Source organism: Enterobacter cloacae complex sp. 418I7 (assembly GCF_050030705.1).
Taxonomy (GTDB): Bacteria; Pseudomonadota; Gammaproteobacteria; order Enterobacterales; family Enterobacteriaceae; genus Enterobacter; species Enterobacter intestinihominis.
Genome location: NZ_JBLGUU010000001.1, coordinates 399740 through 456565, shown reverse-complemented (window position 1 = coordinate 456565; position 56826 = coordinate 399740). Strand labels below are relative to the sequence as shown.

Below are 56826 nucleotides of genomic sequence, written 5' to 3'. Positions count from 1 at the left end.
TGCAAATTTTTTATCTCTCCCGAAACCCAATAAAAACAAACGCGTAACATTCAGTTACATTAAACAGATAAACGTTCTCTCCGCTCTGCCGTTGAACAGCCATCACTTTTCAATAATGAGCAATTTATGATCACCTTTTTCCGCCGGGCAGGACTGGGCACGAAGCTATCGCTGCTAACAGGTGTAAGTGTCGCTACGCTTTTTTTGCTGTTCACTTTCCTGTTGAGCCACAACGCCAGCCAGCAGCTTGAAGATCTTGCGGTTGAAGACCTGCATAACCAGTCCACCGGCATGGTGGATATGGTAGAGATGTTCAACACCAGCCTGAGCGAAGAGGTTGAAAGCTATACCCGTCTGTTCACCACCTTTTTGCCACAGCCATTAAACAGCGACAGCAGCCAGAGCCGGACCATAAATGGGCTTACCGTTCCTTTGCTGAAAGGCGGCGAAACGGAGCTGCATGAAAACAATACGCTTTCTGATGACTTCCTGAGCCGAACGGGAGCCATCTCGACGCTGTTTGTCCGCAGCGGTAACGATTTTGTCCGCGTGGCGACGTCGCTGCGCAAAGAGAATGGCGACCGCGCCATCGGAACCGTTCTTGATACCACCAGCCCGGCATTTGCCGCCGTCACTAAAGGGGAGGTCTATCGTGGCCTCGCGCTGCTGTTCGGCAAGCGCTATATCACGCAGTACCAGCCTGTTAAGAATGCGGAAGGCCAGGTTATCGGGATTATCTTTGTCGGCGTGGACATCACCCATTCGTGGAACGTCATGCGCGAGAAAATCCTTAACCGTCGTCTGGGCGAGAGCGGTCACTTCTTTGTACTGGATCGCAGTAGCGGCAAAACGCGCGGACAGTATCTGTTCCATGCCAGCGAAGAGGGCAAACTGCCTAACTGGGACACGGCGACACAGCAGCAGCTTCTGAGTGATAAAGCCGGCACGCTGGAACGCGTGAGCGCGGATGGCCGTACGCTCAAAGTTGCCTACACGCCGCTGCCGGGCTGGAACTGGACCATCGTGGGTGAAGTGGATAAAGCCGTACTGCTTTCAAGCGTCACCACACTGCGCGATCGCTTCCTGATGGCGGGCGTGGTGCTATCCGTACTCTTCGCGGGCCTGTTCGTTATCCTCATTCGCCGGATGCTAACCCGCCCACTGCGCGAGGTGATCGCGCTTGCCCGGCAGTATGCCGCAGGCGATCTGCGCGCCAGCCTGCCGGTTACCCGCCAGGATGAAGTCGGCCAGCTGATTGACGCCATCAACGGGATCGGGGAAGGCCTGCAAAAAATTGTGTTGCAGGTCCGCGAGGCCGCAAGCGAGATCCATCTGGGGACTAACGCGCTGGCTTCAGACACCGGCGAGATCTCTGAACAGATCAACAAGCAGGCCAGCAGCGTTGAGGAGACCTCCGCCAGCATGGAGCAATTAGCCGCCACCGTGCAGCAAAATGCCGCCAACATGGAGCAAACGCAGCAGCTGGTGGGTGAAACCTCGCGCGCGGTGCATCAGGGTGGAGAGACGGTGACCCACGCAGTCTCCACCATGGATGATATTCGCGATGCATCGAAACGCATTGAAGACATCACCCGCGTGATTGAGTCCATCGCTTTCCAGACCAATATCCTGGCGCTCAATGCGGCGGTTGAGGCGGCGCGGGCGGGCGAGCACGGGAAAGGTTTCGCAGTGGTGGCGCAAGAGGTACGCGCCCTGGCCGCACGCAGCGCCAACGCGGTAAAAGAGATTGAACAGCTGATTGGCGACACGCTGAACAAGGTGAGCGAAGGCCATGCGTTGTCTGAGCAGACGCGTCTGGCAATGGATGCCATCATTGTTCATATCGATAACATCAGCCAGCTTGTCACCGAGATCAACCACGCCTCCCGCGAGCAGTCGGCGGGAATTGGACAGGTGAATCTGGCGATGACGCACATCGGTGAGGCATCGCACATCAATGCCGATCGCATCTCACGCAGCGAGCAGACAGCACAGACGCTGCGCGAGAAGGGTTCACATCTCACCCGGCTGGTGAGCCTGTTCCAGCTGAAGGCTTAACCGACCCGGCCCGTGGCGCGCAGCAGCAGGTCGTTTTGCACCTGCTCGCTCATCAGCGTGCCGCCCCGGGTATCCAGCATCATGCGGCACCACGCCTGCGCCACGGGCGGCGATGCGTGCCGCAGCATTTGACTTCCGGCCCCGAGTAAAAAGAGCTGCTGCGCGATCTCCCTGCCCTGCGCTTCCTGCGGTTTCCGCAGCTTCTGCTGTAGCTGACGCCAGCTGCGATCGAAGTGCCTGTCCTGGCCTTTTACCTGCGCGAAATCATCGGCGAGCAGGTCGAGAATGCCCGACTGCTTCGCCAGCACGCGCAGTACATCCAGGCACATAATATTGCCAGAGCCTTCCCAGATGCTGTTGACGGGCATTTCACGGTACAACCGCGGAAGCTCACTCTCTTCGCAATAGCCTGCACCGCCCAGCACCTCCATTGCCTCTGCCACAAACGGTATGCCCGCTTTGCAGACGCTGTATTTTGCCGCCGGAGTGAAAAGCCGCGCCCATGCGGCTTCCTGTGGGTCGTTGCGGTTGTCCCACGCCCGGGCGAGTCGGAACAGCAGTGCCGTGTGTCCCTCCAGCACCAGCGCCATACGGCTTAGCACGTCGCGCATTAACGGCTGGTCGATCAGATTTTTGCCGAAGGTCTGCCGCTGATGGGCATGATAAAGCGCCACCGAGAGCGCACGGCGCATCAGTCCGTGACTGCCCAGCGCGCAGTCAAAGCGCGTCAGCCCGCCCATCTTCAGAATTTGCCGGACGCCTTCCCCCTCTTCGCCCAGCAGCCAGCCGGAAGCATCAAGAAATTCAGCCTCACTGCTGGCATTTGAGCGGTTGCCGAGCTTGTCCTTCAGACGCTCAAGGCGCACGGCATTACGTTGCCCGTCGGGTAAGAAACGCGGGACAAAAAAGCAGGACAACCCGCCCTTCGCCTGCGCCAGCACCAGATGCGCATCGCTCTGCGGCACGGAGAAAAACCATTTGTGCCCCACCAGCCGGTAACTGCCATCGCTGCATTTCTCTGCTTTGGTAGTATTACTGAGTACGTCCGAACCGCCCTGCTTTTCCGTCATCCCCATGCCGATCAGCAGGCCGCGCTTTTGCGCCCCCGGCGCAAGATGGGGGTCGTAGCGATCGCTCATCAGCGGCGTTAACCACTCATGAAACGGTTTGGGCAGCGACTGTTGCAACAGCGGCGTGGCCGCAAAGGTCATGGTCACCGGGCAAAGCGTTCCCGCCTCCACCTGAGCATGAAGTACGAAACGCGCGGCCCTGGCGACGAACGATCCTTTCCGCGCCTCCTCCTCCCACGCCAGGTTGTGCACCCGGTTGGCGCAAAGCCCCTGCATCAGAAGATGCCATGCCGGATGAAAGCGGACGTCATCCAGCCTCGCTCCCGTGGCGTCATAACGCAGCAGCTCCGGCGGATTAACGTTCGCCAGTCTGCCCAGCTCCAGCGACTCTGCCGTACCCAACTGCTGGCCGATGCTGGCAAGAAGATCCACATCCCACTCAGCCCCTTCGCGCGCTACCGCATCGCGCAGGGCGCAATCAGAGAGAAAAAGGTTGCTGTTCGATAGCGGTGCAGGTTGATTAAAAACGGTATGTGTCTGCCAGTGCATGCTGTCTCCCTCCTTTCATTGGCAATAAAGGTAAGTATGGACAGAGGGCATGCACGCTGCATGGGAGGGGGGTCACATGATGACGATCGTGTTGATATCATTCGTGAAATAGCTCACAGAACATAAGAATAAACTATTTCATTACTTCACTAATGCTGAATAATTTATTCTTACCCCGTTTTTGTGAGGATCGTTATGCAACAGGATGCGCACAAGCGTGCATTAATTGCAGGCTCCATCGGTAATTTCATCGAGTGGTATGAATTTGCGGTTTACGGTTTTCTGGCAACGGTGATTGCCAGAAACTTCTTCCAGCTTGAGGGGGAAGCGGAGCTCACCAGCCTGATCCTCACCTGGGCCTCATTCGCCATCGCTTTCTTCTTCCGCCCGCTGGGTGCGGTGGTCTTTGGCCGCATTGGCGACAGGATTGGCCGTAAACCGACGCTGATTATTGTGCTGGTATTGATGACGCTCGCCACCGCTGCCATCGGTATTGTGCCGGTCTACGCCAGTATCGGGATTGCCGCGCCGCTGATCGTTACACTCCTGCGTATTCTGCAAGGACTGTTCGCGGGCGGTGAGTATGGCGGCGCGGTCTCGTTGATGACGGAGTTCGCCCCGCGCGGCAAGCGCGGTCTTTACGGGGCATGGCAGTCCTTCACCGTGGCGCTCGGGCTGTTAGCAGGCGCAGGCATTGTCGCGTTGCTCTCTGCCCTTCTCTCCCCTGAAGCCTTGCACGACTGGGGCTGGCGCATTCCGTTCTTCCTGGCGTTGCCGATGGGTGCGGTCGCGCTATGGCTGCGGGTAAGCATGGAAGAGACACCGAGCTTTGTGCAGCAACGGGAAAAACCGGTTGTTACTCAGGCCAGCACCGCCGCCACGTTCAAAACCATTCTGATGGGCATTGGTCGCGTGATGGTCTGGTCTGCGGCGGGTTATACCTATCTGGTGATTATGCCGACCTATCTGCAATCTGCGCTGCACACCGGTTTTAACCAGGCGCTGCTGATTGCGGTGATTTCTAACATTGGGTTTGCGCTCACGATCATTCCGTCGGGCATGCTGAGCGACAGGATCGGGCGGCGGACGGTGATGATTATCGCCACCGTGCTCCTGCTGATCCTCGCCCTGCCGCTGCTGAAAATTTTGCAGGCGGAGTCCAGCACGCTGGCTGTCAAAGCGATTGTGGTGTTGATTGCGGGAGGACTGGTTGGGATGCTGGCAGGGCCGGGGCCGGCTATGCTGTCTGAGATGTTCCCGACGCGCGTGCGTTATACCGGGCTGGGGCTGGCCTATTCTCTGTCGAATGCGATCTTCTCGGGCTGTGCGGGGCTGATCATTACCGGGCTGATTAAAGAGACGGGCAATCTGGATATTCCGGCCTACTACGTGATGGCAACGGCGGTGGTGAGTATTTTCGCGCTGATGACGTTGAGGAAGGATGACCATTTACGGTCTCTGGAGGAGTGAACCTCAGAGCTGGGGTTTTCACCCCAGCTCAAATTAACCCGCTATATAGTGCGGGATAAAACGCGAAGTATCTTTCGTGATCAACGATCCGTCTTCACGAATACCGATTCCCGCAGGTTCATCATCGATCACCCAACTTCCTATCAAGGTATAGCTGTTGCCAAAACGCGGTAACGCCTGGAAACCCTGATAAATCATAGGTTCGTTTGCATAATCCCCTGCTTCACTCTCAATGATATTGCGCTGCGCGTCGAAAATAGTCACATTTCCCCCTTCCCGCGAAAACAAGGGCTTACGAACTATCGGAACGCCTTTTGGAATCGACGTTAACTCATTCTCAAACCACGCAGGAAGAAGGTTGGGATGGCCCGTAAAAAAGCGCCACAAGAGGGGCAAAATACCCTTATTACTAATGATGCTTTTCCAGAGCGGCTCTAACCACTGCTCTCTTCTCGCGCAGAGAAGTGGACCATTTTCATCACGCATCATCCACTCCAGAGGGTAGAGCTTAAACGCACGGCGGATCACGTTATCGTCAATGTCCGTTAAAAATCCGCCGGTGCCCAGGCCAATATCATCCATATAGATAAAGCGGGTGTTCACCCCGGCCTGGACGGCACAATCTTCCAGATAAAGAAGCGTGCCGCGATCCTCCTCACTCTCTTTGCAGCAGCAGAAGTAAAGTGGAATATCGGTGGCTAATTCTTCAAAGCGAGCAACAAGCTTATCCTGAATGGAATTAAACTGATCGGCGTCTCGCGGAATGATCCCGGAGCGACGAGCGTCTTCCATCCATTGCCACTGAAAGTAGGCTGACTCATACAAGGACGTCGGCGTGTCGGCATTGTATTCCAGCAGTTTGACGCGACCTTCTTCAGTCCAGACAAAGTCCATACGGCCATACAGTGAAGGCTCCTGGCTGTCCCAGCTTTCCGCAATGGCATCCCAGTAAAGCGGCGGGATGGCCAGCTGCCTCATCAGTTCTTCACTTTTTACCGCACGATCCACCACATCCAGACACATTTGATGGAGTTCAGCCGTGGGTTTTTCTATTCGTTCTTCAATTTGCTGTAACGTAAAACGATAGGCTCGGCTTTCATCCCAGTAAATTTCATCGTCGATGATATGAAAATGAAAACCATGGTCGTGGGCAATTTTGTCCAGCCCCGGACGAACAGGGACGTCATGACGTAACATAATTATCCCCCCCAGCTTCCACGCGCACTGGATGAGCGCCCATATCCACCACGAGAAATGGTTGATACGCGTTTTGTTGTATAGCCCATTTGACTACTGGCCTGCTTACCGGAGTGCCAGACATAGGATGAAGAACTCCGCCACACAGGACGGGAAGAGTAAAATGAACCTCCGCTTGTATACCTGTACCCTTCATCAGCGTCTTCTCTGACTTTTTTATTAAGTAAGAATCCTGACAGAACCGGTATCCAGCTATTTTCGATATTGTCGTAATAGCAGTTCTCGAATTGACGTATACAGTCTTCCCTGGACATTTTTTTCGGCATATCTGCTTCAAATTTAGCTTTCGCATTGTTCCATGCATCGCTGCAAACCTGAGCGCTATTGCCATCGTCAACGCACGCTTGCGGCGATGCGTAAAACACGCCATCACCGTCATTATCATCAGCCGAACTATCGCACCCCTTCAGGGCGATAAATGCTGCACCGCCCATAATTGCCAGCGTCAAATACTTCCCGCTTTTGCGCTTTGAGGGTGAAGAGCGGAACGCTGCATTTTGGCTTCCTGATGCAGATCGAATCGGATTAGACTTCCGTGTTTTTTTCTTTTTAGCCATGTTCATTTATTACCATGTCATGCAGGCAGCATTTAAGATCCCGCCAGCCAGTGCTGCCATCCCCATAAATAAACCTGCGGCGTAGTGGCGGTTAACGATTTTTTCACTGATGTTTGGCATATAAATGCGTACGCAGCCATACACCAGTAACTGTACGACTAACGCAACGCATCCCCATATCAGGTAATCCGGCATGCTAACCGAGTTTACGGCAGCGCTGGACAGAGGAATCACATACCCCAATAGCGTGCCACTGAATGCTGCCGCCGCCGCCAGGTTATTTTCTTTAATCAGTTTCCATTCATCATGTGACGTTATTCTTGAGTAGATGAATAAGAATATGACGGTCATCGCCAGACCGGTTAAGAAGTAAGAAAGAAAAGCAAATAATGAACCCAGCATGGTTTACACCCCCAGAAAGTTAACCAACAATGTTTAGCGAAGTGAGTGGAATATCCACACCTACGGCATACGAAAAGATCCACTCTGGCTCGCTATTATCACAAAATGTCTCTTCGCCAGTAAGCAAAAGGTACTCATACAGATCGGCAGTCGCCTCCCTCTGATAGGCCATCATGAAATTATGCACATCCCATTTTTCGTTCTGGTTATTTTCAACGTGTTCCAGCAGGTAAACCGGTTCAACGTTCCCCTCCTCATTCTCGTTAAATATTCTTGTCCAGTCTCGTTCATTCCATTGCAGACTGGGTCTGCCAATTAAAGCTGCACCGATCTCTTTTTGCCATTGTTTCTCCGACGTAATACCAAAGCTATCCTGATAAATAAAAAGCTTAATATCATCAATATTTTCCCTTTCCATACCACCAGTAGTATTTATCTGCAAAAACTCATCGCCAGACGTGTAATAACGATAAATACGACAACCCGCGCCAGCTTCAATCACGCTGCTAGCTGCAATGGTATATTCCTCTGCTGGTAGTTGAGTCAAAAAACGGGCGGACAGGCGAAATGTCAGCGTATCAAGTGTAAACGCCGCACGTTGATGTAATCCCAATGGGCCACGCTTCACTGGCTGAGGTGTTTTATTAAATAAATTAAAAAATAAGTTCCGCATGACTTTTCCCTATGTTCTGCCAGCACACCTCATTCGACGAAATGCGACTATTGCCGATTAAATGCAACCACATTCCTCCTCTAACCTCTGTGGAGATCACAGGGTTAAGCTCCATACCACGACCATTTTTACAGTGGCTAATCCCCAGCACCGTCGCATCATGTTGCAGTTTCATGTAATGCATTAACGCACCATAAGGAATACAGGAAACCGATGTGGGTACCATTAGCGCGTAACCTGTATCACCCAGCATCGGGTTCATGATTGATGCTACGGATTGTGAAGAGCCAGGATCCTGGATCGAACGGGAAAGCTGTTCGGCTGAAAGATTGCGAACAATCTCAATTGTCGGGCAATGGGTCTCCAGTAAGCTTGCGTAGCGTTCATCCTCAAGATAAGCAACGATATGGCAATGCGCTGGCGCATCATTTACCAGCGAGAGTGTGGCCGTAAAGGTTTGTTCATCGGTGCTGGCAAAAATGACTACACATGAACAATTTACTAACCCCATCCGTTTTTGCTCTTTCGGATCGCTGTAGTTACTTACTTTGAGAAAATCGACATATAAATTATCGGATAAAGGATGCGCTATATCCTGCTGCTCACACAACACTACGCGACTAAAAACCCGCTGCTCATCATAAAGCAGCAATGAGATCATTTTCTCTGTCTGATGACCACGCCAGCCAATCACCAAAACATGATTACGTAGAGAATGAAAATCGCCCATTCCTGCTATTCCTTTAGCTAATAATTCCTGCACCAATGCAATGATTTTGCCCATCAGCGCGCCGAAAAGGCCAACGCCAATAGGGATTTGCCAGAGAGCTGTGAACAACTTCCCTGCTTCGCTCTGAGGACTCAAATCGCCAAAGCCAATCGTCGCCCCAACCACTGAGCTGTAATAAACAAAATCACTTATCCGACCAATGAGGGTCGTCTCTCCCAGCCAACGAAAGACAATAAAGCAAAGCAAATAATGCCCGGCAAACAAGCACAGCAGCGCTGTCCAGGTAAGCCGGAATAAATGTTGCCTGCAAACATTCACGACCCAGGAGAGAAACATTACGGAGCCTGCGTAAGTTTTAACCGTTCAAGAACCGCCTGTGCGGAGCTTGTTCCTGTGGTACCCACGCCTGCCTGCGCGAGTTTCTCTTCAAGCTCACGTCCATCCGCCACTTTTTCCAGTTGCGCTGCCGCCTCCAGTCTCGCCTGACGTTCAGCCTGACGCGTCTGAAGTCTTTTTAAAGACTCTGCGGCCGTCGTTACGTTCGATGTTGCTCCGACCGTTGACGTCGTCACGGCCTGTTGCGCCCGCTGCATGGCTTCCGTGGCTTTCACAACCTCCAGCTGCTGTTCAAACTGATTAATACGTTGTGAAGTAATAGCTACGGCTTTTTCAATATTATTTCTTGAGGTTTCAAGAGAGTCCAACACCTGCGCTTCACGAGTAATGGTATTCTCAAGTCGGGCGATTTCCTCTGCAACCTCGTTTAGCAGCGCAGCATCAATATTCTTGCTCATTCCCTCTATCGCTCGTGACTCAAGATATTGCTTCCGCTCCCGCAACTCGGAAAGCTTGTCATTACTGAGCTTTACCCGGGCAAGCAGATCAACCCGGGATTTGCCTGCTTTATCAAGCTCAGCTTTTGCATCCCGGATGTGCTGCTCCAGCATCCGAACGCCCTGCGCTTCTTCTATCGCTTCATCGGCCTGATTGAGTAGTGATTTACCCAGTGTAAAAAGATTCTTCAAGATGCCCATACCTTTCCCTTACCTGTTAATTTATAAATTCTTGTGTAAGCTCAGCCAAATCCAGCGCATTCTCCGCAAGGGTTGTGATTTCCAGAATAATATCCTCAAGAGAAGAACTTATGGATAAGGCACCAAAAGCGACATAATATTCATCATGTTGAATTTGCGAAATTCCAACAGACGATAAGGGAAGCATTTTTTGATTACGTAATAAGAAGAGATTGAAGTCAGCCTGGCGCTTAATGTCATTAACAGGACAAATATAGGTTTCAATGATAATTTGCTGGGATGTAATAAAAATACTTAATGGCAAATCGCCATATTCATTCATTTTTATAATAAGTACATCATTGTTATTTTTTAAATCAATATAAATATCGCGCCGGCGCGACAATTCATCGGCAAGCGATGAGAGAGACCATCTCATAATTTCATCCATGTATTAGTTTTAAAGATATTTATAAAAGCTGAAATCACTTCGGCCGTTATATTACCAGCCAGGACATAAAAAAAGCCACCCGAAGTGGGTGGCTTTTTTTTATAGTTTACTCGTTAGCTACGCTGACGCACCGCTTCAAACAGGCAGATACCCGTCGCAACAGAAACGTTCAGGGACGATACGCTGCCCGCCATCGGGATGCTGATCAGCTCATCGCAGTGCTCGCGCGTCAGACGACGCATACCTTCGCCTTCCGCTCCCATCACCAGCGCCATACGGCCAGTCATTTTGCTCTGGTACAGGGTGTGATCCGCTTCACCGGCTGTTCCTACGATCCAGATATTTTCTTCCTGCAACAGACGCATGGTGCGCGCCAGGTTAGTCACGCGGATCAACGGGACGTTTTCCGCCGCGCCGCAGGCGACTTTTTTAGCGGTAGCGTTAAGCTGCGCGGAGCGATCTTTTGGCACAATCACCGCATGCACGCCTGCTGCATCGGCGCTACGCAGGCACGCGCCCAGGTTGTGCGGGTCGGTTACGCCATCGAGGATCAGGAAGAACGGGTTATCCAGCTCAGCGATCAGATCCGGCAGATCGTTCTCCTGATACTGACGGCCCGGCTTCACGCGCGCGATAATGCCCTGGTGTACAGCACCTTCGCTTTTCTCATCCAGATACTGGCGGTTCGCCAGCTGGATCACGACGCCCTGCGCTTCCAGCGCGTGGATCAGCGGCATCAGACGTTTGTCTTCACGCCCTTTCAGAATAAAAACTTCCTGAAAACGCTCCGGCGCGCGCTCCAGCAGGGCCTGCACCGCGTGGATGCCGTAAATCATTTCACTCATTGATGGTTCTCGTAATAAATATTTTCCCTCTCCCCGTTGGGGAGAGGGTCAGGGTGAGGGGAAATTACTCCGCCTGCTGTTTCTTCGCCGCGCGCTTCGCTTTGGTTGCGGCCGCTATTTTTTGGGTCTTGGTCGACGGTTTTTTCGCTTTACGAGCGTCTTTTTTCGCCGCCTTGGGCTTCTGCTGCTTCTCGCCACGGAAGGCGCTGTCTGGCTCAAAGTTTACTCTTTTACCTGCCTGACGTCGCTTGCCGCCCGCTTTACCGTTGCCGCCTTTTTTCGCTTTCTCACGCTCGGTTTTCCCGACGTTACGCGGAGCCCGTTCGCTGGAGATGAGGCTGAAGTCGATTTTACGGTCGTCCATATTCACGGCTTCAACCTTCACTTCCACCCGATCGCCCAGACGGTAGGTCTGACCGCCGGATTCACCGATCAGACGTTGTCCGACCTGGTCGAAGCGGTAGTAATCGTTATCAAGGCTGGAAACGTGCACCAGACCGTCGATAAACAGCTCATCCAGACGTACGAAGAAGCCAAAGCCGGTGACGCTGGCAATCACGCCTTTAAAGACGTTACCCACCTGATCCAGCATAAAGTCACACTTCAGCCAGTCCGCCACGTCGCGCGTCGCTTCATCCGCACGACGCTCGGTCATGGAACAATGCTGGCCCAGTTGCAGCATCTCGTCCATGGAGTAGTGATACCCTCCGGTTTCGGTCGTGTTGCCTTTATGACCCTGCTCGTGCGCCAGCAGATACTTGATCGCACGGTGCAGGGACAGATCCGGATAACGGCGAATCGGCGAGGTAAAGTGCGCATACGACTGTAACGCCAGACCAAAGTGGCCCCGGTTTTCCGGATCGTAAATCGCCTGCTTCATGGAACGCAGCAGCATGGTTTGCAGCATTTCCGCGTCAGGACGATCGCTGATGGATTCCAGCAGCTCGGCATAATCGCGTGGCTCAGGCTTATTGCCGCCAGGCAGTTCCAGGCCGAGTTCGGCCAGCACGGAACGGAACGAGGTTACGGCTTCCGTGGTTGGCTTATCGTGAATACGGAACAGAGCAGGCTCTTTGGCTTTCTCAACGAAACGTGCCGCCGAGATGTTCGCCAGGATCATACACTCTTCAATCAGCTTGTGCGCATCGTTACGCTGAGTCTGCTCGATTCGCTCGATACGACGCTCAGCGTTAAAGATGAATTTCGCCTCTTCACTCTCAAACGAGATCCCACCGCGCTCTTCGCGCGCCTGATCCAGCGTTTTGTAGAGGTTGTGCAGCTCTTCGATGTGTTTGACCAGCGGCGCGTACTGTTCGCGAAGATCCTGATCGCCCTGCAACATATGCCAGACCTTGGTATAGGTCAGGCGCGCATGAGAACTCATCACCGCTTCGTAGAACTTATAGCCCGTCAGACGTCCCTTGCTGGAGATGGTCATTTCGCAGACCATACACAGGCGGTCCACCTGCGGGTTGAGGGAACACAGGCCGTTCGAGAGCACTTCTGGCAGCATCGGTACAACCTGCGACGGGAAGTAGACCGACGTACCGCGGCTGCGCGCTTCGTTATCCAGCGGCGTGTGTGGACGTACGTAATAACTCACATCCGCGATAGCCACCCACAGACGCCAGCCACCACCGCGTTTTTTCTCACAGTACACGGCATCATCGAAGTCGCGGGCGTCTTCACCATCAATGGTGACCAGCGGCAGATCGCGCAGATCCACGCGGCCTGCTTTGGACTCTTCCGGCACTTCTTCACGCAGGTTTTCGATCTGGTCTTCAACCGCTTTCGGCCAGACGTAAGGAATTTCATGGGTGCGCAGCGCCATATCAACGGCCATGCCGGTGCCCATGTTATCGCCCAGCACTTCGACGATTTTACCTACCGCTTTGGTACGGCGGGTCGGGCGCTGGGTAAGTTCAACCACTACCACAAAGCCCATGCGTGCGCCCATCACCTCTTCAGGCGGGATGAGAATGTCGAAGCTCAGACGGCTGTCGTCCGGCACCACAAAGCCTACGCCCGCATCGGTAAAGTAACGGCCTACAATCTGGCTGGTTTTCGGCACCAGCACGCGGACCACGCGCGCTTCGCGGCGGCCTTTACGATCTGCACCCAGCGGCTGCGCCAGGATCTGGTCGCCGTGAATACACATCTTCATCTGTTCGGATGAGAGGTACAGGTCGTCTTTACGGCCTTCCACGCGCAGGAAGCCGAAGCCATCGCGATGACCAATAACGGTGCCTTTCAGCAGATCGAGGCGTTCTGGCAGCGCGTAGCACTGGCGACGAGTAAAGACCAGCTGGCCGTCGCGCTCCATGGCGCGCAGGCGGCGGCGAAGGGCTTCAATTTGCTCTTCACCCTCAATGTTTAATTCAACGGCAAGTTCTTCACGATTGGCGGGTTTTTCGCGTTTTGTTAAGTGTTCAATGATGAACTCGCGGCTGGGGATAGGATTCGCGTATTTTTCGGCTTCGCGTTCCTGGAAAGGATCTTGTGACATGTCGGTTCCTCCGTTGTCAGCTCCGGTGGAAATTTTCTTCATTCCACCAGCAATAATTTATAAAGCGGTTGATTCTCTTCAACCAAATCGGCCAGCGTGTAGTTATCCAGTTCCTTGAGAAAACTTTGCACGGCCTTTGAAAGCGCCTGTTTCAGGCGGCAAGCGGGCGTAATGTGGCAAAACGCACTGCTACAGTTCACCAGAGATAGCGGCTCCAGTTCACGTACCACATCGCCGATACGGATACTCTGTGCCGGTTTACCGAGACGGATCCCTCCATTCTTCCCGCGGACGGCAGCAACGTATCCGGCACGACTAAGTTGATTGATTATTTTGACCATATGATTACGGGACACACCGTACACCTCTGTGACTTCAGAGATGCTGGTCATCTTCCCATCGGGTAACGACGCCATGTAAATCAGCGCGCGTAAGCCGTAATCGGTGAAACTTGTTAACTGCACATCAACCTCAGGAAAAAGGGAAAACGCGGTCAAACCGCAGAGATATTCATTAATGATGATAAACCAGCCAGATAGTTAGCGGCTAATTTATTTGACAGACGGGGCGAAAAAGCGGAGATCCAGGAGCGGTCGCCGGATGGCGCTGCGCTTATCCGGCCTGCGGGTTTCCCCGCAGGCCAGCAGTCACGAAGATTATGCGTCGAACGGGTCGCGCAGGATCATCGTTTCAGTACGATCCGGGCCGGTAGAAATAATATCGATCGGCACTTCGGTCAGTTCTTCAATACGCTTAATGTAGTCCAGCGCAGCTTTTGGCAGGCCACTACGTTCTTTCACACCGAAGGTGGTCTCAGACCAGCCCGGCATGGTTTCGTAGATTGGCTCAATGCCTTCCCAGTCGTCAGCGGCCAGCGGAGTGGTAGTCACTTCGCGACCATCTGGCAGACGGTAGCCCACGCAGATTTTCACTTCTTTCAGGCCGTCCAGTACGTCCAGCTTGGTCAGGCAGAAGCCAGACAGGGAGTTGATCTGCACAGCACGACGCACGGCAACGGCGTCCAGCCAGCCGGTACGACGACGACGACCGGTGGTTGCGCCAAACTCGTTACCCTGCTTGCAGAGGAACTCGCCGGTTTCATCAAACAGCTCGGTCGGGAATGGACCTGCACCCACGCGAGTGGAGTACGCTTTGATGATGCCCAGAACGTAATCCACATAACGTGGGCCCAGGCCGGAGCCGGTTGCCACGCCACCCGCGGTGGTGTTAGAGGACGTTACATACGGATAGGTACCGTGGTCGATGTCCAGCAGGGTACCCTGCGCACCTTCAAACATGACGAAATCGCCACGCTTGCGCGCCTGGTCCAGCAGATCGGACACATCAACAACCATGCCGGTCAGAATGTCAGCAATCGCCATGACGTCATCCAGCACTTTCTGGTAGTCAACGGCTTCAGCTTTATAGAAATTCACCAGCTGGAAGTTGTGATATTCCATCACTTCTTTCAGTTTTTCAGCGAAGGTCGCTTTGTCGAAGAGGTCGCCCACGCGCAGACCGCGACGAGCCACTTTATCTTCGTATGCCGGGCCGATGCCACGACCGGTAGTGCCGATCGCTTTCGCGCCACGCGCTTTTTCACGCGCCACGTCCAGCGCCACATGATAGTCCAGGATCAGCGGGCAGGCTTCGGAGAGCAGCAGACGCTCACGAACAGGGATACCACGGTCTTCCAGACCTTTCATCTCTTTCATCAGCGCAGCTGGAGACAGCACAACGCCGTTACCGATGATGCTGGTGACGTTTTCGCGAAGAATGCCTGATGGAATAAGATGGAGGACGGTTTTTTCACCGTTGATTACGAGAGTATGGCCTGCGTTGTGACCGCCCTGGTAGCGTACAACATATTTAGCCCGTTCAGTCAGAAGATCGACAATCTTCCCTTTACCTTCGTCACCCCATTGGGTGCCCAGTACGACGACGTTGTTACCCATTTTTTTCAAAATCACCGTTTGCTTAAAAATGGATTCTACCATCGCTTTTTCAGATATACAGCACTTTTTGACCCTAAAATATGCCGATTGCGGTTAGTTTTTGATCAGCCAATCGTTTTCCTCAACATGTAGTAGATAACGATACCGGCAACCACAAGTCCACCACCAAAACGACGCAAAATATTGTCCGGAAGTTGGCTCATGGTCGCGATCATCCGTCGCCATGCGCGTGGATAGAGCATCGGGCCGAGGCCTTCCAGCACCAAAACCAAAGCCAGTGCGAGCCAGATCGTTGAATTCATTTTTCATCCTTATAAAAGAAAACCACCGCTCCGTGAAGAGCGGTGGTTTGAATACTCAAACGAGCCTGAGTTTATCGCGTTGCGTTAGTCGGCGTCTTCATATAACGGAAGAAATCGCTGTCCGGGCTGAGTACCATCACATCCTGGTTGCTCTGGAAGCTATTCTCGTAAGCACGCAGGCTACGGATAAAGGCGTAGAAGTCGGGATCCTGGCTGAAGGCATCGGCAAACAGCTTCGCGGCTTCGGCATCGCCTTCACCACGCAGGATACGGCCCTGACGCTCAGATTCCGCCAGCGTCTTGGTCACTTCGTAGTCCGCTGCGGCACGCAGTTTCTCGGCCTCTTCCTGACCCTGTGAACGGTGACGACGGGCTACCGCTTCACGCTCGGCGCGCATACGGTTGTAGATCGCCTCGGACACCTCCGCTGGCAGGTTGATCTGCTTGATACGCACGTCAACCACTTCGATACCCAGTGCAGCCATACTGTTCGGGTTGATCACCGGTACTTTACCGTTGGTTTCAGCCTGAACGCGTTCAGCCGCTTTGGCAATCGCGTCATCCGCTGCCGGTGTTTCCACTTCGTCTTCGGTACCCGCTGTACCTGAGTTCAACGCATCACGCACTTCCAGGGTCAGACGACCTCGGGAGTCGGTCACGATGTCTTTTACATCCAGACGACCAATTTCAGAACGCAGACGGTCAGAGAACTTACGTTTCAGCAGCACTTCTGCCTGAGAAACATCACCACCGCCGGTTGCCAGGAAGTAGCGGCTGAAGTCGCTGATACGCCATTTGATGTAGGAATCAACGATCAGGTCTTTCTTCTCTTTAGTCACGAAACGGTCGGCCTGGTTATCCATGGTCTGGATACGTGCGTCGAGCGTTTTGACTGACTGAATGAAAGGCACCTTGAAGTGCAGACCCGGCTCGTAGATCACCGGACGCTTGTCGCCGTCACGCACGACGCTGCTAAACTGGAACTTGATCCCACGTTCGCCCTCTTTCACCACAAAGATGGAGGTGTAGAGCACGACCAGTGCGATGATGATGATCGCAATAACTGACTTACGCATCCTTATTCCCCCTGACGCTGGTAGTCGTTACGCTGCGCGTTAGCACGGCGTTGGTCCATAATGTCACCATCGTTCGAAGAAGGCGTTGTGTTCGCGCTGGAGCTGCCAGACGAGGCTGGCGGCAGACGCAGCAGGTTGTTGGCTCCGCTGTTGTCTTTTGCTGCCGGTGCAGAACCGCCTTTAAGCATCTGATCCAGCGGCAGGACCATCAGGTTTCCGCCTTTGTTGTCGTTAACCAGCACTTTACGCGTATGGCTCAGCACTTTTTCCATGGTCTCGATATAGAGACGCTCACGGGTAATTTCCGGCGCGGCTTTATATTCCGGCAGGATCTTCGCGAAGCGAGCCACTTCACCCTGTGCTTCCAGGATGGTCTGGGTCTTATACGCGCGCGCTTCTTCCAGAATACGCTGCGCCTGACCATTTGCACGCGGCTGAACTTCGTTGGTGTACGCTTCCGCTTCACGGATGTACTGCTGTTCGTTTTCACGCGCGGCAATCGCATCGTCAAACGCCGCTTTCACCTCTTCCGGCGGACGTGCAGCCTGGAAGTTGACGTCCAGCAGGGTGATACCCATGTTGTACGGACGGATGGTCTCTTCCAGCTCGCGCTGGGTATCGCTACGAATAACGGTACGACCTTCGGTCAGGATACGGTCCATGGTGTATTTACCGATCACGCCACGCAGGGCGCTGTCGGTCGCCTGACGCAGGCTGTCATCCGCGCTGGTCACGCTAAACAGATAACGCTCAGGATCGGTCACGCGGTACTGGACGTTCATCTCAACGCGCACCACGTTTTCGTCAGAGGTCAACATCACGCCAGACGCCGCCAGTTCACGGACGGACTCCACGTTCACTGCGGTCACGTTATCAATGAAGGTCGGTTTCCAGTTCAGGCCCGGCTCAACCAGATGGCTGAACTTACCGAAACGGGTTACCACGCCGCGCTCTGCTTCTTTAATGGTGTAGAACCCGCTGGCTGCCCAGATGATGACTACCGCCGCGGCCACAATGCTTACTACGCGGCCACCCATAGGCGGGCGCGGACTCTGAGTGGAGTTGCCACCCGAGCCAGAACCTTTTCCTCCGCCAAGGCCACCAAGCTTTTTGCTCAGTTTGCGGAAGATATCATCCAGATCCGGCGGCCCCTGCTCGCGACCACCTTTGTTGCCATTTCCCCCAGAGTTGCCGCCTTGATTATTGCTGCTTCCCCACGGGTCGCGGTCTTGTCCGTTATTACCGGGCTGATTCCACGCCATGTATATGCTCCATATTTGTTATGCAAGGGCGAATTTTTCAGGCTTCCCCTTTCTGATCAGACGATATAGTCCGCCAGCGCAGGTTCTTGTTTACAGAGGCGACGCCAGTCAACGATCGGCATACGCACCTGCATCCCCACGCTGCCGTCATCCTCCATCCACTCTTTTTCTATCGCCTGAAGCTGATAAAACCGGCTACGCAGCCTGCCTTCCTGTGGCGGCAGTCGCAGCGTGTGCTGAGCTACCTCACCGGAAAGACGTTCTGTCAAAGCCTGGAAAAGCAGTGGCACACCAATCCCGGCCTGAGCAGATAGCCAGACCCGAATTGGTTTGTTCTCTTCATCTCGGTCGATACGCGGTTCGAAATCGTCCAGCATATCGATCTTGTTCATCACCAACAGGGTGGGAATTTCGTGGGCGTCAATCTCTTCGAGCACCACATTCACCGCGTCGATGTTCTCCTGCACGCGTACGTCAGCCGCATCAATCACGTGCAGCAGCAGGGTCGCCTGACGCGTCTCCTGCAACGTCGCTTTAAACGCCGCCACCAGATCGTGCGGCAGATGGCGGATAAACCCTACGGTATCCGCCAGTACCGTTTCACCGACGTCTGCGACGTCAATACGGCGCAGCGTAGGGTCCAGGGTCGCAAACAGCTGGTCTGCGGCATACACCTGGGCCTCGGTTATCTGGTTAAACAGGGTGGATTTACCGGCGTTGGTATAGCCCACCAGCGACACCGTTGGGATGTCGGCTTTGGTTCGCGCCCGACGCCCCTGTTCGCGCTGTTTCTCAACACGCTCCAGACGAGAAAGGATCTGGGTTATACGGCCACGCAGCAAACGACGGTCGGTTTCGAGCTGGGTTTCACCCGGGCCACGTAAACCAATCCCGCCTTTTTGTCTTTCAAGGTGTGTCCAGCCACGCACCAGACGCGTCGCCAGATGGCGCAACTGCGCCAGCTCAACCTGCAACTTACCCTCGTGGGTACGCGCACGCTGAGCAAAAATATCTAAGATCAACCCCGTGCGATCGATAACACGACATTCGCAGAGAGCTTCCAGGTTACGTTCCTGAGCCGGAGACAGCGCATGATCAAACAGCACGACTGATGCGCCGGTTGCTTTTACGGCATCCGCAATTTCAACTGCTTTACCTTCACCAACAAAGTACTTCGGGTGCGGCGCTTTACGGCTACCGGTAATCACCTGCATTGCTTCGACACCGGCGGAAGAGACCAGAGATTCAAACTCCTGGAGGTCTTCCATATCTTTGTCTTGCGAAAAATAGATGTGTACCAGCACCGCCTGCTCACCGGCGTCATAACGGTCAAACAAGCGTAAACCTCTCTAAAAAGATCAGCGGGGAACGCAGGATCCCTGGCTCCCCGTGTGGAAAACAGCCCAAAACCTTATTCGGTTTCTTCGCTGTCCTGCGCAGGAGCAGATGAACCCTGCGCGTTGCTGCCATGATGGTAGTTACTGCCAGTGCCGCCGCCAGCGTTATTGCTGTGATGAGATACCGGACGGGACGGAACAACAGTAGAAATCGCGTGCTTATAGACCATCTGGCTGACCGTGTTTTTCAACAGGATCACGAACTGATCGAAAGACTCAATCTGACCTTGCAGCTTAATACCATTCACCAAATAAATAGAAACTGGAACACGCTCCCGACGCAATGCGTTCAGGAACGGATCTTGTAAAGATTGCCCCTTAGCCATTCTATCTTTTCCTTATATGCTTGTTTTGTACTTAGAACCTTGCGATTCTGAAAAATTGCGCACGATACGGCTTAATTGTACACATTCAGTCAGCGATATCACCAATAACCTCAATCACTTCGTTTAACGCCTGTTGTGGTTTTTCACTGTCTAACCAGTGAACCCCCTCCCAACCGCGCAACCAGGTGATCTGGCGCTTCGCTAACTGTCTCGTGGCGCAAACACCTCGATAAACCATTTCATCGTATGAAATCTCGCCTTCAAGATACGACCACATCTGGCGGTATCCCACACAACGAATGGAAGGCATGTCCGTATGCAAATCTCCACGGGCAAAAAGCGCCCGCACTTCTGCTTCAAAATCTGAAGCCAACATCTGATGAAAACGCTGCTCAATTCGTTGATGGAGCAGTTCACGGCTCGCCGGGGCGATGGCGAACTGATGCACCTGATACGGCAGAGCGTCTCCTGACGTTTGCGTCAGTTCCGTTAAAGTTTTACCCGAAATGAAAAAAACTTCCAGTGCCCGGGAAAGCCTTTGCGGATCGTTTGGGTGGATCCGCGCTGCGGCAACCGGGTCAATCTCTTCCAGTTGCCTGTGCAAAACGTCCCACCCCTGCTCTGCCGCCTGCCGCTCAATCTTCGCTCTCACTTCCGGATCGGCCGATGGCAGAGGCGATAACCCCTCCAGCAGCGCCTTAAAGTAGAGCATCGTGCCGCCAACTAACAGCGGTATGCGTCCCGCGGCGGTAATCTCGGCCATCTCAGATAAGGCGTCGCGGCGAAAATCTGCTGCGGAGTAAGCCTGTGCCGGGTCGAGAATATCCAGTAAACGGTGCGGTGCCGCACGCAGTTCGTCTGCGTTGGGCTTCGCCGTGCCGATGTCCATTCCTCGGTAAATGAGGGCTGAATCAACGCTAATCAACTCTACTGGCAAAACTTTACGTAACTCAATGGCTAACGCCGTTTTACCGGAGGCCGTTGGCCCCATTAAAAAAATCGCCTTTGGCAGGCTCGCCTTACTTACATCAGTCATGTTTCAGGGCGGTCATCGCCGTTTTTAAATCAACAGGTTGTAACAAACCACCTGGCGGCGCTTTCACCAGCTGTGGACAGAGGCGTTCCACCTCTGCCAGAACGGTAATCGCCTGCGCCATACTCCACGGCGAATGTTCGCTGGCCAGATGGCGGGCGATCCACTGCGCGGTATCGGCGGCATCAAACGTCGTTTGCTGCGCCAGGTAGCCTATCAGTTCAGGAATCAAGTTTTGTAAATTTTGTTGGCGTAAGGGTAAAGGCACTGCGCGAATTGTCACATGCTGCGCGTCCAGTACGATTTCAATCCCCATTTCGGCAAGAAGCGCCTGGGCACGCTGCAAAACCCCTGTTTCCTCATGGTTTATTTTCAACCGAACCGGGATCAGTAACGGCTGAGCGCAGGCGGCGTTTTCCCCTGGCGTCAGTTGCGCCTGTTTAAGCCAGCGTTCCGCTACCGGCAACGCCAGCAGCATCAATTTCCCCTCACGTTCAAGCAGTGCCATGTCCGGGGCGACAATCGTCAATACCCGGCCAAAACTCTGGCTATGTCCGTCAAGGGAAGACGGCGATACCTCAATATGTTCTTTCCGTTCCACGGCTGGGGTGTCCAGCAATTTACGGTATAACGCACCTTGCTGCTTTTGATACCCCGGCTGGGCATTTGGGTAGTTGGCGCCCGTCGGGCGCGGTGCGCTTCCCGCTGACGAAAAACGCGGAGCCACTGGTTCGCGCGCGACTGCGGGTTCAGCGAAATGGTTACGTCCGGCCGCCACGCGATTTTCTGGCAGCGATCGCGGTGCAGGAACGTCGTTTTCCAGCGGCAGCGTTGGCTCAGCCTGCTTCTGCAAAACGCTAACGACGCCCTGATAGATAAAATCATGCACCAGACGCGACTGGTGGAAACGCACCTCGTGCTTGGCGGGGTGCACGTTAACGTCAACCTGATGCGGGTCGATCTCCAGATAAAGCACAAAGGCGGGCTGTTGATCGGCGCCGAGCTTATCTTCACAGGCCTGGCGAATGGCGTGGTTAATCAGGCGGTCGCGCATCATGCGACCGTTGACGTAGCAGTACTGAATCTCAGCAAACGCGGCGCTACTGGCGTTCGGATCGGCAACCCAGCCGCGCAGGGCCAAATCGCCATGCTGCCACTCAATGGCCAGCGCTTTTTCCAGGAACGGCGTGCCGCAGATGGCGCCCAGCCGACGCTCCTTTTGCCCGCCTTCCGCCACTGCCCGGTACTGACGCATCACCTTACCGTTATGACTGAGGTTAAGAGTGACATCAAAGCGTGCCAGCGCGATGCGGCGGATGATCTCGTCGATATGTCCGAATTCGGTCTTCTCGGTTCGCATAAACTTGCGCCGGGCGGGCGTGTTATAGAAAAGATCCAGCACTTCAAGCGTGGTGCCTACCGGGTGCGCCGCTGGTTTAACCGTGACGTCCATATCGCGCCCTTCCGCGTAGGCCTGCCAGGCTTCATGCTGGTCGGCCGTGCGGGAGGTCAACGTTAAGCGGGAAACGGAGCTGATACTGGCCAGCGCTTCGCCGCGAAAACCCAGGCTGATAATCGCTTCCAGATCGTCAAGTGACGCAATTTTACTGGTGGCATGACGCGCCAGCGCCAGCGCCAGCTCGTCCTTTTTGATGCCACAGCCGTTATCACGAATGCGGATAAGCTTTGCGCCCCCGCGTTCAATATCGATATCAATGCGGGTCGCCCCTGCATCGAGGCTGTTTTCCACCAGCTCTTTCACCACCGATGCAGGGCGTTCCACCACCTCACCGGCGGCGATTTGGTTCGCGAGCTGCGGCGGTAGAACCTGAATCGGCATGAACTCTCCTTAATTAGTCGCGGTCATCTCACCCGGCAGCGCGGCGCTTGCCGTCTGGGCTGCCCCGCCCTGCGGCGCAGACTGAAGCGGATGCGCGTCAAAGTATTTACGCAGACCGTTATAAATCGCTTCAGCAATTTGCTGCTGATAGCTGTCGCTTCCCAGTAAACGCTCTTCACCGTGATTACTGATAAAACCCGTCTCTACCAGAATCGACGGAATATCCGGCGAACGCAGGACACCGAGGCTCGCATGTTCCGGACGACGCTTATGCAGCGATCCGACGCTTTGCAGCTGGTTGAGTACGTTAGTGGCGACATCATACCCGACGCGCTGAGAATGACCGAACTGTAAATCCAGTACCGCCTGGCTGAGATACGGATCGGCCTGGCTGTTTGCCAGCACATCGCCTGCCCCGCCTAACAGTTCAGACTGCTTCTCGTGCTCTTCAAGCCAGTTCGCCATTTCACTGTTGGCACGACGGTTCGACAGCACCCATACCGACGCGCCGGTGGCGTTACGGTTCGGCGCAGCATCCGCGTGAATCGACACCAGGAAGTTGGCGTTTTGCTTACGCGCCACATCCGAGCGTCCCATCACTGAAATAAAATAATCTCCGTCGCGGGTCATGACCCCTTTAAACATCGGATCGTCATTCAGAAGCGCACGCAGCTTACGGGCAATGGCGATAGTGACGTTTTTCTCCCGCGTGCCGCCCGGGCCAATCGCGCCAGGATCTTGCCCGCCGTGTCCGGCGTCGATGGCGATAATCACTTTGTCGCCACTGACCGGCGTTCGCCGCGCGCTGACCGCCGGACGCGTCACCGTGTTGCTGCTGGTCACGGCGGTAAGTCGGTCATTTTGTGATTTAAACGGATTACGGGCTGGCTCAGACGGCCTTGGGGTATAAACCGGCGCTTCTACGCGTTTTGCTACCACAGGTGCAGGCGGTGGCGGCGGCGGAACATCAGCATTAATGGTAAAAACCACCGTATAACTGGCGCCGTTTTGCTGCTTAACCGCCTTCGTTTTGCCCTTTTCGGTGAGATCGACCACCAGACGCAGAGACTGTGCATCCTTCGGCGTCCCCGAACGGATGCTTTTCACCAGATTGTTGCCGCTGAACTGGAGCGGCAGCCCCTGGATCACCCCGGACTGTTTAATATCGAGCGCCACGCTGCGGCTGTCGATTTGTGAGAAAGCATATTCAGGATCGCCCATAAAGCTGAAGGTAATGCGGGCCTGGCTATCGCCATTCGACACCTGAATATCCGAGAGGCTGGCCGCACCGGCCTGCGCGCACAGCAGAACCGTGGCTGCCAAAATCCAACCTTTAACGCGATTAATCATCCCGTTATCCCTACGCTCAACCGGCTAAACGCGCCAGTAAGGAACAGCCTGATGAGGAAACCGCACTGATGCGCGCCTCACGCCCTTGTGCCTGATAATCCAAGTGAATTTCGACATCCGGGTCAGGCAGCACACCCGCACCTTGTTGCGGCCACTCCACCAGGCAAATGGCGTCGTTGGCAAAGTAATCGCGGATCCCCATAAATTCCAGCTCCTCAGGATCCGCAAGACGATATAAATCAAAGTGGTACACCATGATATTTTCAAGCGTGTACGGTTCTACTAGCGTATAAGTCGGGCTTTTTACGTTCCCGTTATGGCCTAACGCCTGCAAAAAACCACGGCTGAAGGTTGTTTTACCCGCGCCTAAATCACCATACAGATAAATGACGGTCGCCCCCTGACAGGCCTGCGCCACGCGCTTGCCGAGATCTAAAGTGGCTTGTTCATCAGGTAAAGGAATCGCTCGATTAGTCATTTTCTACGTCAATCACATCCGGGTTAACAACACGCCGCAGCGTGCAAAAAAGATCGGTGGCCAGCATACCGCGCGTTCCGTAACGAGCAGCCAGCCTGTCAGCCGCCGCACCGTGGGCCACGCAGCCAGCACAGGCTGCATCATAAAGGGGAAGTTTCTGTCCGAGCAATGCGCCAATGATGCCAGAGAGCACATCACCCATGCCGCCGCTCGCCATGCCTGCATTACCGGCATCAACGATGCCCATCGCATCATCGCTGGCAATAACGGTCCCCGCCCCTTTCAAAACGGCAACACCTCCGTAACGTTTTACCAGACGTTGGGCTGAAAGTAAGCGATCGCTTTCAATTTCTGCCACGCTACAGTTAAGCAGCCGTGCGGCTTCGCCGGGGTGCGGCGTCAGAATGCGATTGTGACGCGTATCCGGGTTTATTGCCAGAAGGTTAAGCGCGTCGGCATCCCAGAGCATCGGCTTACGAAAATTCTCGGCCTTTTGCAGGGCCCGTTTACCCCACTCCTGCTGACCCAGGCCCGGACCAATGACTACCACGTCCGCCCACTCAAGACCCTCTTCAATCGCCTGTGGGGCAAGCTCGTGGACCATCAGCTCCGGCCGCGCGGTAATAATCGGCGGAATGTTTTCGCTGCGGGTCAGCACGCGTACTAATCCGGCACCGCTGCGCAACGCGGCCTCTCCTGTCATGCGAATCGCACCTGCCGTGCCATGATCGCCACCGATAATCAGCAGCCGGCCATGATCACCCTTATGGGATGTGGGGCGGCGCGGAGGCAGCCACTGAGCAAGCAGGGAGGCATCAAAGCGGGTGATGTGGGTATCCTGTCCAGCCAGCCAGTTTTCCAGCCCCAGTGCGTTGTGATGTAACGTCCCCACGACATCCCGCGCTTTACCGGTAAGCAAACCCGGCTTCAGGGCGATAAAGGTCACGGTGTGCGCAGCCTCAATCGACACGCCCGGCGTCGCGCCGGTTTGCGCCATCAGGCCGGAGGGAATATCCAGCGCCACCACCGGGGCGGGGTGCGCATTAGCGTGGGTAATCAGCGCGGCGACGTCATCGCGAGGCGCGCGCATCAGCCCCGTCCCCAGCAGACCATCAACAATCACGTCGACATCCTCGGGCCAGATAATATCAGGCGCATGAATAATGCCCCCCGCATTCAGCCAGGCCTCTCTCGCCATGCCAGCCTCTTCCGGTAGCGGCTTGTCGCTCTCCAGCGCCAGCAGGGTAACGCGCAGCCCCGCCGCCACCGCAAGACGAGCCACCACATAGCCATCGCCACCGTTATTGCCGTGCCCGCACAGAATCAGGTAGTGCGAGGCATCCGGATAAGCCGTGCGCGCTATGTTAAACGCCGCCTCGCCCGCGCGCTGCATCAGTTCATAAAGGGTAACGCCCAGGCTATCTGCGGCCTCTTTTTCGGCCCGACGGAGGTCATCCGCATGCCAGATGGAATGTGGTATACTTGCGGGGTTTTTCTTCACAGTATGGTCCGTCATGTCACAGCCCCTCGATCTCAATGAATTAGCGCAAAAAATAAAACAGTGGGGTGCTGAACTGGGCTTCCAGAAGGTCGGTATTACCGATACCGACCTCTCTGCCAGCGAGCCTAAGCTACAGGCATGGCTGGATAAACAATACCACGGCGAGATGGAGTGGATGGCGCGCCACGGTATGATGCGTGCCCGCCCCCACGAGCTGTTGCCGGGTACGCTGCGCGTCATTAGCGTACGCATGAACTATCTGCCCGCTAACGCGGCCTTTGCGCGCACGCTAAAAAATCCTTCGCTGGGTTACGTCAGCCGATACGCTCTGGGACGTGATTACCATAAACTTCTGCGCAACCGTCTAAAAAAGCTCGGGGAAACCATTCAGCAGCACTGTGTTTCGCTGAATTTTAGACCCTTTGTCGATTCTGCGCCTATTCTTGAGCGCCCGATCGCCGAAAAAGCCGGGCTTGGCTGGACAGGTAAGCACTCACTTATCTTAAGCCGCGACGCGGGCTCATTCTTTTTCCTGGGTGAATTGTTGATTGATTTACCCCTGCCGGTAGACGGTCCGGTGGAAGAAGGGTGTGGCCGCTGCGTGGCCTGTATGACCATCTGCCCAACGGGCGCTATCGTTGAACCCTATACCGTTGATGCGCGCCGCTGTATCTCTTATCTCACCATCGAGCTGGAAGGTGCTATTCCAGAGGAATTTCGTCCGCTTATTGGCAACCGCATCTACGGCTGTGATGACTGCCAACTGATTTGTCCGTGGAACCGTTATTCACAGTTGACGGACGAAGAAGACTTCAGTCCCCGCAAGGCGTTACATGCCCCGCAGTTGATCGAACTGTTCGCCTGGAGCGAAGCCTGGTTCCTGAAGGTGACGGAAGGTTCCGCCATACGTCGTATTGGCCACCTGCGCTGGCTGCGTAATGTGGCCGTTGCGCTGGGTAATGCCCCATGGGATGAAGCCAATCTTCAGGCGCTCGAAAGCCGCAGAGGTGAGCACCCACTTCTTGATGAGCACATAGAATGGGCGATTGCGCAGCAAATTGAGAAGCGAAATGCCGGCGTGGTTGAAGTGCAGTTACCGAAGAAACAGCGCCTGGTCAGGGTGATTGAAAAAGGGCTGCCACGGGATGTGTGATATATTCACAGGCTGTGAATAAAAATAAGAATTCAGGCGCCATAAGGTTTAGCAAACAGGTCAAGTGATCTCAATAACATTTTGAAATCAAATTTTCTTCATAGATTACAGTTAATTACGAAGATATTATTCACCCTGCTAACATTTTGTACAACTGGGATTTATCACAGTTTCTGTGGATAACTCTGTTTACAAGAGTGTTTCAGATACAATAGAAAACGTCCCCAACGAAGCATTTCGCTGTGGATAATTTAGGAAAGAAGAAGAATTTGGAGCGGGAAACGAGACTCGAACTCGCGACCCCGACCTTGGCAAGGTCGTGCTCTACCAACTGAGCTATTCCCGCTTGGGTATTCTGGTGCTGTGCGTATCTTGCGATACTTTCAAATTTTGGAGCGGGAAACGAGACTCGAACTCGCGACCCCGACCTTGGCAAGGTCGTGCTCTACCAACTGAGCTATTCCCGCTTGGGTGTTCTGGTGCTGGCGTATCTTGCGATACTTTTCAAATTTTGGAGCGGGAAACGAGACTCGAACTCGCGACCCCGACCTTGGCAAGGTCGTGCTCTACCAACTGAGCTATTCCCGCAAATCTGTACTGCTTTTGTTGCTGTCGTAACGTGTAATTCTCTGTCGTTACGGGAGGCGCATTATACGAGAAATCCGTTTAGCTGCAACCCCCCTCAAAGCGATTTTTTTGAAATTCAGTTCAAGTGCTTATTTAATCGGCAAGCTGAACAATTTAGCGACAAAAACCCGGCCACGCAAGGCGCCGGATCGCAAAATTAAAGCTTAATAAAGTTTTCGCGATAGTACGCCAGCTCCGCAACAGACTCACGGATGTCGTCCATTGCCTGGTGCGTCCCCTGCTTTGTGAAGCCGTCGAGAATTTCCGGTTTCCAGCGGCGGGCCAGCTCTTTTAAGGTGCTCACATCCAGATAGCGGTAGTGGAAGTAGGACTCCAGCTCCGGCATGTACTTAAACAGGAAACGACGATCCTGCCCAATGCTGTTGCCACAGATAGGCGATTTTCCTGCCGGCACCCACTGCTTCAGAAACTCAAGCGTCGCCAGCTCCGCTTCGCGGTCGCCCAGAGTGCTGGCCTTCACGCGTTCCACCAGCCCGCTGCCAGTATGGGTACGCACGTTCCACTCATCCATCAGCGCAAGCTGGTCATCGGACTGGTGCACGGCAATCGTTGGGCCTTCCGCCAGAATATTGAGGTTGGCATCGGTGACCAGTGTGGCGATCTCAATAATGCGATCGCGCTCGGGATCCAGGCCGGTCATCTCCAGATCGATCCAAATCAGGTTGTTTTCGTCCGCGCTCATGTTATTTTCCACCCTTCTCGCTTAACCGGCAGTAGCAGGTTAACTAGTATTAATTAGAGTGTATCATAGAGGTTTTGCCCGCTATGGGCGACCAGGAGCCAGCGCGATTGAGTAAAAATAAACTCTCCAAAGGGCAGCAGCGCCGCGTGAATGCAAATCACCAGCGCCGTCTTAAAACCACTACGGAGAAGCCCGATTACGACGACAACCTGTTTGGCGAAGCGACGGAAGGCGTGGTGATTAGCCGCTTCGGTATGCATGCCGATGTCGAGTCTGCCGACGGGGACATCCACCGTTGCAATATCCGTCGCACCATCCGTTCCCTGGTGACCGGTGACCGCGTGGTCTGGCGTCCAGGCAAAGCGGCTGCGGAAGGGGTAACGGTTAAAGGTATCGTTGAAGCCGTACATGAACGCACGTCGGTTCTGACCCGTCCTGATTTCTACGACGGCGTAAAGCCCATTGCCGCCAATATCAACCAGATCGTGATCGTTTCAGCGATTTTACCCGAACTTTCGCTCAACATTATTGACCGTTACCTGGTGGCCTGCGAAACGCTACAGGTTGAGCCGCTCATCGTGCTGAATAAAATCGATCTGCTGGATGACGAGGCCATGGCCTTTGTGAATGAGCAGATGGATATCTATCGCAATATTGGTTATCGCGTTTTGATGGTTTCCAGCCGCACCAAAGATGGCCTGAAGCCGTTAGAAGATGCGCTGACCGACCGCATCAGTATCTTTGCAGGGCAGTCTGGCGTGGGTAAATCGAGCCTGCTTAACAACCTGCTCGGCCTTCAGCAAGAAATCCTGACCAACGATGTGTCGGACGTCTCCGGGCTGGGCCAGCACACCACCACCGCCTCACGTCTCTATCACTTCCCGCACGGCGGCGATGTGATTGACTCCCCGGGTGTGCGTGAATTTGGTCTCTGGCATCTCGAGCCGGAACAAATCTTTAACGGATTTGTCGAATTCCATGACTATATAGGCGCTTGCAAATACCGCGACTGTAAACATGACAACGATCCGGGCTGCGCCATCCGCGAAGCGGTGGAGAACGGTGAAATAGCGGAAACCCGTTTCGAAAATTACCATCGTATTCTCGAAAGCATGGACCAGGTAAAAACGCGTAAAAACTTTTCTGATTCTGATAACTGACAACTAAGCTAAGCGTCGCTAAAATCGTCCCCTTTTTTCAGGTTCCGGCAGCGTACTGCCGGATCAGGAACGACAAAACAATGGCCTGGAGGCTACCTTGTTAAACTCATTTAAACTTTCGCTTCAATACATTCTGCCTAAACTGTGGCTCACTCGCCTGGCGGGCTGGGGCGCGAGCAAACGAGCGGGCTGGCTGACCAAACTGGTCATCGACCTGTTCGTGAAATACTACAAGGTCGACATGAAAGAAGCGCAGAAGCCGGATACGGCAAGCTACCGCACCTTCAACGAATTTTTTGTGCGTCCGCTGCGCGACGAAGTGCGCCCGCTGAATACCGACCCGAACGTGCTGGTGATGCCTGCTGACGGCGTGATCAGCCAGCTGGGTAAAATTGAAGATGACAAAATTTTGCAGGCGAAAGGCCATAACTACAGCCTGGAAGCGTTGCTGGCCGGTAACTACATAATGGCGGATCTGTTCCGCAACGGGACTTTCGCGACCACCTATCTCTCCCCGCGCGACTACCACCGCGTTCATATGCCGTGTAACGGCATCCTGCGCGAGATGATCTACGTGCCGGGGGATCTGTTCTCTGTAAACCACCTGACGGCGCAAAACGTCCCTAACCTGTTTGCCCGTAACGAGCGCGTCATCTGCCTGTTTGATACTGAATTTGGCCCAATGGCGCAGATTCTGGTAGGTGCTACCATTGTGGGCAGCATCGAAACCGTCTGGGCGGGCACCATTACGCCGCCACGCGAAGGCGTGATCAAGCGCTGGACCTGGCCTGCCGGGGAAGAAGAAGGTTCTGTGGCCCTGCTGAAAGGTCAGGAGATGGGACGCTTCAAGCTGGGCTCAACGGTAATCAACCTGTTCGCACCGGGCAAAGTTAACCTTGTCGACGAGCTGGAAAGCCTGTCCGTGACCAAACTCGGCCAGCCTCTGGCAGTATCGACGGAGGTCTTTGCAACGCCAGACGTTGCGCCAGCCCCGTTGCCGGAAGAAGAGATCAAAGCCGAGCACGATGCCAGCCCGCTGGTTGACGACAAAAAAGACGAAGGTTAACAACAGAAGGATCGCTGACGTGCGCCCGATTATCGTATTACTGATGGCCTGGTGCCTCAGCATGGGGGCGTACGCAGCGACGGCCCCCGACGCCAAACAGATAACCCAGGAGCTGGAGCAGGCAAAAGCGGCGAAACCCGCTCAGCCGGAGGCCGTTGAGTCGCTCCAGTCTGCACTGAACGCACTTGAGGAACGAAAGGGTTCTCTTGAGCGCGCCCAGCAATATCAGCAGGTTATCGACAACTTCCCCAAACTCTCTCAGACCCTGCGCTCGCAGTTAAACAGCCTGCGTGATGAACCACGCCAGGTACCCGCAGGGATGACGTCCGAGGCGCTGAATCAGGAGATCCTGCAAGTCAGCAGCCAGCTGCTGGAAAAAAGCCGTCTGGCACAGCAGGAGCAGGAACGGGCGCGTGAAATTGCCGACTCTCTCAGTCAGCTTCCACAGCAGCAAACCGATGCCCGCCGTCAGTTAAATGAGGTGGAACGCCGCATTGGGACGCAGACCGGCAACACCCCGCAGAATCAGGCCCAAAATCTTGGGCTACAGGCGGAATCCGCCAGACTTAAAGCACTGGTTGATGAACTGGAGCTGGCACAGCTTTCTGCTAACAACCGCCAGGAGCTGTCACGGATGCGTTCGGAACTGGCGCAGAAGCAGAGCGAACAGCTGGATGCGTATCTCCAGGCGCTGAGAAATCAACTCAACAGCCAGCGTCAGCGTGAAGCTGAACGTGCGCTGGAAAGCACCGAGTTGTTGGCCGAAAACAGCGCTAACCTGCCCGACAGCATCGTCGCCCAGTTTAAGGTTAACCGCGAGCTTTCTGCCGCGCTGAATCAGCAGGCGCAGCGCATGGATTTGGTGGCCTCGCAGCAGCGTCAGGCCACTAATCAAACCCTCCAGGTTCGTCAGGCTCTCAACACGCTGCGTGAACAGTCCCAGTGGCTTGGCTCATCTAACCTGTTGGGCGAAGCGTTACGCGCACAGGTGGCTCGTCTGCCAGAGATGCCAAAACCGCAGCAGCTTGATACGGAGATGGCGCAGCTGCGCGTTCAGCGTCTTCATTATGAAGACCTTCTTAATAAGCAGCCGCAAATCCGCCAGATCCGTCAGGCTGACGGACAGCCGCTCACCGGCGAGCAAAGCCGTATTCTGGAAGCGCAGCTGCGCACCCAACGCGAACTGCTCAATTCCCTGTTGCAGGGGGGCGATACGCTGATCCTCGAACTCACCAAGCTGAAAGTCTCAAACAGCCAGCTGGAGGACGCGCTGAAAGAGGTCAACGAAGCCACGCACCGTTACCTGTTCTGGACCTCCGACGTGCGGCCGATGACCTTCGCCTGGCCGATCGAGATCGTGCAGGATCTGCGCCGCCTCATTTCGCTGGACACCTTCAGCCAGCTGGGTCTCGCCAGCGTGATGATGCTCACCAGTAAGGAGACCATCTTCCCGCTGCTGGGGGCACTGATTCTGGTGGGTTTCAGTATTTATTCCCGTCGCCACTTCACCCGTTTCCTTGAGCGCTCCAGCGCCCGTGTGGGGAAAGTGACACAGGATCACTTCTGGCTGACGCTGCGTACAGTGTTCTGGTCAATTCTGGTCGCGTCTCCGCTGCCGGTGCTGTGGATGACGCTCGGATACGGCCTGCGTGAAGCCTGGCCCTATCCGCTTGCCGTCGCAATTGGCGATGGCGTGACCGCCACCGTTCCGCTGCTGTGGGTGGTGATGATTTGCGCCACGTTTGCGCGGCCAAATGGTCTGTTCATCGCTCACTTTGGCTGGCCGCGTAATCGCGTGGCGCGGGCGATGCGCTATTACCTGATGAGCATCGGGCTGATTGTGCCGCTGATTATGGCGCTGATCATGTTCGATAACCTCAATGACCGGGAGTTCTCCGGCTCGCTGGGACGGCTGTGCTTTATGCTGATCTGCGGGGCATTAGCGGTAGTGACGCTCAGCCTGAAGCGCGCCGGGATCCCGCTTTATCTCGACAAGTCCGGCAGTGGCGATAACATGTTTAACCGTCTGCTGTGGAACCTGCTGCTTAGCGCGCCGCTGGCGGCGATGCTGGCGGCGGCTGTCGGTTATCTCGCCACATCGCAAGCGCTGCTCGCACGACTGGAAACGTCAGTAGCTATCTGGTTCCTGCTGCTGGTGGTCTACCATGTTATTCGCCGCGGCATGCTGATCCAGCGTCGTCGTCTGGCGTTTGACCGTGCCAAACATCGTCGCGCAGAAATACTGGCCCAGCGCGCGCGGGGTGAGGAAGAGCCGAACCACGTCAACAGCACCGAAGGGACTTCAGACGCCGATGACGTCGAACTGGATCTCGATGCGATCAGTACCCAGTCCCTGCGGCTGGTACGCTCAATTCTGATGCTGGTTGCCCTGCTGTCGGTGATCTTCCTGTGGTCGGAAATCCACTCTGCGTTTGGCTTCCTGGAGAACATCTCTTTGTGGGATGTGACGTCGACGGTGCAGGGGGTCGAAAGCCTGGAGCCCATCACCTTAGGGGCCGTGCTGATTGCGATTCTGGTACTCATTATCACCACACAGCTGATCCGTAACTTCCCTGCCCTGCTGGAGCTGGCGCTGTTGCAGCATCTGGATTTAACCCCCGGCACAGGCTATGCGATCACCACCATTACCAAGTATTTAATCATGCTGTTTGGTGGGCTGGTTGGCTTCTCGATGATTGGTATCGAATGGTCAAAACTGCAATGGCTGGTTGCCGCCCTGACCGTAGGCCTGGGCTTTGGTTTACAGGAGATCTTTGCCAACTTCGTCTCGGGTCTGATCATTCTGTTTGAAAAGCCGATTCGAATTGGCGATACGGTGACCATCCGCGATCTGACCGGCAGCGTCACCAGGATCAACACCCGCGCCACCACCATCAGCGACTGGGACCGTAAAGAGATCATCGTTCCGAACAAAGCGTTTATCACCGAGCAGTTTATTAACTGGTCGCTGTCTGACTCCGTCACGCGTGTGGTGCTGACCGTACCCGCTCCGTCGGATGCCAACAGCGAAGAGGTGACGCAGATCCTGTATACGGCTGCTGAACGCTGTTCGCTGGTGATCGACAACCCGCCGCCGGAAGTCTTCCTGGTTGATTTGCAGCAGGGGATCCAGATTTTCGAGCTGCGTATCTACGCCGCCGAGATGGGACACCGTATGCCGCTGCGCCATGAGATCCACCAGCTGATCCTGGCTGGCTTCCGCGAGCACGGAATTGATATGCCGTTCCCACCTTTCCAGATGCGTCTGGAAACGCTGGACGGACGTAAGACGGGAAGAACGTTGACGTCTGCGGCGCGTTCGCGCCCGGCGGGAAGTTTATAATCCATTTCCCCCTCCCTTCCGGGAGGGGTTTTTTCATCCGCTATGCCACTTCTGCCACGCAGGTCATCATGCGGCGGCGGTAGTTCTCATAAATCCCCATTGCCAGCAGCGAGAAGAAGATCGGTCCGCCAACCATCCACAGCGTGCTGCTCCAGTCATTTGCCTCAACCACGGGCTGAATGACGGTAAAGATGTTGGCGAACGCGACGACCAGCACCACAACAGTGGTCGCCAGCAGCGTCGCCATGCGGGTTTTGAAGATCACAAACGGTCGCTCCAGATCCCGCTTCGCCTTAAAGAACGGGAACGCCAGCGCCAGGAATAGGTACGGAAGCGTCATCGATACGTTTGCCATCAGGGTCAGCTTGTTATAGAACGCCGACGCGGTATCGCCGCCGAAGGACACCAGCAGAATGAACACGCACACCAGCATGCACTGCATCCACATTGCGTTGGCAGGCATACCGGCAGCGTTCAGCTGCGTCATACGTGCGGGCCACAGCGCCTTTGGCGTCCCCTGAATAATCGCTTTCAGCGGCGAGTAAATCAGCGTGAAGAACGCGCCAGTATAGGCGAGGAACATCGACAAACCGGTAATCCGCGCAAACCAGATCCCCAGGGTGGCCGACGTTTCCGGCGCGAGATCCATGGCGTTGCCCAGCGTCACCCCCAGGCTTTTCATCAACACGTAGGTAATGTTGCCGAGGTTGGTGGTGTTATTGCTCAGTACCTGCTGCCAGTTGGTGCTGACGCCCCAGAGGAAAATCGCCAGCGAGTAGCCAATGGAAATGACGATGGCGGCAAAGATAATGCCTTTGGCGAAGTTCTTTTCCGGGTTTTCGGTTTTATCGACCAGCCCGCCCACGGCTTCAATTCCACCGTAAGCAAAGATGGCAAACACCACGAAGGAGAGCATGGCCAGCCCGGACTGGTAACCCGGATTAGGCGATGAAACGAAGTTGACTTCCTGTGCGAAATGCCCGCCGTTCAGGCACAGAATAGCGATGCTGACCAGCAGCAGCACCAGGTTCAGGCACATCACGGAAATTCCGCCAACGGCAGTGATACGGGCAATTTTGTTGATGCCTTTCGAGGCCACCAGCGTGACAACCACCATCCAGCACACCGCCAGAATACCGACCACCTGTGTGGAACTCAGCCCCGCCAGAGACCAGACCTGCGTTTTATCCGCACCGAAGAGAAACGTTGAGAACGGCACCCAGACCTTGGCCGCCGTGCTGACCATCCAGACGACATAGGATGAAAACCACATGAACGTACCGATAAACGCATAACGCGGACCGACGCTGTTGTTCATCCACGAATAGATGCCGCCTTCTTCTTTCCTGTACGCCGACCCCATCTCCGCCATCATTAGCGCAAACGGAATAAAGAAGAACAGCGCGGAAACGATATAAAACGGCGTCGCGCTGTAGCCCATCAGATAAAACGCGGACGGGCTATTGGCAAAGCCAAAAACTGACGTAAAAATCATCAGGATGAGCCCGGTAAGGGTCATTTTTTTGAGTGAGTGAGACATATAACCATCCGAAACGGAATTAAACTGCGCGGATGGTAGCAGATGACCAGACAAATATTGTGGCTATCCGAGTCAAATTAAGAAAAAGACCCGTGCATAGAGAAGATAGTAGTTTTTAATGTGGCAGAGTTAAATGACCAAGTAGGCCGGGTAAGCGACAGCGCCACCCGGCAATCCTTTATGCGCGATCGACCGTAAAGGCAATCACATCGCCCAGTTGTTCTGCGCCCAGCGCCAGCATGACCAGGCGATCCACACCCAGCGCCACGCCGGAGCAGTCCGGCAGACCGGCTTTAAGCGCTTCCAGCAGGTTGGTGTCAATCGGCTGCTGCGGCAGACCGCGCGCGTTGCGCTTGCGGTTATCCTGCTCGAAACGCTGTTGCTGTTCGCGCGCGTCGGTCAGCTCATGGAAACCGTTCGCCAGCTCGATGCCTTTAAAGTACACCTCAAAGCGCTCCGCCACGCGGTGATCTTCGGTGCTGATCTGCGCCAGTGAAGCCTGGCTGGCCGGGAAGTGATAGACAAACGTCGGACGATCTTTGCCAATCTGCGGTTCAACACCAAAGGTGAACAGCAGTTGCAGCAGCGTGTCGCGATCCTCTTCGTTATCCGCCACGTTGCTCAGATCCAGTTTTGCCGCCACTTCACGCAGCTGTGTTTTATCAGCCGACAGCGGATCAATTTCCAGATGACGCTGGAAGGCCTGCTGATAGGAGAGCGTTTCAGCTTCCGCGCAATCCAGCACCTGTTGGAGCAGATCGTCGACTTCGTTCATCAGACGATACATGTCGTAGTGCGGGCGGTACCACTCCAGCATAGTGAATTCCGGATTATGGTGTCGGCCCATCTCTTCATTACGGAAGCTACGGCACAGCTGATAGACCGGACCACACCCGGCCGCCAGCAGACGCTTCATATGGTATTCCGGGCTGGTCATCAGATACAGATTCATGCCCTGAGAGTGGCCTGGGCCAACAAAACGGGTTTCAAACGGGACCAGATGAATATCCGTGACCGTCGCCTGACTCATGCACGGCGTTTCCACCTCCAGGACGCCGCGATCCGCAAAGAAGCGGCGGATCTCCGCCATAATTGCTGCGCGCTTTAGCAGGTTTGGAATGGATGCGCTCGGCTGCCAGGTGGCCGTTTCGCTCATGAGTTATTTCTCCGTTTTCAGACAAGGGCACGAAGTCTACTCGCAAGCCGGGGCAGAGACAAATTTTGCACAGTAAAAGCCCCTTTTCATTGCACAGAGAAATACTGTGACGCCATTCATTAATCACGATGATAAATCACCGCACAGAACAGCAAAAAAATCGAACACGTCAAATTTCCCTCACTTCTACGCGGTTATACTGTTTTACCCATAAAGGAGCAGTGGAATCGCTTCCGCAATCGTCCGTTCGGGCAGGTGAACGTCCTTTAGCTCATCACGTTGCGGGAAAACAAAAATCTGGAGGAATGTCGTGCAAACTTTTCAAGCCGATCTTGCCGTAATAGGCGCTGGCGGGGCTGGATTACGCGCTGCAATTGCTGCGGCACAAGCCAATCCGAACGCCAAAATCGCATTGATTTCAAAAGTCTATCCGATGCGCAGCCACACGGTAGCCGCAGAAGGAGGATCCGCCGCCGTCGCGCAGGATCATGACAGCTTCGAATACCATTTCCACGACACGGTTGCAGGGGGCGACTGGCTTTGCGAACAGGATGTCGTTGATTACTTCGTGCACCATTGCCCAACGGAAATGACCCAGCTGGAACAGTGGGGATGTCCTTGGAGCCGCCGTCCGGACGGGAGCGTCAACGTCCGCCGCTTCGGTGGCATGAAGATCGAACGCACCTGGTTTGCCGCCGATAAGACCGGCTTCCACATGCTGCACACCCTGTTCCAGACCTCCCTCCAGTTCCCACAAATCCAGCGCTTTGACGAACATTTCGTTCTCGACATTCTGGTCGACGACGGTCATGCGCACGGACTGGTTGCAATGAACATGATGGAAGGCACGCTCGTCCAGATCCGCGCTAAGGCGGTGGTGATGGCAACGGGCGGTGCGGGCCGCGTATACCGCTACAACACCAACGGCGGCATCGTCACCGGTGACGGTATGGGCATGGCGCTCAGCCACGGCGTCCCGCTGCGTGATATGGAGTTCGTCCAGTATCACCCAACCGGCCTGCCGGGCTCCGGTATTCTGATGACGGAAGGCTGCCGCGGCGAAGGCGGTATTCTGGTCAACAAAAACGGCTATCGCTATTTGCAGGATTACGGCATGGGTCCGGAAACCCCGCTTGGCGAGCCGAAAAACAAATACATGGAACTCGGCCCACGCGACAAAGTCTCTCAGGCTTTCTGGCACGAGTGGCGCAAAGGCAACACCATCTCAACGCCGCGCGGCGACGTGGTACATCTCGACCTGCGTCATCTCGGCGAGAAGAAACTGCTGGAGCGTCTGCCGTTTATTTGCGAGCTGGCAAAAGCCTATGTGGGCGTCGACCCGGTGAAAGAGCCGATCCCGGTGCGTCCAACCGCGCACTACACCATGGGCGGTATCGAAACCGACCAGCAATGCGAAACCCGTATCAAAGGGCTATTTGCGGTGGGTGAGTGTTCCTCCGTCGGTCTGCACGGCGCAAACCGTCTGGGCTCGAACTCGCTGGCTGAGCTGGTGGTCTTTGGTCGCATGGCGGGCGAACGCGCGATGGAGCGTGCCGCAACGGCAGGTGAAGCTAACAGCGCGGCGCTGGATGCGCAGGTTGCAGACATCGAAAAACGCCTGAAAGGCCTGGTGAACCAGGAAGGTAACGAAAACTGGTCGAAGATCCGCGACGAAATGGGGCTGTCGATGGAAGAAGGCTGCGGGATCTACCGTACGCCAGAGCTGATGCAGAAAACCGTCGACAAGCTGGCAGAACTCCAGGAACGCTTCAAGCGCGTGCGCATCACCGACACCTCCAGCGTCTTCAATACCGACCTGCTCTATACCATTGAACTGGGCCACGGCCTGAACGTCGCAGAGTGTATGGCCCATTCCGCCCTGGCGCGTAAAGAGTCCCGCGGCGCGCACCAGCGTCTGGATGAGGGCTGCACCGAACGTGACGACGTCAATTTCCTTAAACATACTCTCGCCTGGCGCGATGCGGATGGTACCACCCGGCTGGACTACAGCGACGTGAAAATCACTACGCTGCCACCGGCGAAACGCGTGTACGGTGCAGAAGCAGAAGCCGCCGATAAGAAGGAGAAGGCGAATGGCTGAGATGCAAAAACTGAAAGTTGAAGTGGTGCGCTACAACCCGGAAGTGGACGCCGCGCCGCACAGCGCTTTCTATGAAGTCCCTTACGACGAGCAAACCTCCCTGCTGGATGCGCTCGGCTATATCAAAGATAACCTGGCCCCGGACCTGAGCTACCGCTGGTCCTGCCGCATGGCAATCTGCGGCTCCTGCGGCATGATGGTCAACAAAGTGCCGAAGCTGGCGTGTAAAACTTTCCTGCGTGATTACACCAAGGGCATCAAGGTTGAAGCGCTGGGCAACTTCCCGATTGAGCGCGATCTGGTGGTCGACATGACCCACTTTATCGAAAGCCTCGAAGCGATTAAGCCGTACATCATCGGCAACCCGCGCACGCCGGATCAGGGGCCAAACACCCAAACGCCCGCGCAGATGGCGAAATACCATCAGTTTTCCGGCTGCATCAACTGCGGCCTGTGCTACGCCGCCTGTCCACAGTTTGGCCTGAACCCTGAGTTTATCGGCCCGGCCGCCATTACCCTGGCGCACCGCTATAACGAGGACAGCCGCGACCACGGCAAAAAAGAACGTATGGCACAGCTTAACGGCCAGAACGGGGTCTGGACCTGCACGTTTGTCGGTTACTGCTCCGAAGTCTGTCCGAAGCATGTCGACCCGGCCGCCGCCATTCAGCAGGGAAAAGTGGAAAGCTCGAAAGACTTTCTTATCGCTACCCTGAAACCACGCTAAGGAGTGCATGATGACGACTAAACGCAAAGCCTACGTGCGACCAATGCCGTCCACCTGGTGGAAAAAACTGCCGTTTTATCGCTTCTATATGCTGCGTGAAGGCACGGCAGTTCCCGCGGTCTGGTTCAGCCTCGAACTGATGTACGGGGTGTATGCCCTCAAGCACGGCCCGGAAGCCTGGGCCAGTTTTGTGGGTTTCCTGCAAAACCCAATCATCGTAGTTCTGAATCTGATTGTGCTCGCAGCCGCGCTACTGCATACCAAAACCTGGTTTGAACTGGCACCAAAAGCAGCGAACATCATTGTAAAAGGCGAAAAAATGGGGCCAGAGCTGGTTATTAAAGGGCTCTGGGCAGTGACGGCAGTTGTCTCTGTGGTCATTCTGTTTGTCGCACTGTTCTGGTAAGGAGACTACTGTGATCAATCCAAATCCAAAACGTTCAGATGAGCCGGTCTTCTGGGGGCTGTTTGGCGCAGGCGGCATGTGGAGCGCCATTATTGCCCCGGTCATTATCCTGCTGGTCGGTATTATGCTGCCGCTGGGGCTGTTTCCGGGCGATGCGCTGAGCTATGAGCGCGTACTGGCCTTTGCGAGCAGCTTTATTGGCCGGGTGTTCATCTTCCTGATGATCGTCCTGCCGCTGTGGTGTGGTCTGCACCGTATCCACCATGCGATGCACGATTTGAAAATCCATGTGCCAAGCGGTAAATGGGTCTTCTACGGTCTGGCGACCATTCTGACGGTCGTCACGTTGATTGCCGTGGTTACCATCTGACTGAACAGGCCCGCCATCCGGCGGGCTTTTTACTTTTTCATCTTCTCCACCAGCCACCGGGAAAATTCGCGCATGGCAGGCGTTTCTGCCCGGGACTGCAATCGGGTCAGCCAGTAACTGCCGAGTTCAATCTGCGTTGCAAAGGGCTGCACAATGCGCTCGCTGGCTAACAGATGGGTAAACATATCGACAGGTGCAATGGCAATACCTACCCCTGCCTGAGCGGCCTCCAGCATGGTCACGGACGAATCAAATACCATCACACGGTGCGTTGGCGAAGGGGGGTGCTCGCCGGCCGCCTGCATCCACGCGGTCCACTCGTCGCGTCGGTAGGAGCGCAGCAGCGTAAACCTGAGGATGTCGGCCGGACAGTGCAGACTGGTGGCGATATCGGGCGTACACAGCGGCGCGAGCGGCGCATGACAAAGAAATTCAGCCTCGGTGCCATGCCACGCCCCGCCACCGTAGCGGATCGTATAGTCAAGCCCTTCGGCAGCCGGATCAACGCGGTTGTTATGGGTGGAAAGCTGAAGATCGATGTGCGGATAGCCACGGCGAAAATCGTCCAGCTGTGAGAATAAAACCCCGATGGCAAACGTACCCACCACGCCGATTTTCAGCTTCTCCTGCGCACGATGGTTAGCGAAGCGATCCAGCATTCCGGCTATACGATCGAACGAATCATTCAGTACCGGCAGTAAGTTTTCTCCCTCGGTAGTCAACATCAGCCCGCGCGACACGCGAACGAACAGCTGACAGTTCAGGTGCTGCTCCAGCGTTTTCACATGCTGGCTAATGGCTGAATGGGTCACATTCAGCTCAATGGCCGCATGCGTAAAGCTGAGATGTCTCGCGGCGGCTTCAAAGGCTCGAAGCGAATTGAGGGGGAGATAGCTTCGCGTCATGGTCTCTTCCGTTAGAAAAATTAACAGCTAATGCTAAATTTAACCGTTTGTCAGGCACAGTCAAATCCAACAGACTACGCCTGTCTGACGGGCCCGGACATCCCCTTGACTCGCTATTACGGAAGATTACTGATGATGAAAAAATCTCTTTGCTGCGCCCTGCTGCTCGGCATCTCTTGCTCTGCTCTCGCCGCGCCAGTGTCAGAAAAACAGCTGGCGGAGGTGGTCGCGAATACGGTTACCCCGCTGATGAAAGCCCAGTCGATTCCAGGCATGGCGGTGGCCGTTATTTATCAGGGTAAACCGCACTATTACACGTTTGGCAAAGCCGATATCGCGGCCAGCAAACCCGTTACGCCTCAGACTCTGTTCGAGCTGGGTTCTATAAGTAAAACCTTCACCGGGGTTTTAGGAGGGGATGCCATTGCTCGCGGTGAAATTTCGCTGGACGATCCGGTGACCAGATACTGGCCACAGCTAACGGGCAAGCAGTGGCAGGGGATTCGTATGCTGGATCTCGCAACCTACACCGCTGGCGGCCTGCCGCTACAGGTACCGGATGAGGTCACGGATAATGCCGCCCTGCTGCGCTTTTATCAAAACTGGCAGCCGCAGTGGAAGCCTGGCACAACGCGTCTTTACGCCAACGCCAGTATCGGTCTTTTTGGCGCGCTGGCGGTCAAACCTTCCGGCATGCCCTATGAGCAGGCCATGACGACGCGGGTCCTTAAGCCGCTCAAGCTGGACCATACCTGGATTAACGTTCCGAAAGCGGAAGAGGCGCATTACGCCTGGGGCTATCGTGACGGTAAAGCGGTGCGCGTTTCGCCGGGAATGCTGGATGCACAAGCCTATGGCGTGAAAACCAACGTGCAGGATATGGCGAACTGGGTCATGGCAAATATGGCGCCGGAGAAGGTTGCTGATGCCTCACTTAAGCAGGGCATCGCGCTGGCGCAGTCGCGCTACTGGCGTATCGGGTCAATGTATCAGGGTCTGGGCTGGGAGATGCTCAACTGGCCCGTGGAGGCCAACACGGTGATCGAGGGCAGCGACAGTAAGGTGGCGCTGGCACCGCTGCCCGTGGCAGAAGTGAATCCACCGGCTCCCCCGGTCAAAGCGTCCTGGGTCCATAAAACGGGCTCTACTGGCGGGTTTGGCAGCTACGTGGCCTTTATTCCTGAAAAGCAGATCGGTATTGTGATGCTCGCGAATAAAAGCTATCCGAACCCGGCACGCGTTGAGGCGGCATACCATATCCTCGACGCGCTACAGTAAAACATTGCGGGTGGCGCTGCGCTTACCCGGTCTACACAACGCATGAACTTTGAAGGCCGGGTAAGGCGAAGCCGCCACCCGGCAAAACACCCTGCACAATCTCCCTCATTTTCCCTGCTGTCATCTACACTTAACAAAAAACAGTAAGGAAACTCCTATGCGCATTCTGCCTGTTATTGCCGCAGTAACAGCCGCGTTTTTAGTGGTTGCTTGCAGTTCCCCTACTCCTCCGCCTGGCGTCACGGTAGTCAGTAATTTCGACGCACAGCGCTTCCTCGGCACCTGGTATGAAATCGCCCGACTGGACCATCAGTTCGAACGGGGCTTAGAAAAAGTCACGGTCAGCTACAGCGCGATGGATGACGGCGGGATCCGGGTCATTAACCGCGGCTATAACCCGGATCGCCAGATGTGGCAGCAGTCAGTTGGTCAGGCCTATTTCACCGGCGCATCTAACCGCGCGGCCATGAAAGCCTCTTTCATCGGCCCATACTACGGCGGGTATAACGTCATTGCGCTGGACAGAGAGTACCGCCACGCGCTGGTCTGTGGGCCGGATCGCAACTATCTGTGGCTCCTCTCACGCACGCCAACGATCTCGGCGGAAATGAAACAGCAGATGCTGGACATAGCGACCCGGCAAGGGTTTGATGTGACGAAGTTAATCTGGGTAAAACAGCCGCATTAGTGCGTACTGAGTTTTAACCCGATGATACCCGCGACAATCAACGCGAGGCTGGCGATGCGCGCCAGACTCGCAGACTCCCCCAGCAGCAGAATGCCGGTAATGGCAGCCCCTACCGCGCCAATTCCCGTCCAGACAGCGTAAGCTGTGCCGACCGGTAAGGTTCGCATCGCCCATGAAAGCATGACGATACTGACAATCATTGCGGCGATAGTGATGACGCTGGGCGTCAGGCGGGTAAAACCGTGGGTGTATTTCAGACCAATTGCCCATACCACTTCGAGCAAACCAGCAATAACAAGAACGATCCAGGACATTTCAGGCTCCTTAACTTAAAGACAAGTTGGGGCCGTCCCCGATGAGTGAAGCGCTTACGGGTCGTCCCGCAAGGCAGAAGTTGCGCCTCTTATTTTGGTTAGCGTGGAATTTTTTTTCAAACTTTTTCTGCTGAACACCTTAAAGCAAGAAATAGCCTCAGTAAGGCACGTAGTTCAGGCATTTATGACTCATCCGACTTCTCTATGATGATAGGCTTTCTGATGGCAGGAAGCCAAACCACTAGCCGACTGCGAAAATTTTATGTTCAAAATTCTTTTGATTGACCGTTGTCACTTCACCCGCGCGGGATTTGAAGCCTGGGTCAATCATTCAGACCTGTTTTCGGGTCATTTCGTCGTAACCGGGGTAAATAATCTTTTCCTCGCCAGAGAGCATATCCTGCAATGGAAACCTGCGCTGGTCATCGCTGATTTATCTGGCTTCCGGCAGGATTTACACCATTTTCAGCAGCTTTCCTCCCTGCTAATTGCCAGCGAAACACTGCCTTTTATTATGCTGCAATCAGGGCAGGAGCAGGAGATGACTGATTATCTGGCGCAGTTCCCGATATGGTCTTCGCTCTCCAAAAATACCGATCTGGAAGCACTGGCGACGGTGATAAACGATGCGCTAACGTCATGCGCGAGCGCGGAGCTACCGAAAATGGCGGCACCGTTGCTGACGCGTCAGGAAGAAAGAGTTCTGACCTTGTGGATGGATGGTGCGAGCAACCAGAAAATTGCCAGCAATCTTCGCATTAACGGAAAAACGGTATATACGTACAAACGCAATATCCGCATGAAGCTGCATATGGATACGCGCTACTCGCCGTTTTTATCGCTACAGGAAGTGGAGAATTGACGGTACGGTGTAATAACTTGCCGTACCGTCGCTTACATTAGTTCTGAGCTTTAGTTGCTGCGCCAGAAATCGCGCTACCACCGTCGGAGATATCTTCCCCTACGCCACGGGTGGTGTTACATGCAGTCAGTACCGAAGAAAGCACCAGAACAGAAAAGATCGCTGCAATTGTTTTCTTAACCATAATATCTTCCTTTTATAGCCAAAGTTATTTTGTGTATAGCAACTTAAGAATAGACAAAATCTTGCCGTTTGACGGAAAAGGAAGAATTTTTAGGAAAATTAGACGGAATTAGCTGGCCGCATGGGAAATGATATGGCCGAGATCCTGGATATCTTCACCCACGCCACGCGCGGTGTTGCAGCCGGAGAGAATTGCGCTGGAGAGCGCTAACAGAAGCAGAATTTTAACGGTACGTTTCATCTTCCCTGCCTGCAAAATCAGGCGCAGCGGGCGCTGCGCCTTTAATCATGACGTAAATTACTTCACGCGGGATACGTATTCGCCGGAGCGGGTATCCACTTTGATCACTTCACCGATCTGTACGAACAGTGGCACTTTCACCACAGCGCCGGTAGACAGGGTGGCAGGCTTGCCGCCAGTACCTGCGGTATCACCTTTCAGACCTGGATCGGTTTCAACGATTTCCAGCTCAACGAAGTTCGGCGGCGTAACCGCGATAGGCTGACCGTTCCACAGGGTCACGATGCACTCAGCCTGATCCAGCAGCCACTTGGCGTTGTCGCCAATCGCTTTCGCGTCCGCAGACAGCTGCTCGAAGGTTTCGTTGTTCATGAAGTGCCAGAACTCACCGTCGTTGTACAGGTAAGTCAGGTTCATATCGACAACATCAGCGCCTTCAGCGGAGTCAGTAGATTTGAAGGTTTTCTCAACACGGGTACCGGTCAGCAGGCGGCGCAGCTTAACGCGCGCAAATGCCTGGCCTTTACCTGGTTTAACGAATTCGCTGGCTTCAACCGCGTACGGTTCGCCGTCCATCATGATTTTAAGACCAGCACGAAAATCGTTGCTATAGTACGTTGCCATAAGGCCCTCTAAATTTGTTAACTGGTAGCTAAGCCACAAAATGGCGCATATTGTAACCCTAAACACCCCGTCCAGAGAAGATTGGTTATCGCAACTTGCCGATGTAATCACCAGTCCTGATGAATTGCTGCGTCTTTTAGACCTCGAACAGCACGAAGCGTTGCGTGCAGGCCGTGAGGCGAAGCGCCTTTTCGCCCTGCGCGTTCCCCGCGCGTTTGTTGCCCGAATGGAAAAGGGTAACCCTGATGATCCATTATTAAAACAAACGCTGACCTCTCAGGATGAGTTTATTACCGCCCCCGGATACAGCACCGATCCGCTGGAAGAGCAGAACAGTGTTGTACCGGGTTTACTGCATAAATACCGCAATCGTGCCCTGCTGCTGGTTAAGGGCGGGTGCGCGGTAAATTGCCGCTATTGCTTCCGTCGCCACTTCCCGTACGCCGAAAATCAGGGTAATAAGCGCAACTGGCAGGTGGCGCTGGACTACATCGCAGCGCACCCGGAACTGGATGAAATCATCTTTTCCGGCGGCGACCCGCTGATGGCAAAAGATCATGAGCTGGACTGGCTGCTGACTCAACTTGAGACCATCCCGCACATTAAGCGTCTGCGCATTCACAGCCGTTTACCGATCGTCATCCCGGCGCGTATCACCGACGCCCTGGTCACGCGCCTGGAGCAGTCCCGTTTACAGGTGCTGCTGGTAAACCATATCAACCATGCAAATGAAATTGACGCGGACTTTCGTGCGGCGATGACGCGTATGCGAATGGCAGGCGTGACGCTGCTCAACCAGAGCGTATTACTGCGCGGCGTGAACGACAGCGCCCACGTGTTGGCCGATCTCAGCAATGCCTTATTTGATGCGGGCGTAATGCCCTATTACCTGCATGTTCTGGATCGCGTCCAGGGCGCGGCGCACTTCATGGTGACGGATGAAGAGGCCCGGAAGATTATGCGCGAGCTGTTAACGCTGGTTTCAGGTTATATGGTGCCGAAGCTGGCACGTGAGATTGGCGGAGAGCCGAGTAAGACGCCGCTGGATTTGCAGCTGCGGCAGCAGTAAAAAAAGCAGGTGGCGCTACGCTTACCTGCCTACAGGTAAAGCGGCAGCGCCATCAAAATGTTATATCAGTTCGGGCACTTATAGACCTGGCCGTTCATCTGGCTGGCGGTTGGCACAAAGCTGGACAGCATACCCTGCGTCGGGCTGCTCACCCCGTAAATCACGTTGCCGCCCATTGCCGCAGCCTGATTACGCAGGGCATTGGCCGCACCGCGCATAGAGCCGCCCTCCTCGCCGTGCTGCCCTGACATCCAGTTGCTTTGCTCGCCAGAGGCGGTGCCTAACAGCTGGCATTCGCTGCCCGGCTTATCTTCCACAAAGCGAACGCTCTGGCCCGCTGCCGTCAGCTCATTGCTGGTGCTACAACCCGCCAGCAGCAATGCTGCACCTACAATCCCTGCACAGACTTTTATGCGCATGTTATTCCTCGTTTTCAATAAGCTGGACAGTAGTTGTCCGCGTGTAAACCTTATACTAAAAAGATGACCAAAAGAAAAATGCTGAGCATTTCTGCGAGCCAGATTCCGCTGGCACTCCTCCGACATCTTAAATGAATTCTGATAATAACCTTTGGGATATCGTGTTTTAGCCCCCGATCGTTTTTAGTGATGCGACGTACAACTTTTGTACGGGACTAAAAAAAAGGGGGTTTCATGAGTGCATCATCCTCAGGAGAGGAAAAAGTAACCTGGGTGGGCTATCTGGCGTTCGTGCTCACCATCGTATTTTTCTCAGGTTTTTTCGCCAAAAGTACTGAATGGTGGCGCGTGCTGGATTTTACCGTCCTGAACGGCAGCTTTGGACCGGTGAACGGCGCCCTAACGTTTCGCGGCGAGGGTGGCACAGGAGCGAAAGACGGTTTTTTGTTTGCCCTTGAACTGGCGCCCTCGGTCATTTTATCGCTCGGGATCATTGCCGTTACCGAGGGGCTGGGCGGGCTGCGCGCCGCACAACAGCTCATGACGCCCATTCTGCGCCCGCTGCTCGGCGTGCCGGGCATCTGCTCTCTGGCGCTTATCGCCAACCTGCAAAATACCGATGCAGCCGCAGGGATGACCAAAGAGTTGACCGACGAAGGGTCGATTACTGACCATGAACGCGCCATTTTCGCCACCTTCCAGACCAGCGGTAGCGCCATTATTACCAACTATTTTTCTTCCGGTGCCGCACTTTTTACCTTCATTACCGTCCCGGTGATCGCGCCGCTTGCCGTCATTCTGGTGTTCAAATTTGTTGGCGCGAACTTCCTGCGACTGTGGATCGCCCACATGGAAGTTCGTCGCGTTCAGGAGGAAAAATGATCGCCCAGACGCGTAAAAATATCATGGACTTGTTTATCGATGGCGCCCGCCGCGGCTTTACCATCGCCACCACCAGCCTGCTGCCGAACGTGGTCATGGCGTTTGTCATCATTCAGGCGCTTAAGGTGACCGGCCTGCTGGATATTGTCGGCAGGGTATGCGAGCCCATCATGGCCCTGTGGGCGCTTCCGGGTGCGGCGGCAACGGTACTTCTGGCATCGGTGATGAGCATGGGCGGCGGCGTGGGGGTTTGCGCCAGCCTGGTCGTCGCCGGCACGCTCAGCGGCCATGATGCCACCATCCTGCTGCCCGCCATCTACCTGATGGGCAATCCGGTGCAAAACACGGGCCGCTGCCTCGGCACCGCGGGCGTGAACCCGAAATATTACCCGCACATCATCGCTGTCTGCGTCATCAACGCCCTGCTCTCGATGTGGGTGATGCAGCTACTCTTCTGAGGAGATAAAAATGGATTTTTCAGTGCTGGAACCGCATCTCTTCCGCCATGCACATCTTGTTTGAGTAACGGCTCGACGGGCAATAAAAAACCCCGGGCATCGCTGCCCGGGGTTCATTCTGAGAGGTTCAGAACAACATGATTACATCATGCCGCCCATGCCACCCATGCCGCCCATACCACCAGCAGCACCTAAGTCAGGCGCGTCGCCTTTAGGCATGTCGGTTACCATGCATTCGGTCGTGATCATCAGGCCAGCTACAGATGCCGCGTACTGCAGAGCAGAACGGGTAACTTTAGTTGGGTCCAGGATACCGAAGTCGATCATGTTGCCGTATTCTTCAGTTGCTGCGTTGTAACCGTAGTTACCTTCGCCCGCTTTCACGTTGTTCGCAACTACTGATGGCTCTTCACCGGCGTTGGACACGATCTGACGCAGAGGGGCTTCCATTGCGCGAAGCGCAACTTTGATACCTACGTTCTGGTCTTCGTTCTGAGCGGTCAGGCCAGCCAGTTTAGCGGCTACACGCACCAGCGCGACACCACCACCAGCAACTACGCCTTCTTCTACCGCAGCACGGGTCGCATGCAGGGCATCGTCAACGCGTGCTTTCTTCTCTTTCATTTCAACTTCGGTCGCAGCACCAACTTTGATTACCGCAACGCCGCCTGCCAGTTTCGCTACGCGCTCCTGCAGTTTTTCACGGTCGTAATCGGAAGTTGCTTCTTCGATCTGCTTACGGATCTGACCAACACGGCCTTGAATAGCGGCTTCTTCACCCACACCGTCGATGATAGTGGTAGTGTCTTTGTTGATCACAACGCGTTTCGCCTGGCCCAGGTCTTCCAGGGTCGCTTTTTCCAGCTCCATACCAATCTCTTCGGAGATCACGGTACCGCCGGTCAGGGTAGCGATATCCTGCAGCATCGCCTTACGACGATCGCCGAAGCCAGGTGCTTTAACCGCTGCCACTTTCACGATGCCACGCATGGTGTTAACCACCAGAGTCGCCAGCGCTTCGCCTTCAACGTCTTCAGCAATGATTACCAGCGGCTTGCCTGCTTTCGCAACGGCTTCCAGCACTGGCAGCATTTCGCGGATGTTGGAGATTTTCTTGTCAGCCAGCAGGATGAACGGGCTTTCCAGCTCAACAGCGCCAGTTTCTGGCTTGTTGATGAAGTATGGGGACAGGTAACCGCGGTCGAACTGCATACCTTCAACCACATCCAGTTCGTCTTCCAGACCAGTACCGTCTTCAACGGTGATCACGCCTTCTTTACCGACTTTATCCATCGCTTCAGCGATCAGTTTACCTACGGTTTCGTCGGAGTTAGCGGAGATAGTACCAACCTGAGCAATGGCTTTAGAGTCAGAGCACGGTACGGACAGCGCTTTCAGCTCTTCAACAGCAGAGGCGACAGCTTTGTCGATACCACGTTTCAGATCCATTGGGTTCATGCCCGCAGCAACGGCTTTCAGGCCTTCGGTGATGATCGCCTGCGCCAGTACGGTCGCGGTGGTGGTACCGTCACCAGCAGCGTCGTTCGCTTTAGAGGCAACTTCTTTCACCATCTGTGCGCCCATGTTTTCGAACTTGTCTTCCAGCTCGATTTCACGTGCAACAGAAACACCATCTTTAGTGATGGTTGGCGCGCCGAAGGATTTGTCCAGCACGACGTTACGGCCTTTCGGGCCCAGAGTGACTTTCACTGCGTCTGCCAGTACGTTTACGCCGCGGAGCATTTTTACACGAGCGTCGTTACCGAATTTTACGTCTTTAGCTGCCATGTTCTTATTTCCTCAAATTCGTACAGTTTCGTGCGTTAATTACGCTTCAACAATTGCCAGAATGTCGCTCTCGGACATGATCAACACTTCTTCATTGTCGATCTTCTCGGATTTCACGCCGTAGCCATCGTTGAAAATGACGATGTCACCAACTTTAACGTCCAGTGGCTGCACAGTTCCGTTTTCCAGGATGCGGCCCTTACCGACAGCGATGATTTCGCCACGCGTTGATTTTGCTGCTGCTGAACCGGTCAGAACGATGCCGCCAGCAGACTTGGTTTCAACTTCTTTACGTTTGACGATCACACGATCATGTAACGGACGAATACTCATTGATAGCTCTCCTTTGAGAAAGTCATTATCAGTTATGGATGACGCCGGTCCGCATGCGGTTTTCCGGCTAGTGCCCTGAGAGATGGGGATAGCTTTTTACCCCTTCAAGGGGTAATCGAAAAAAAATTTGCGAAAGTGTTACCATCCACTCTCTTTTGATGGTGGCGGGACGAGGTAAATGAGTGGACTCAGGCAGGAGTTGGGGCTGGCGCAGGGCATTGGCTTACTCTCAACGTCTTTGTTAGGCACGGGCGTTTTTGCGGTTCCCGCGCTGGCGGCGTTGGTTGCCGGCAATAACAGTCTTTGGGCATGGCCGGTGCTGATCGTGCTGGTGTTTCCTGTGGCGATTGTCTTTGCCATACTCGGGCGGCACTTCCCGAGCGCAGGCGGCGTAGCGCATTTTGTCGGCATGGCGTTTGGGCCGCGAATGGAACGCGTCACCGGCTGGCTATTTTTGTCGGTGATACCCGTTGGCCTTCCGGCAGCCCTGCATATCGCAACCGGCTTCGGACAGGCGCTGTTTGGCTGGCACGATGAACAGCTGCTGCTGGCTGAACTCGGCACGCTAGCGATTATCTGGTGGGTTGGCTCACGCGGGGCCAGTTCCAGCGCCAACCTGCAAACGCTGGTCGCCGTGTTAATCGTCGCGCTGATCGTCGCCATCTGGTTTGCGGGTGACATTACGGTGGCGGATATTCCTTTCCCCGCGATTAATGACATCGACCACACACAGCTTTTCGCTGCACTATCCGTCATGTTCTGGTGTTTCGTCGGTCTGGAGGCGTTCGCTCATCTGGCATCCGAGTTTAAACAGCCCGAGCGTGATTTTCCCCGCGCCCTGATGATTGGCCTGCTGCTGGCGGGCACCGTGTACTGGGCCTGTACCGTACTGGTGCTGCACTTCAACGCGTTCGGTGAAGAGAAAGCCGCCGCCGCGTCGCTGCCGGGCATCGTGGTGCAGCTGTTTGGCGTTAAAGCCCTGTGGGTAGCCTGCGTGATTGGCTATCTCGCCTGCTTTGCCAGCCTCAACATCTATATTCAGAGCTTCGCCCGGCTGGTGTGGTCTCAGGCACTTTATAAACCGGATAGCCCCCTCTCACGCCTGTCAAAGCGTCAGCTTCCGGTGAATGCGCTGAATACCGTACTGGGCTGCTGCGTGGTGAGTTCCCTGGCCATTTATCTCCTCGACATCAACCTTGACGCGCTGATTATCTACGCCAACGGTATTTTCATCATGATCTATCTGTTGTGCATGCTGGCGGGCTGTCGGCTACTGAAAGGACGCTTTAAGGCGCTGGCGGCTATCGGGTGTGTCCTGTGCCTGCTGCTGCTGGCGATGGTGGGATGGAAGAGTGTGTACGCCATCGTCATGCTGGCGGGGCTGTGGGTGTTTTTACCGAAGCGGCAAAATCCGCAGGCCCGGTGAGCGAGCGCCACCGGGCAAGAAACTTACCGATCGTCTTTATGATCTAACCGGTCGCGCTGCTCATCCTTACGCTGATATTCCCCTTCAAAGGTATCGCCCGGGCCGGTGCTGAAACCACCGCCTGGCATACGGCTGAAACGCAGATGCGGCAGCAGCTTCATGGTCAGATGCTTCTGCACCGGCGGCAACAGCAACAGCAGGCCGAGGAAGTCTGTAAAGAAGCCCGGCAGGATCAGCAGCAGGCCAGCAATAATCAGCGACACGCTTTTGATCATCTCGGCGGCCGGGCTTTCACCTGCGGCCATCTTCTGCTGCATTAACAGGAAATTTTTGAAACCCTGATTGCGCACCAGCGACATGCCGATGACGGAGGTGAAGATCACCAGAATCAGCGTCAGCAGGACGCCCAGCACATGGGCAACCTGGATGAAAATGGAAATCTCAATGTAAACATAAAGAAAGAAAGCAATAAATGGTATCCAGCGCACTGGCATCTCCTGTGTGGCAGGTGCCTTCTGGCCCCTGACTGAATGTGTTCGCGAAGCGCGTAGATAAGAAATGGTGACGGTTAGCCAAAATTCAATCGGTTTGCACGGATATTTTTTCTGGAAATATTAAAGCGGTGACATATTTCACAGATTAATAATTATCATGAAATCGGGTCGATAATAAGTGATCCAGCTTACGGCAATTCGCTATCATCAGCATATGATCTCGAACATCTGGCCGATTGAGGGAATAATCGTCGGTCATAAAATATTCAAAACCACATATCTACTGTGTGTTTAGTACAATCCATCGGCAGCTTGAAAAGAAGGTTCACATGTTAAACAACATTCGTATCGAAGAAGATTTGTTGGGTACCAGGGAAGTTCCAGCGGATGCCTACTATGGTGTTCACACTCTGAGAGCGATTGAAAACTTCTACATCAGCAACAGCAAAATCAGCGACATCCCTGAATTTGTGCGTGGCATGGTGATGGTAAAAAAAGCCGCGGCTCTGGCAAACAAAGAGCTGCAAACCATTCCTAAAAGCGCTGCAAATGCGATTATCGCCGCGTGCGATGAAGTGCTGAACAACGGCAAATGCATGGATCAGTTCCCGGTTGACGTCTATCAGGGCGGCGCAGGCACCTCCGTCAACATGAACACCAACGAAGTGCTGGCAAACATCGGCCTGGAGCTGATGGGTCATCAGAAAGGTGAATACCAGTACCTGAACCCGAACGACCACGTTAACAAATGTCAGTCCACCAACGACGCCTACCCAACCGGCTTCCGCATCGCGGTGTATGCCTCTGTCGTCAAACTGGTCGACGCGATTAATCAGCTGGGTGATGGCTTCCAGCGTAAAGCCGTTGAGTTCCAGGACATTCTGAAAATGGGTCGTACCCAGCTGCAGGACGCAGTGCCAATGACCCTCGGCCAGGAGTTCCACGCGTTTAACGTGCTGTTGAACGAAGAGACCAAAAACCTGCTGCGCACGTCCGAACTGCTGCTGGAAGTGAACCTGGGTGCTACCGCCATCGGTACACGCCTGAACACCCCGGATGGCTATCAGCAGCTGGCGGTACAGAAGCTGGCTGAAGTGTCCAACCTGCCGGTTGTGCCTGCAGAAGACCTGATTGAAGCCACCTCAGACTGCGGCGCCTACGTGATGGTGCACAGCGCATTGAAACGTCTGGCGGTGAAACTGTCCAAAATCTGTAACGACCTGCGCCTGCTCTCCTCCGGTCCGCGCGCTGGCCTGAATGAAATCAACCTGCCAGAGTTGCAGGCGGGTTCATCCATCATGCCAGCTAAAGTGAACCCGGTGGTGCCAGAAGTGGTGAACCAGGTTTGCTTCAAGGTTATTGGTAACGATACGACCGTCACCATGGCCTCCGAAGCCGGTCAACTCCAGCTGAACGTAATGGAGCCGGTGATTGGCCAGGCGATGTTTGAATCTATCCACATTCTGACCAACGCCTGCTACAACCTGCTGGAAAAATGCATTAACGGCATCACCGCGAATAAAGAAGTGTGTGAAGGCTACGTCTATAACTCCATCGGCATCGTCACCTACCTCAACCCGTTCATCGGCCACCACAACGGCGATATCGTCGGGAAGATTTGTGCCGAAACCGGTAAGAGCGTGCGTGAGGTGGTTCTCGAGCGAGGATTGTTGACCGAAGCCGAACTGGACGATATCTTCTCCGCCCAGAACCTGATGCACCCGGCATATAAAGCGAAACGATATACCGATGAAAGCGAACAGTAACCGTTCAGGCTAAGCTTCCGAAAGGCACGTCACTTGTGACGTGCCTTTTTTCTTTATAGCCGTTACCAAAACACAACAATTCAATATCAACTTGTTAATAAGCAAGGCAGGTCTTTATGTTTGGAGCAGAACTCGTCATCGTCCTGTTGGCGATTTATTTGGGCGCACGACTCGGGGGTATCGGCATCGGCTTTGCCGGCGGTCTCGGCGTGCTCGTACTTACCCTGATCTTTCAGATTAAACCCGGCGCAATCCCTTTTGACGTTATCGAAATCATCATGGCGGTTATCGCTGCCATTGCGGCCATGCAGGTCGCTGGCGGTATGGACTACCTGGTGAGCCTGGCGGAGCGTATGCTGCGTCGTCATCCAAAATACATCACCTTCCTTGCCCCACTGGTGACCTGGTTTATGACCATTCTCGCCGGTACTGGCCATACCGCTTTCTCCACGCTGCCGGTCATCACCGAAGTGGCGAAAGAGCAGGGTATTCGCCCGTCTCGCCCTCTTTCTATTGCTGTAGTCGCCTCCCAGATTGCGATCACCGCCTCGCCCATTTCCGCGGCGGTGGTCTTTTTCGCGGGTATTCTCGAGCCGATGGGCGTAAGTTATCTGACGCTGCTGGCGATCTGTATTCCGGTCACGCTGATTGCGGTAATGATCACTGCCGTGCTGTGTAACTTCCTCGGCGCCGAGCTGAAAGACGATCCGGTTTACCAGGAGCGTCTGGCAAAAGGTGAAGTGAGCCTGCGCGGTAGCCAGGTCTTTGAGCTGAAGCCGCATGCAAAACGCTCCGTGCTGCTGTTCCTGATTGGTATCGTCGCCGTGATGTTCTACGCGACCGCCATCAGCGATACGGTAGGTCTGATCCAGAACCCGGTTCTGCCGCGTAACGAAGCGATTGTGGTATTTATGCTGACCATCGCGACGCTGATCAGTATCACCTGTAAAATCGACACCAGCGAAGTGCTGAACGCCAGCACCTTCAAATCCGGTATGAGCGCCTGCGTGTGCGTGCTGGGTGTGGCGTGGCTCGGTGACACCTTCGTGAAAGCGCACATCAGCGATATCCAGACAGTTGCAGGCGACCTGCTGCACAACTATCCGTGGCTACTGGCGGTGGTGCTGTTCTTTGCCGCAACGCTGCTGTACTCCCAGGCTGCGACCACCAAAGCGCTAATGCCTGCGGCACTGATGCTGGGCGTGACGCCGCTGACGGCGATTGCCTCTTTCGCGGCGGTTTCCGCCCTGTTCGTGCTGCCAACCTACCCAACCCTGCTGGCCGCGGTTGAGATGGATGACACCGGCTCGACCCGTATCGGTAAATACGTGTTTAACCACGCGTTCCTCATCCCGGGCGTGGTGGCGATTACGCTCTGCGTGGTCCTCGGCTTTATCATCGGCGGCATTGTGCTGTAAACGGTTAGCCGTTGTAAAAATAGTTAAAAACGGGCCGCGCTGCGGCCCGTTTCATTAATGACCAATCACATGGCGTGATATAGTGAAGACTTTCGTGATGAGGAGGTCGACTCGTGAACACGCCTGATGCTGTTGTTGTACTGTGTACCGCCCCTGATGAAGCTTCTGCCCAGGATCTCGCCGCCAAAGTGCTGGCCGAAAAACTGGCTGCCTGCGTCACGCTACTTCCCGGCGCCACCTCCCTTTATTACTGGGAAGGCAAGCTGGAGCAAGAGTACGAAGTCCAGATGTTGCTCAAAACCAATCTGACCAACCAGCAGGCGCTCCTCGACTGCCTCAAGTCTCATCATCCTTACCAAACCCCGGAGCTGCTGGTGCTGCCAGTGGTCCACGGCGATAACGATTATCTCTCATGGCTCAACGCTTCTTTACGCTGATCCTGCTGCTGTGCAGCACGTCAGTTTTTGCCGGGTTGTTTGACGCGCCCGGCCGTTCGAACTTTATTCCTGCCGACCAGGCATTCGTTTTCGACTTTCAGCAAAACCAGCACGATCTCAGCCTCACCTGGCAGGTGAAAGAGGGTTACTACCTCTATCGCAAGCAGGTCAGCATCACGCCGGCAAAGGCTGACGTCGGCGCATTGCAGATGCCCGCTGGCGAATGGCACGAGGACGAGTTCTACGGTAAAAGTGAAATTTATCGCCAGCGCTTAAGCGTGCCCGTCACGGTGAATCAGGCGGATAAAGGCGCTACCCTGACGGTGACGTATCAGGGCTGCGCCGATGCGGGCTTCTGCTATCCCCCTGAAACAAAGGTCGTTCCGCTTAGCGAAGTGAAAGCGGCGGCCTCCCCTCTCCCCTCAGGGGAAATGGCCAGTGTGAGGGGTGAAGGCGAAGCCGCTTCAGACCTTCCGTTCTCAGCGCTTTGGGCGTTATTGATTGGTATCGGCATCGCCTTTACGCCCTGCGTACTGCCTATGTACCCGCTTATCTCTGGCATCGTGCTGGGTGGTAAGCAACGCCTTTCCACCGCCCGCGCGCTGTTGCTGGCCTTTATCTATGTGCAGGGCATGGCGTTAACCTATACGGCGCTCGGCCTCGTGGTCGCCGCTGCCGGGTTGCAGTTCCAGGCCGCCCTTCAGCACCCTTATATGCTTATCGGACTGTCAGCAGTGTTTATTCTGCTGGCGCTGTCGATGTTTGGCCTGTTCACTCTGCAACTGCCC

55 protein-coding genes and 3 tRNA genes (1 of these 58 running past the window's edge) are annotated in these 56826 nt (G+C 54.8%); 21 read left to right on the top strand and 37 right to left on the bottom strand.

Features of this window, described 5'->3' with window-relative positions; translation table 11 throughout:
- Positions 1–126 precede the first annotated feature (126 nt).
- Positions 127–2058, top strand: a complete 1932-nt coding sequence (locus tag ACQG0S_RS02210; RefSeq protein WP_048966062.1) for a methyl-accepting chemotaxis protein — start codon at positions 127–129, stop codon at positions 2056–2058.
- Here ACQG0S_RS02210 and ACQG0S_RS02205 read toward each other — a convergent pair.
- Positions 2055–3677, bottom strand: coding sequence for an isovaleryl-CoA dehydrogenase (locus ACQG0S_RS02205; protein WP_048966063.1), 1623 nt, complete (start codon positions 3675–3677; stop codon positions 2055–2057). The genes ACQG0S_RS02210 and ACQG0S_RS02205 overlap by 4 nt on opposite strands.
- A gap of 195 nt (positions 3678–3872) precedes the next feature.
- Between ACQG0S_RS02205 and ACQG0S_RS02200 the strand changes: the two genes are divergently transcribed.
- On the top strand, positions 3873–5147 hold the full coding sequence (locus ACQG0S_RS02200) for an MFS transporter (RefSeq protein WP_015572471.1): 1275 nt from the start codon (positions 3873–3875) through the stop codon (positions 5145–5147).
- Between the two features lie 33 nt (positions 5148–5180).
- Here ACQG0S_RS02200 and ACQG0S_RS02195 read toward each other — a convergent pair whose 3' ends face one another.
- The 21 genes from ACQG0S_RS02195 to nnr form a co-directional block, all read right to left on the bottom strand.
- Positions 5181–6344 (bottom strand): glutathionylspermidine synthase family protein, encoded by a 1164-nt coding sequence (locus ACQG0S_RS02195; RefSeq protein WP_048966064.1) that lies wholly within the window; start codon positions 6342–6344, stop codon positions 5181–5183.
- A 2-nt stretch (positions 6345–6346) separates the two neighbouring features.
- A complete protein-coding gene (locus ACQG0S_RS02190) occupies positions 6347–6961 on the bottom strand; it encodes a DUF1190 domain-containing protein (protein ID WP_074126402.1) in 615 nt (204 codons plus the stop codon).
- A 9-nt stretch (positions 6962–6970) separates the two neighbouring features.
- Positions 6971–7363 (bottom strand): DUF350 domain-containing protein, encoded by a 393-nt coding sequence (locus ACQG0S_RS02185; RefSeq protein WP_047052621.1) that lies wholly within the window; start codon positions 7361–7363, stop codon positions 6971–6973.
- A gap of 19 nt (positions 7364–7382) precedes the next feature.
- A complete protein-coding gene (locus ACQG0S_RS02180; RefSeq protein ID WP_048966066.1) occupies positions 7383–8036 on the bottom strand; it encodes a DUF2491 family protein in 654 nt (217 codons plus the stop codon).
- A complete protein-coding gene (locus tag ACQG0S_RS02175) occupies positions 8017–9102 on the bottom strand; it encodes a potassium channel protein (RefSeq protein WP_048966067.1) in 1086 nt (361 codons plus the stop codon). Before ACQG0S_RS02175 ends, ACQG0S_RS02180 begins: the two co-directional genes overlap by 20 nt.
- Entirely contained in the window at positions 9102–9800 is a 699-nt protein-coding gene (locus tag ACQG0S_RS02170) for a PspA/IM30 family protein (RefSeq protein WP_048966068.1), read from the bottom strand. The genes ACQG0S_RS02175 and ACQG0S_RS02170 overlap by 1 nt, the downstream gene beginning before the upstream one ends.
- Positions 9801–9816: 16 nt before the next feature.
- Positions 9817–10218, bottom strand: coding sequence for a YjfI family protein (locus ACQG0S_RS02165; RefSeq protein ID WP_048966069.1), 402 nt, complete (start codon positions 10216–10218; stop codon positions 9817–9819).
- Positions 10219–10343: 125 nt separating this feature from the next.
- Complete coding sequence (rlmB, locus tag ACQG0S_RS02160; RefSeq protein ID WP_048966070.1) at positions 10344–11075, bottom strand: 23S rRNA (guanosine(2251)-2'-O)-methyltransferase RlmB; 732 nt, start codon at positions 11073–11075, stop codon at positions 10344–10346.
- Positions 11076–11139: 64 nt separating this feature from the next.
- Complete coding sequence (rnr, locus tag ACQG0S_RS02155; protein WP_032625192.1) at positions 11140–13581, bottom strand: ribonuclease R; 2442 nt, start codon at positions 13579–13581, stop codon at positions 11140–11142.
- 38 nt (positions 13582–13619) lie between these two features.
- Positions 13620–14045, bottom strand: a complete 426-nt coding sequence (gene nsrR, locus ACQG0S_RS02150) for a nitric oxide-sensing transcriptional repressor NsrR (protein ID WP_003855998.1) — start codon at positions 14043–14045, stop codon at positions 13620–13622.
- A gap of 192 nt (positions 14046–14237) precedes the next feature.
- Positions 14238–15536 carry an adenylosuccinate synthase gene (locus tag ACQG0S_RS02145; protein ID WP_032621775.1) on the bottom strand — a complete coding sequence of 433 codons (1299 nt, stop codon included), beginning with the start codon at positions 15534–15536 and terminating at the stop codon, positions 14238–14240.
- Positions 15537–15640: 104 nt separating this feature from the next.
- Positions 15641–15838, bottom strand: a complete 198-nt coding sequence (locus ACQG0S_RS02140) for a DUF2065 domain-containing protein (RefSeq protein ID WP_003855996.1) — start codon at positions 15836–15838, stop codon at positions 15641–15643.
- Between the two features lie 71 nt (positions 15839–15909).
- A complete protein-coding gene (gene hflC, locus ACQG0S_RS02135) occupies positions 15910–16914 on the bottom strand; it encodes a protease modulator HflC (protein WP_022646821.1) in 1005 nt (334 codons plus the stop codon).
- A 2-nt stretch (positions 16915–16916) separates the two neighbouring features.
- Positions 16917–18176 (bottom strand): FtsH protease activity modulator HflK, encoded by a 1260-nt coding sequence (hflK, locus tag ACQG0S_RS02130; RefSeq protein ID WP_022646820.1) that lies wholly within the window; start codon positions 18174–18176, stop codon positions 16917–16919.
- 56 nt (positions 18177–18232) lie between these two features.
- Complete coding sequence (gene hflX / locus ACQG0S_RS02125; RefSeq protein ID WP_003855991.1) at positions 18233–19513, bottom strand: ribosome rescue GTPase HflX; 1281 nt, start codon at positions 19511–19513, stop codon at positions 18233–18235.
- A gap of 74 nt (positions 19514–19587) precedes the next feature.
- Complete coding sequence (gene hfq / locus ACQG0S_RS02120) at positions 19588–19899, bottom strand: RNA chaperone Hfq (RefSeq protein ID WP_006810391.1); 312 nt, start codon at positions 19897–19899, stop codon at positions 19588–19590.
- 85 nt (positions 19900–19984) lie between these two features.
- Positions 19985–20935: a tRNA (adenosine(37)-N6)-dimethylallyltransferase MiaA gene (gene miaA / locus ACQG0S_RS02115; protein ID WP_048966071.1), complete on the bottom strand. Its 951-nt coding sequence runs from the start codon at positions 20933–20935 to the stop codon at positions 19985–19987.
- Positions 20928–22772, bottom strand: coding sequence for a DNA mismatch repair endonuclease MutL (gene mutL / locus ACQG0S_RS02110; RefSeq protein WP_048966072.1), 1845 nt, complete (start codon positions 22770–22772; stop codon positions 20928–20930). Before mutL ends, miaA begins: the two co-directional genes overlap by 8 nt.
- A 9-nt stretch (positions 22773–22781) precedes the next feature.
- Positions 22782–24122 carry an N-acetylmuramoyl-L-alanine amidase AmiB gene (gene amiB, locus ACQG0S_RS02105; protein ID WP_022646817.1) on the bottom strand — a complete coding sequence of 447 codons (1341 nt, stop codon included), beginning with the start codon at positions 24120–24122 and terminating at the stop codon, positions 22782–22784.
- Between the two features lie 16 nt (positions 24123–24138).
- Entirely contained in the window at positions 24139–24600 is a 462-nt protein-coding gene (gene tsaE / locus ACQG0S_RS02100; RefSeq protein WP_003855970.1) for a tRNA (adenosine(37)-N6)-threonylcarbamoyltransferase complex ATPase subunit type 1 TsaE, read from the bottom strand.
- A complete protein-coding gene (nnr, locus tag ACQG0S_RS02095; RefSeq protein ID WP_048966073.1) occupies positions 24593–26116 on the bottom strand; it encodes a bifunctional ADP-dependent NAD(P)H-hydrate dehydratase/NAD(P)H-hydrate epimerase in 1524 nt (507 codons plus the stop codon). Before nnr ends, tsaE begins: the two co-directional genes overlap by 8 nt.
- On the opposite strand from nnr, the gene queG reads away from it, so the two are divergent.
- Positions 26115–27254, top strand: a complete 1140-nt coding sequence (gene queG / locus ACQG0S_RS02090; protein ID WP_015572463.1) for a tRNA epoxyqueuosine(34) reductase QueG — start codon at positions 26115–26117, stop codon at positions 27252–27254. The genes nnr and queG overlap by 2 nt on opposite strands.
- 270 nt (positions 27255–27524) lie before the next feature.
- On the opposite strand, the gene ACQG0S_RS02085 is transcribed toward queG, so the two are convergent.
- The 4 genes from ACQG0S_RS02085 to orn all read right to left on the bottom strand — a co-directional run bounded on the left by ACQG0S_RS02085 (position 27525) and on the right by orn (position 28584).
- Positions 27525–27600, bottom strand: a tRNA-Gly gene (locus tag ACQG0S_RS02085).
- 45 nt (positions 27601–27645) lie between these two features.
- Positions 27646–27721, bottom strand: a tRNA-Gly gene (locus ACQG0S_RS02080).
- Positions 27722–27766: 45 nt separating this feature from the next.
- Positions 27767–27842, bottom strand: a tRNA-Gly gene (locus tag ACQG0S_RS02075).
- Positions 27843–28038: 196 nt separating this feature from the next.
- The gene (orn, locus tag ACQG0S_RS02070) at positions 28039–28584 is read right to left on the bottom strand and encodes an oligoribonuclease (protein WP_003855965.1); all 546 of its coding nucleotides are present in this window, start codon (positions 28582–28584) and stop codon (positions 28039–28041) included.
- A gap of 107 nt (positions 28585–28691) precedes the next feature.
- On the opposite strand from orn, the gene rsgA reads away from it, so the two are divergent.
- The 3 genes from rsgA (at position 28692) to mscM (ending at position 34153) form a co-directional block, all read left to right on the top strand.
- Positions 28692–29744 (top strand): small ribosomal subunit biogenesis GTPase RsgA, encoded by a 1053-nt coding sequence (rsgA, locus tag ACQG0S_RS02065; protein ID WP_072202591.1) that lies wholly within the window; start codon positions 28692–28694, stop codon positions 29742–29744.
- Positions 29745–29841: 97 nt separating this feature from the next.
- The gene (gene asd / locus ACQG0S_RS02060) at positions 29842–30810 is read left to right on the top strand and encodes an archaetidylserine decarboxylase (protein ID WP_022646813.1); all 969 of its coding nucleotides are present in this window, start codon (positions 29842–29844) and stop codon (positions 30808–30810) included.
- Positions 30811–30829: 19 nt separating this feature from the next.
- Entirely contained in the window at positions 30830–34153 is a 3324-nt protein-coding gene (gene mscM / locus ACQG0S_RS02055) for a miniconductance mechanosensitive channel MscM (RefSeq protein ID WP_022646812.1), read from the top strand.
- 40 nt (positions 34154–34193) lie between these two features.
- On the opposite strand, the gene yjeM is transcribed toward mscM, so the two are convergent.
- Both yjeM and epmA read right to left on the bottom strand, forming a co-directional pair.
- Positions 34194–35693, bottom strand: a complete 1500-nt coding sequence (yjeM, locus tag ACQG0S_RS02050; protein ID WP_048965658.1) for a glutamate/gamma-aminobutyrate family transporter YjeM — start codon at positions 35691–35693, stop codon at positions 34194–34196.
- A 178-nt stretch (positions 35694–35871) separates the two neighbouring features.
- Positions 35872–36849: an elongation factor P--(R)-beta-lysine ligase gene (gene epmA, locus ACQG0S_RS02045; RefSeq protein WP_003855960.1), complete on the bottom strand. Its 978-nt coding sequence runs from the start codon at positions 36847–36849 to the stop codon at positions 35872–35874.
- 310 nt (positions 36850–37159) lie between these two features.
- Between epmA and frdA the strand changes: the two genes are divergently transcribed.
- The 4 genes from frdA to frdD are packed head-to-tail and all read left to right on the top strand — an operon-like array spanning position 37160 to position 40453.
- Positions 37160–38950 (top strand): fumarate reductase (quinol) flavoprotein subunit, encoded by a 1791-nt coding sequence (gene frdA / locus ACQG0S_RS02040; RefSeq protein ID WP_023305293.1) that lies wholly within the window; start codon positions 37160–37162, stop codon positions 38948–38950.
- Positions 38943–39677 (top strand): succinate dehydrogenase/fumarate reductase iron-sulfur subunit, encoded by a 735-nt coding sequence (locus ACQG0S_RS02035; protein ID WP_022646809.1) that lies wholly within the window; start codon positions 38943–38945, stop codon positions 39675–39677. Before frdA ends, ACQG0S_RS02035 begins: the two co-directional genes overlap by 8 nt.
- A 10-nt stretch (positions 39678–39687) precedes the next feature.
- Positions 39688–40083: a fumarate reductase subunit FrdC gene (gene frdC, locus ACQG0S_RS02030; RefSeq protein WP_048965659.1), complete on the top strand. Its 396-nt coding sequence runs from the start codon at positions 39688–39690 to the stop codon at positions 40081–40083.
- 10 nt (positions 40084–40093) lie between these two features.
- Positions 40094–40453, top strand: coding sequence for a fumarate reductase subunit FrdD (frdD, locus tag ACQG0S_RS02025; protein ID WP_000609653.1), 360 nt, complete (start codon positions 40094–40096; stop codon positions 40451–40453).
- A 29-nt stretch (positions 40454–40482) separates the two neighbouring features.
- Here the strand turns inward: frdD and ampR are convergent, their stop codons facing one another.
- A complete protein-coding gene (ampR, locus tag ACQG0S_RS02020; protein ID WP_048965660.1) occupies positions 40483–41358 on the bottom strand; it encodes a LysR family transcriptional regulator AmpR in 876 nt (291 codons plus the stop codon).
- Between the two features lie 132 nt (positions 41359–41490).
- On the opposite strand from ampR, the gene blaACT reads away from it, so the two are divergent.
- Positions 41491–42636, top strand: coding sequence for an ACT family cephalosporin-hydrolyzing class C beta-lactamase (gene blaACT, locus ACQG0S_RS02015; RefSeq protein ID WP_155024565.1), 1146 nt, complete (start codon positions 41491–41493; stop codon positions 42634–42636).
- 157 nt (positions 42637–42793) lie between these two features.
- Positions 42794–43324, top strand: a complete 531-nt coding sequence (locus ACQG0S_RS02010; RefSeq protein ID WP_032625173.1) for a lipocalin family protein — start codon at positions 42794–42796, stop codon at positions 43322–43324.
- Here the strand turns inward: ACQG0S_RS02010 and sugE are convergent.
- Positions 43321–43638 (bottom strand): quaternary ammonium compound efflux SMR transporter SugE, encoded by a 318-nt coding sequence (gene sugE / locus ACQG0S_RS02005; protein WP_015572453.1) that lies wholly within the window; start codon positions 43636–43638, stop codon positions 43321–43323. The genes ACQG0S_RS02010 and sugE overlap by 4 nt on opposite strands.
- Before the next feature lie 262 nt (positions 43639–43900).
- Between sugE and ACQG0S_RS02000 the strand changes: the two genes are divergently transcribed.
- Entirely contained in the window at positions 43901–44500 is a 600-nt protein-coding gene (locus ACQG0S_RS02000; RefSeq protein WP_048965856.1) for a helix-turn-helix transcriptional regulator, read from the top strand.
- A gap of 37 nt (positions 44501–44537) precedes the next feature.
- Here the strand turns inward: ACQG0S_RS02000 and ecnB are convergent, their stop codons facing one another.
- From ecnB to efp, 3 genes are all read right to left on the bottom strand, one after another.
- Positions 44538–44684 carry a lipoprotein toxin entericidin B gene (ecnB, locus tag ACQG0S_RS01995; RefSeq protein WP_006178941.1) on the bottom strand — a complete coding sequence of 49 codons (147 nt, stop codon included), beginning with the start codon at positions 44682–44684 and terminating at the stop codon, positions 44538–44540.
- A 108-nt stretch (positions 44685–44792) separates the two neighbouring features.
- Positions 44793–44924 (bottom strand): entericidin A/B family lipoprotein, encoded by a 132-nt coding sequence (locus ACQG0S_RS01990; RefSeq protein ID WP_006810410.1) that lies wholly within the window; start codon positions 44922–44924, stop codon positions 44793–44795.
- 57 nt (positions 44925–44981) lie between these two features.
- Positions 44982–45548, bottom strand: coding sequence for an elongation factor P (efp, locus tag ACQG0S_RS01985; protein WP_003855940.1), 567 nt, complete (start codon positions 45546–45548; stop codon positions 44982–44984).
- A gap of 40 nt (positions 45549–45588) precedes the next feature.
- Between efp and epmB the strand changes: the two genes are divergently transcribed.
- Positions 45589–46617, top strand: coding sequence for an EF-P beta-lysylation protein EpmB (gene epmB, locus ACQG0S_RS01980; protein ID WP_022646803.1), 1029 nt, complete (start codon positions 45589–45591; stop codon positions 46615–46617).
- 65 nt (positions 46618–46682) lie between these two features.
- Here epmB and ACQG0S_RS01975 read toward each other — a convergent pair whose 3' ends face one another.
- On the bottom strand, positions 46683–47036 hold the full coding sequence (locus ACQG0S_RS01975) for a DUF4156 domain-containing protein (protein ID WP_022646802.1): 354 nt from the start codon (positions 47034–47036) through the stop codon (positions 46683–46685).
- A gap of 234 nt (positions 47037–47270) precedes the next feature.
- On the opposite strand from ACQG0S_RS01975, the gene ACQG0S_RS01970 reads away from it, so the two are divergent.
- Positions 47271–47918, top strand: a complete 648-nt coding sequence (locus ACQG0S_RS01970) for a nucleoside recognition domain-containing protein (RefSeq protein ID WP_048965857.1) — start codon at positions 47271–47273, stop codon at positions 47916–47918.
- Positions 47915–48376: a YjiG family protein gene (locus tag ACQG0S_RS01965; RefSeq protein ID WP_048965858.1), complete on the top strand. Its 462-nt coding sequence runs from the start codon at positions 47915–47917 to the stop codon at positions 48374–48376. The genes ACQG0S_RS01970 and ACQG0S_RS01965 overlap by 4 nt, the downstream gene beginning before the upstream one ends.
- 141 nt (positions 48377–48517) lie before the next feature.
- On the opposite strand, the gene groL is transcribed toward ACQG0S_RS01965, so the two are convergent.
- Together groL and ACQG0S_RS01955 are read right to left on the bottom strand one after the other, a co-directional pair.
- A complete protein-coding gene (gene groL, locus ACQG0S_RS01960; protein ID WP_006810416.1) occupies positions 48518–50164 on the bottom strand; it encodes a chaperonin GroEL in 1647 nt (548 codons plus the stop codon).
- 39 nt (positions 50165–50203) lie between these two features.
- Positions 50204–50497 carry a co-chaperone GroES gene (locus tag ACQG0S_RS01955; protein ID WP_003855929.1) on the bottom strand — a complete coding sequence of 98 codons (294 nt, stop codon included), beginning with the start codon at positions 50495–50497 and terminating at the stop codon, positions 50204–50206.
- Positions 50498–50675: 178 nt separating this feature from the next.
- On the opposite strand from ACQG0S_RS01955, the gene yjeH reads away from it, so the two are divergent.
- Positions 50676–51923 (top strand): L-methionine/branched-chain amino acid transporter, encoded by a 1248-nt coding sequence (gene yjeH / locus ACQG0S_RS01950; RefSeq protein WP_023299120.1) that lies wholly within the window; start codon positions 50676–50678, stop codon positions 51921–51923.
- A gap of 23 nt (positions 51924–51946) precedes the next feature.
- Here the strand turns inward: yjeH and ACQG0S_RS01945 are convergent, their stop codons facing one another.
- On the bottom strand, positions 51947–52411 hold the full coding sequence (locus ACQG0S_RS01945; protein WP_003855925.1) for an FxsA family protein: 465 nt from the start codon (positions 52409–52411) through the stop codon (positions 51947–51949).
- A gap of 335 nt (positions 52412–52746) precedes the next feature.
- Here ACQG0S_RS01945 and aspA point away from each other — a divergent pair, with 335 nt between their 5' ends.
- From aspA to ACQG0S_RS01925, 4 genes are all read left to right on the top strand, one after another.
- On the top strand, positions 52747–54183 hold the full coding sequence (aspA, locus tag ACQG0S_RS01940) for an aspartate ammonia-lyase (protein WP_003855923.1): 1437 nt from the start codon (positions 52747–52749) through the stop codon (positions 54181–54183).
- Between the two features lie 116 nt (positions 54184–54299).
- Positions 54300–55601 carry an anaerobic C4-dicarboxylate transporter gene (locus ACQG0S_RS01935; protein ID WP_008502949.1) on the top strand — a complete coding sequence of 434 codons (1302 nt, stop codon included), beginning with the start codon at positions 54300–54302 and terminating at the stop codon, positions 55599–55601.
- A gap of 113 nt (positions 55602–55714) precedes the next feature.
- Complete coding sequence (gene cutA / locus ACQG0S_RS01930) at positions 55715–56038, top strand: divalent cation tolerance protein CutA (protein ID WP_003855908.1); 324 nt, start codon at positions 55715–55717, stop codon at positions 56036–56038.
- Positions 56014–56826, top strand: the 5' portion of a protein-coding gene (locus ACQG0S_RS01925) for a protein-disulfide reductase DsbD (RefSeq protein WP_048966013.1). It continues 891 nt past the right edge of the window; the window shows 813 of its 1704 coding nt (coding positions 1–813); its start codon is at positions 56014–56016; the stop codon falls past the right edge of the window. The genes cutA and ACQG0S_RS01925 overlap by 25 nt, the downstream gene beginning before the upstream one ends.

Coding starts and splice junctions, on each gene's coding strand:
- epmB (WP_022646803.1), top strand. CDS start 45,589: ATGGCGCATATTGTAACCCTAAACACCCCGTCCAGAGAAGATTGGTTA.
- ACQG0S_RS02010 (WP_032625173.1), top strand. CDS start 42,794: ATGCGCATTCTGCCTGTTATTGCCGCAGTAACAGCCGCGTTTTTAGTG.
- ACQG0S_RS02180 (WP_048966066.1), bottom strand. CDS start 8,036: ATGCGGAACTTATTTTTTAATTTATTTAATAAAACACCTCAGCCAGTG.
- sugE (WP_015572453.1), bottom strand. CDS start 43,638: ATGTCCTGGATCGTTCTTGTTATTGCTGGTTTGCTCGAAGTGGTATGG.
- ACQG0S_RS02000 (WP_048965856.1), top strand. CDS start 43,901: ATGTTCAAAATTCTTTTGATTGACCGTTGTCACTTCACCCGCGCGGGA.
- ACQG0S_RS02170 (WP_048966068.1), bottom strand. CDS start 9,800: ATGGGCATCTTGAAGAATCTTTTTACACTGGGTAAATCACTACTCAAT.
- ACQG0S_RS01970 (WP_048965857.1), top strand. CDS start 47,271: ATGAGTGCATCATCCTCAGGAGAGGAAAAAGTAACCTGGGTGGGCTAT.
- rlmB (WP_048966070.1), bottom strand. CDS start 11,075: ATGAGTGAAATGATTTACGGCATCCACGCGGTGCAGGCCCTGCTGGAG.
- ACQG0S_RS01955 (WP_003855929.1), bottom strand. CDS start 50,497: ATGAGTATTCGTCCGTTACATGATCGTGTGATCGTCAAACGTAAAGAA.
- yjeH (WP_023299120.1), top strand. CDS start 50,676: ATGAGTGGACTCAGGCAGGAGTTGGGGCTGGCGCAGGGCATTGGCTTA.
- ACQG0S_RS02185 (WP_047052621.1), bottom strand. CDS start 7,363: ATGCTGGGTTCATTATTTGCTTTTCTTTCTTACTTCTTAACCGGTCTG.
- ACQG0S_RS02165 (WP_048966069.1), bottom strand. CDS start 10,218: ATGAGATGGTCTCTCTCATCGCTTGCCGATGAATTGTCGCGCCGGCGC.
- amiB (WP_022646817.1), bottom strand. CDS start 24,122: ATGATTAATCGCGTTAAAGGTTGGATTTTGGCAGCCACGGTTCTGCTG.
- mutL (WP_048966072.1), bottom strand. CDS start 22,772: ATGCCGATTCAGGTTCTACCGCCGCAGCTCGCGAACCAAATCGCCGCC.
- tsaE (WP_003855970.1), bottom strand. CDS start 24,600: ATGACTAATCGAGCGATTCCTTTACCTGATGAACAAGCCACTTTAGAT.
- ACQG0S_RS02175 (WP_048966067.1), bottom strand. CDS start 9,102: ATGTTTCTCTCCTGGGTCGTGAATGTTTGCAGGCAACATTTATTCCGG.
- ACQG0S_RS01990 (WP_006810410.1), bottom strand. CDS start 44,924: ATGAAACGTACCGTTAAAATTCTGCTTCTGTTAGCGCTCTCCAGCGCA.
- ACQG0S_RS01975 (WP_022646802.1), bottom strand. CDS start 47,036: ATGCGCATAAAAGTCTGTGCAGGGATTGTAGGTGCAGCATTGCTGCTG.
- groL (WP_006810416.1), bottom strand. CDS start 50,164: ATGGCAGCTAAAGACGTAAAATTCGGTAACGACGCTCGTGTAAAAATG.
- ACQG0S_RS02140 (WP_003855996.1), bottom strand. CDS start 15,838: ATGAATTCAACGATCTGGCTCGCACTGGCTTTGGTTTTGGTGCTGGAA.
- yjeM (WP_048965658.1), bottom strand. CDS start 35,693: ATGTCTCACTCACTCAAAAAAATGACCCTTACCGGGCTCATCCTGATG.
- ACQG0S_RS01965 (WP_048965858.1), top strand. CDS start 47,915: ATGATCGCCCAGACGCGTAAAAATATCATGGACTTGTTTATCGATGGC.
- ACQG0S_RS02205 (WP_048966063.1), bottom strand. CDS start 3,677: ATGCACTGGCAGACACATACCGTTTTTAATCAACCTGCACCGCTATCG.
- ACQG0S_RS02210 (WP_048966062.1), top strand. CDS start 127: ATGATCACCTTTTTCCGCCGGGCAGGACTGGGCACGAAGCTATCGCTG.
- queG (WP_015572463.1), top strand. CDS start 26,115: ATGTCACAGCCCCTCGATCTCAATGAATTAGCGCAAAAAATAAAACAG.
- rnr (WP_032625192.1), bottom strand. CDS start 13,581: ATGTCACAAGATCCTTTCCAGGAACGCGAAGCCGAAAAATACGCGAAT.
- ecnB (WP_006178941.1), bottom strand. CDS start 44,684: ATGGTTAAGAAAACAATTGCAGCGATCTTTTCTGTTCTGGTGCTTTCT.
- ACQG0S_RS02195 (WP_048966064.1), bottom strand. CDS start 6,344: ATGTTACGTCATGACGTCCCTGTTCGTCCGGGGCTGGACAAAATTGCC.
- frdC (WP_048965659.1), top strand. CDS start 39,688: ATGACGACTAAACGCAAAGCCTACGTGCGACCAATGCCGTCCACCTGG.
- ACQG0S_RS02145 (WP_032621775.1), bottom strand. CDS start 15,536: ATGGGTAACAACGTCGTCGTACTGGGCACCCAATGGGGTGACGAAGGT.
- hflK (WP_022646820.1), bottom strand. CDS start 18,176: ATGGCGTGGAATCAGCCCGGTAATAACGGACAAGACCGCGACCCGTGG.
- ampR (WP_048965660.1), bottom strand. CDS start 41,358: ATGACGCGAAGCTATCTCCCCCTCAATTCGCTTCGAGCCTTTGAAGCC.
- ACQG0S_RS02035 (WP_022646809.1), top strand. CDS start 38,943: ATGGCTGAGATGCAAAAACTGAAAGTTGAAGTGGTGCGCTACAACCCG.
- blaACT (WP_155024565.1), top strand. CDS start 41,491: ATGATGAAAAAATCTCTTTGCTGCGCCCTGCTGCTCGGCATCTCTTGC.
- ACQG0S_RS01935 (WP_008502949.1), top strand. CDS start 54,300: ATGTTTGGAGCAGAACTCGTCATCGTCCTGTTGGCGATTTATTTGGGC.
- ACQG0S_RS02200 (WP_015572471.1), top strand. CDS start 3,873: ATGCAACAGGATGCGCACAAGCGTGCATTAATTGCAGGCTCCATCGGT.
- miaA (WP_048966071.1), bottom strand. CDS start 20,935: ATGACTGATGTAAGTAAGGCGAGCCTGCCAAAGGCGATTTTTTTAATG.
- epmA (WP_003855960.1), bottom strand. CDS start 36,849: ATGAGCGAAACGGCCACCTGGCAGCCGAGCGCATCCATTCCAAACCTG.
- hfq (WP_006810391.1), bottom strand. CDS start 19,899: ATGGCTAAGGGGCAATCTTTACAAGATCCGTTCCTGAACGCATTGCGT.
- aspA (WP_003855923.1), top strand. CDS start 52,747: ATGTTAAACAACATTCGTATCGAAGAAGATTTGTTGGGTACCAGGGAA.
- nnr (WP_048966073.1), bottom strand. CDS start 26,116: ATGACGGACCATACTGTGAAGAAAAACCCCGCAAGTATACCACATTCC.
- efp (WP_003855940.1), bottom strand. CDS start 45,548: ATGGCAACGTACTATAGCAACGATTTTCGTGCTGGTCTTAAAATCATG.
- orn (WP_003855965.1), bottom strand. CDS start 28,584: ATGAGCGCGGACGAAAACAACCTGATTTGGATCGATCTGGAGATGACC.
- hflC (WP_022646821.1), bottom strand. CDS start 16,914: ATGCGTAAGTCAGTTATTGCGATCATCATCATCGCACTGGTCGTGCTC.
- ACQG0S_RS02190 (WP_074126402.1), bottom strand. CDS start 6,961: ATGGCTAAAAAGAAAAAAACACGGAAGTCTAATCCGATTCGATCTGCA.